Here is a 56,480-nt window from a genome sequence, read left to right on the forward strand (position 1 = left end):
GGCTGCTCGTCATCGTGGGCCTCGGCGCCTTCGCACCCAAGGTCGAAGCCGAGCTCTCCGGCGCCGGCTGGCAGGCCGACGGCTCGGAGTCCGTGGCGGCCCGCGAGCTCGCCCAGGAGCACTTCGGCGGCAACGCCAGCACCGCCATCCAGGTCGTCGTGCACAGCCCCGACGGGCCGGTGACCGAGGGCGCAGGCAAGGCGGTGCTCGCCTCCGCCACGACGATGCTCGAGCAGGACTCCCGGATCGCCGACGTGGTCCAGCCCCAACCCGGGGCCACCCTGAGCCAGGACGGCCGAACCGCCGTGCTCCTCGCCGGCGCCAACGTCGACCCCAACGAGATGGTCCGCGTCGCCGACGACCTCAAGGCTCCGCTGCAGGACCTGTCCACCGACGCCATCCAGGTGAACCCCACCGGGGCCTCCCTACTGTGGTCGGACTTCAACGAGGCCAACCTGGACGCGATGCTCAAGTCCGAGATGGTCTCCTGGCCGGTGACCCTAGCCATCCTGGTGCTGGCCTTCGGCGCCCTGGTCGCCGCCGGGCTTCCGCTGATCCTCACCCTGTCCGGCCTGGTCGCCTCCGCCGGGTCGCTGGTGCTCATCAACCAGTTCGTCCCGGTCTCGATCTGGGCGATGAACTTCGCGATGATGTTCGCCCTCGCGCTGGGCATCGACTACGCCCTGTTCCTCGTGGTCCGCTTCCGGGCCGCCCGGATGGGCCACCACGAGAACGCCCGACAGGCGATCGCCGAGACCATGGACACCGCCGGCAAGGCCGTGCTCCTGTCGGGCGCCACGGTGCTGATCTCGCTGTCCGCGGTGATGCTGGTGCCGTCCCCGTCGTTCCGGTCGATGGCCGGCGGGATCATGCTCTCGGTCATCTTCGTGCTCGCGGCCACACTCACTCTGCTGCCCCTCGTGCTGTTCAAGCTCGACCACCGGATCAACAAGCTCTCGCTGCCCTGGGTGCACACCGGGGAGCACCGCTCGGCGAAGTTCGCCGCCTGGGGCGAGCGGCTCTGGAAGCGCCCGGTGGTCTTCGGTCTCGCCTCGCTCGTCGTGCTCCTGGCGCTGGCCGCCCCGCTGCTGGGCCTGAAAACGGCGATGCCCTCGATCAAGGTGCTTCCCGAGGAGTCCAGCGCCCGGGTCGGCTACGACCTGGTCCAGGACGCTTTCGGTGAGGGAGCGCCCGGCACGTTGCAGATCGTCGTCGACCGGAGCCAGGCCAAGGCTGCGAGCCAGGTCCTGGCCGACGATCAGGGGATCTCCGGGGCCATGCCGGCCACACCCGCGGCCGACGGCAGCGACCTGGCGCTCATCCAGGCCGTCCCCACCGTCGACCCGTCCGACCCTGCGCTGTCCGACACCGTCGACCGGCTCCGCGCCGACCTGCCGGAAACGGCGGTGCTGGGGGGCGCGGCGGTGGAGAACCTCGACCTGAAGACCCAGCTCGACGACTCGACCCCGCTGGTGATCGGCGTGATCCTCGCGCTGGGCTTCCTGCTGCTCCTGGTCGCCCTGCAGGCGCCGCTGATCGCCCTGCTCGGCACCCTGGCCAGCCTGCTGTCCACGGCCGCTGCCTTCGGCGTGGCCCGGATGGTCTTCCAGGAGGGCTGGGGCGCGAACCTGCTGGGCTTCGAGTCCCAGGGATTCCTGGACGCGTGGGCGCCGGTGTTCTTCTTCGCGATGATCTTCGCGATCGCGATGGATTACACCGTCTTCCTGCTCGCCTCCGCCAAGGAGCACTACGAACACTCCGGCGACCCTAAGGAGGCCATGGTCGGCTCGCTGGCCCACTCCGGCCGGGTGATCTTTGCCGCCGGCGCGGTGATGGTGGCGGTGTTCTTCACCTTCGCCCTGTCCGGCCCGCTGCCGCCCAAGGAGATGGGCATCGTGCTCGGCGTCGCCGTCCTGCTGGACGCGTTCTTGGTGCGGCTCGTGCTGCTGCCAGTTCTGCTGCGGCTCACCGGCCGGGCGGCCTGGTGGACGCCGTCGTGGTTGACCCGCGTCTTGCCGAACATCCGTTTCTCCCACAGCTGATCAACCACCACCACCACCGAAAGGAGAACCACCATGTGCAGACAGGTCACCTGTCGAAAATGTGGCAAGCCCAGCTGGGCCGGCTGCGGCCAGCACGTCGACCAGGTCATGGCCGGCGTCCCGAAGGCGCAACGCTGCCCGGGGCACCCCAAGGAACCCGGCAGCGGCTTCCTCGCCAAGCTCTTCGGGCGCCGTTGACGCCAGCCAACCCGCACTTGCTCGGGAGGCCGCCGGGACAATCCCGGCGGCCTCCGCCGCACTGTTCACGCCGCATTCCCCGACGTCTCGAGGCGTCGACAACCCGATCGGAGATCCATGAACCTCGACCGCGCCGTGCTGTCCCTGGCCGGCACCATCATCTTGATCAGCGTCCTACTGGGCGCGTTCGTCTCCAGCTGGTGGCTGCTGCTCACCGCCTTCGTGGGCCTCAACCTGCTCCAGTCCAGCATCACCGGCTTCTGCCCCGCCGCACTCATCTTCCGACGCCTCGGTATCCCCGGCGGCTGCGCCTTCCGGTGAACCCTCGTTCTCCCGGCGTCGGCTCGATGTACTGGGAGGCGGCGGCTGTGCTGTTGGCGTTACAGCCGGATGTAGGCCAGCCCTGTCACTGACGATGCGCCAGGTGGACCAGGGCGGCGGGCACCACGAGCACGCCTGCCGGGAGTGGGGCTCGTCGAGCCCGAGGCTCACGAGGCTGTTGTGGCACAGCGCCACGTCCGCACGCACCTCCCTCATGGCTCGCAAGACCTCGGCGGACACGTCCTCATCCGTGACAACAAAGACCGGCCGCGCCCCCCTGGACGACTATCTCAAGAGGCGCATCGGCCAGCGCTGTCCGCACGTTGAAGCCGCGAGCAGCGCCGACTGCACCACATCCCGCGGCTCGCCCTGCGCGTGCAACAAAACGCCCCCGGACGACGCAGGGCCCTCGACCGAGCCGGATCGAGCGGCCCCGCCGGGGGTACCCGAGGCGCAGGTCACCGACGCGCCACTTCGTCCTCAGCCCGAGCCTCCGGCCCGAGTGTCAGCCCAGCCTGGTCCACCTTGCGCCGCGCGCGACGCCACGCGACTGTGGCAGCAATGATCGCGACAGTCAGCGGCAGGACCCAGGCCGGGACGGCGGCTCCCCAGGTCGAGACGGCCTCTTGGGCTGCGTACTCGAGGTCGGTGGTGTCGCCCAGACCGAAGCTTCCGGTGAGTCCGGCGGTGCCGTCGTAGCGCAGGAACAATGCTCCCATGGTGATGAACAGCAGCCCTGCTGCCACCGATGTGGTGTGGGTGGTGATGGGGCCGATCGTGAGGGTGCGTCCGCGGAGCCAGCGTCGCCGGCCGAGGTCGAAGCGATCCCAGAGTAGAGCCATGGCGAACATAGGCACGGTCATGCCCAGGGCGTACACGGCGAGCAGCGATCCGCCGGCCAGCGGTGAGTCTTGAGTGGCGGCGACCGTCAGGATCGCGCCCAGCACGGGGCCGGAGCAGAATCCGGCGAGGCCGTAGACGGCTCCCAGCATCAGAGTGGAGACCCACCGGTCGCCGTCTCGGCCCATCACCCACCCGTGCAGACGGCTCACTCCAGGGACGCCGAACCCGCGACCGAGCAGCTGCAGGAGACCCAGTCCGATGATCGACCAGCCCGCGATCGAGATCAGCAGCGACCGTTGCCCGTAGAACAGGGCAGAGGCGAAGTTCGCACCCGCTCCGAGGGGCACCAGTGTGAGGGTGAGCCCGAGGTAGAAGACCCCTGTTCGGGCCAGCAGCGCGCGCGGGCTGGCAAAGGCGTAGGCGAAGAACGAGGGCAGCAACAGCGCGCTGCACGGGGAGAGCAGCGCGAGCACCCCGGCCAACAGCGCGGTCAGGAAGCTGACCTCACTCACTGGGTGGCCTCCTCGGCGGCCTTCTCAATGGTGTCCTGGAAGACCGCGGTGGGCTGGGCGCCGATCACCGGGACACCGTTGATGATGAAGGCGGGTGTGCCGGTCACACCGATCGCCTGGCCTTCGGCGAAGTCGTCCTGCACGGCGTCTTGGGTGGCCTTCGAGTTCATGTCAGTGAGGAACTGGTCGACGTCGAGGCCGAGATCTTCGGCGATGCCGGCGAGGTAGTCCTCGTCCAGCTGCCCGCTGTTGGGCGGGAGCTGATCGGCGTACATGGCGTCGTGGAACTCCCAGAACTTGCCCTGGGCTGCCGCTGCTCGGCCCGCGTGCGCGGCCGTCGTGGACTCCTCGCCGAGGTAGGGGAAGTCGCGCCACTCGATGCGCAGCGTCCCGTCCTCGACATACTCCTCGATGAGTGCGGGTTCGGTGTCCCGGGCGAACTTCCCGCAGAACGGGCACTGGAACTCCGAGTAGTTGACCATCACCACGGGGGCATCGACCTCCCCCATCGCCATCGGGTCATCCGGCGCTCGGCGGGCCAGCTTCTCCCAGGTCTCGTCGGAGGCTCGTCCCTCGGCCGCTGAGTCGGAACTGCCCCTGGTCACGCTGTCGGATTCGTTGTCGTCGCTTCCGAAGCTGGGGAAGATCACGATGGCGAGCACGACGATCGCCGCGAGCGCGGCCACGATGGCCGGCAAAACGGCGTTCTTGCGTTCAGACATGGGAAATTCCTCGATCAGTCGATGCGGTTGGTGTGTGGGTCGAGTTCGGGGTAGACGGAGCCGGGCACGCCACTGCCCCTCTAAGCCGGGCGCGCAGTGCCCAGCCCAAGAGGACGACGGCAGCCAGCTGGAAGACGGGCTGGAGGGGTTCGAACCAGGTCAGCGCACCGGAGGTCCCCAGCAGGACCAGCACGATCTTGTTGCACACCGGGCAGCCCACAGCGAAGAAGGTGAGAGTGCCACCGATCCAGCCTCCGCGGCGCGTGCGACGATCTTCGGGCTGCACGGGGTTCACGTAGGTCGCCACCAGCAGCCCGGTCAAGACAGCCGTCACGACGAGTGCAGGCCAGGACCACCAGGTCGGCGGGATCTCGCGACTGAAAACCGGGGTGTCGATCAGGTCCGTGGGGATCGCGACCAGCAACCCGAAGCCCAGTGCGGAGACCGCAGCGGTCGCCCACTGCCTCGACCCCCAGGCCCGGAGGACCTGCAGGGCTTGCCAATTCATGCGGCACCGACCTCGACGGGATGGCCGTGCGTGCGCCACTCCAGCATGCCGTCCTCCAGGCGACGGGCGGGGATGCCCTCGACGGCCAGGAGTCGGACGGCGTCATGGGCCAGCACACAGAAGGTGCCCCGGCAGTACGCCACAACCCGGGGGCCCTGACGCAGGGTGGCGGACATCGCGCCCAGAGCCTCCAGCGGTGCGCTCGTGGCGCCGGGGATGTGGCCGGCCGCGAACTCCTCCGCCGGGCGGACGTCGAGCAGGACCAGGTCCCCGCCCTGCAGCAGTTCCTCCAGCTCTTGGCGAGAGATCACACCCACCTCGCCGCCGGGCAAGTTCAGGTAGGAGTCCAGCGCTCGGGCCACGTCGGCCGAACGCTCCCGCGCCACTGTCCGCATCGCGGCGTACAACGCGGCCACGTCGTCACCGGCCAGCCGGTAGTAGACCCGGGTACCTTCGCGCCGCGTGGACACCAAGTTGGACGCCTTCAGGACCTGCAGGTGCGCCGAGACCGTGGTTACCCCCATCCCAGCGGCCCGGGCGAGGTCGTCGACCGACCGCTCTCCCTGCGCCAGCAGCTCCACCAGCTCCAGACGTCTGGCGCTACCGAACGCCTTGCCGACCACGGCGAGCTCGTCGAACACTCGACTGCGGTGCTCATCCATATCCTCCACCCTTTCTCCATAGATCTTTGGAATACAGTAGCGACATGCGGCAAGTGGCCGTCGGTGAGGCCACGAGTTCCCAACGCGAAGAGCCCTGGGTGTGCGAAGCAGGATTGCTCGGACGAGGGGCTGACGTTGCTTGCCCGTCAGTCGAGTGGCCCCACACCTCCAGGCCGTCCGTGCCCATCTGCTGGACCCTCGGACGACAGGCCGGGGCAGCCCAGGAGCACAGGACCGCAGCTCAGCGCAGTCCCAGTACCTCAGAACGCCACTGCCTTCTCGCGCCGACCGAGTCTGACCCCGCCCTCGGACACGGCCCGTAAACAGGCTTTCCCACAAGCTGATCCCGTTGCGGACCGCCTGTGCCAGCCGGGTAGGCCGTCTTGGTGGTTGCCGCGTAGCGCTTGCGGGCCGCCTCGCCCGGACGTGCCGAGCATGCCGCCGATCGCGGATCAGGACACGCCTGCTCCGAACGCGGCAACCCTGGGTCTTACCGAGGCCAAGGCACGCGCTCAGGACGCTTCCTGACGAACATTCAGCACTCGATTCGCCCCGGATTCGCGCAGTGACGGTCGGAGATTCGCTCAGAGCGACTCTGAGCGAGGCGGACTCATCGCGGCGGGCCGGCCGGGTCAGGTCCAGCAGGCGGCGGCGCGCCTTGGTCGGGGCGAGTGGCGGCGGCGCTGGTGGCGAGCCGCTGCTCGTCGGCCCGGCGACGGGACTGAGGATCGCGCTTGCTTGTCTGCTTGCGGGCCTCGGCGTTGATCTCGTCGATGCGGACCTGGGCGTAGCCCGGGCGATTGCGGTCGCGCGCCATGCTCTCGGTGACGGTCTGGTGTTCGAGGATGCCGGACGCGAGGTGGAGTCGGTTGCGGAGCCGCGCAGTGGCTTCGAGCCAGACCTCCGAGCCGCGGACACCGAGGATCCGGGCGACCTGGTGGATGAGCTCTTGGCGCACGTCGGTGTCGGACCAGTGGCCGGCCGTGCGGAGCAGGTGGTCAATCATCGCGTCGCCGAGCGGGGCTCGGTTCTCGATGGCCGCTGTGATGGCGTCGGGACCCTGGGTCTCGAACAGGTTGGCCGGGTCCAGTCCGTCGGGCAGTTCAAGGTGGGTCGGGTCGAGGTCGGCAGCGGTCAGGTGCCAGAAGGCCTTCTGTGCCGCCTTCCAACCGGCGGGGTCGGAGTCGGTGGCGACGGCGATGCGCTCGCGACCGTTGACGATGTCGATGTTGGCGCGCAGCAGCTTGATCTGGTTGACGGTGAGCGCGGTTCCCATCGGGGCGATGCCGGCCGCGGTGCCGTTGCTGCCCAGGGTGATGGCCAGGGCGTCCATGGGGCCTTCGACGATGACCGGGAGTGCGCCGCCCGCGAGGAGTTCGCGGGCTTCGCCGTACCCGAAGAGCGCCTCGCCCTTGGTGAAGACCGGCGTGGTGCGGGTGTTGAGGTACTTCGGTCCGGCGTAGTCGTCGTCGGTCCTGGTGGGGTTGCGGCGGCCGAGGAAGCCGAGGATCGCCTGTCCGGCGGGGTCGTGGGGGTCGCGGATGGGCATGATGAGCCGGTCGCGGAAGAAGTCGCGGTAGTACGTCGTGCCGTCGTTGCGTTCCCGCAGGGAGACGAGTCCGGCCTGCTCGAGTTCGTCGATGGTGGCGCCCTGGTCGGTGAGGTGGCGGATCAGGCTGCGACCGCCGCCGGGCGCGTACCCGGCTGAGTAGTTGGGGTGGTCGACGAGGTCGGTTCCCAGGCGCTCGCGCAGGTACTCCGGCGCCCAGGATCGCGGGTAGCAGGACTCGAAGTAGGCCAGCGCCTGCTGGTTGAGCCAGTGGATCCGTTCGGCTGGGATCTGGTTGGGGTCGGGGAAGGCGTTCTCGGCTGTGACCTCGTCGATGTGCTGCCAGAGGAGTGGCGCGTACGGGTCCTCGACGTATAGATAGTCGGCGTCCGCGGTGTCGTCGTACGACGTCGGGTCGTGCTCGTCCAGGGGCGACTCCCGGCCGGCCGCCTCAGTGTTGAGGTCGGCGTGCTCGCCCGGGGTGGGGGAGTGGACGACGGACGCGTCGCCCTCGTCGGTCTGGTCGCGGTAGAACGCTGCCATGAACTCGTCGGCGTCCTCGGGCGGCAGCATTTCCCGTTCCGGGGAAGCGTCGGCGTCTCCGTACGGTGCCACGTCGTAGCCGGGCTGCGCGTACGTGGGCGGGTCGGTGAGCATGGCGATGCGCAGCACGAGCGCGTCAGCTACTTCGACGCCGGTGAGGCTTCCGTCTTGGGGGACGCCGGCGAAGGCGGTGGAGAGGATGTCGTTCGGGCTCCAGCCGTGGTGCTCGCAGGCTTCGTCGACGGCCGCCACGAGCGCGGGCCACGCGGGCCCCTTCTGGAGGTAGACGGTCTTCGCGGTGCCGACAAGCTCGGCCAGCTCGGTGAGCCATGCAGGTTGCAGCAGGTCCGCGGAGTGCTCGTCGGCCCCGAGAGCGACCGGCCCGAGGTGCGGAACGAGACGCCACCACAGCGCCGCGGCCTGCTGCTCATCGGGCAGCGGCCGCGCGGCGGTCTCGGTGTCAGGGTTGGTGCGGGCATGGCTGGGCGGTAAGGACGGGTCGGCGGCGAGGGCCTGCTTGATGTAGTCGGTCACAGGCAGCCCGGCGCGCTCGAGGCGGGCGAGCCGTTGGCACAACGGGGTGATCCACGGGTCGGCGCGAACGGTCTCGGGCAGCACCTGGAACCAGGTGCGCTGCGAGAACGGGTAGCTCGGACGAGCCTGACGCACGGCCCGATTGAGCTTGGCCTGGTAGGCGCCGGGGGCACCGATGGTGCGGTCGCCGGTGGGGCGTAGGTCGTTCTCGTCAGTACCGGCCATCGCCCTCCAAACGGCGAGATCGGCCCGCAGGTCGGTGTCCTCTTCCTCGAGGAAAGGCTGTGCCCACGCGGGGGCGGTGGCGCCGGTCCAGGCGCGGGCCGCTTCGCGGACGGCGTCGATTCGTTCCCGGACAAGCCGGTGGTAGGTCGCCGCGAACGGACCCCAGTCGTGAGCCTCGGCCAGCCGGACCGGGATGCCGGGCAGCCAAGGGAGCGGCCCGGCCGCGGCCGGGGGAGTGTCCGCGTCGTGCGGCCGGGCAGTCGTGAGGTCGGCGACCCCATCATCGAGGAGGTCGTCGACACGGGCGTCGAGCACCGCGGCGGGGTCGCGGGCGTCGGCCAGCGAACCGATCCTCACTGCGGCGCTCAGCACCTTCAGGGGGCTGTGTTCGTCGAGCGCGCTGAGTGCGAGGTGGGAGCGCAGTGTCGGCCAGGCGGGTGCTTCGGTGAGGCCGGTCACGAGTGCTTCGGCGTGGGCGTCGATCTTGTCCATACCGATAGGGCCGATGAGGTTCTCGGCTCCGGCGGTGACGGCGTCGTGGTAGCGGGCAGCCATGTCGCCGAGCAGCTTGTGCGGGTTGGTCTGCTCGCGCAGCGTGGTGGTCGCGGAGACTGGGGAACCATCGCGACGCAGCATGTCGGCGATCCGGTCGAGCGCGGTCGGCGGGATCAGGGCCTCGGGTCGGATCAGGTTGTGCGGGTCGCCGTCGGAGGCGACGTTGAGGTAGAGGTGGTTTGCGAACTTGCCGCGGGACAGCGCGACGTAGAGCAGGTTGCGGTCCTCGTCACCGGTGAGAACGACGTGACAGGTGCCGGTAGTGACGCCTTGGGCGCCGTGAACGGTGGTGGCGTATCCAAGCTGGACCGTCGTGGAGACGTAGTCGGCCGGCAGGGTGATGACCTTGCCGAGCTTGCCGTGGACCACAGTCAGGGACCCGTCGTCGTTGACGGATCTGACGTGCCAGCGGTCGCCGTTCTTGACCCAGTTGGTGCGGCTGATGGCCAGGCGGCGGTCGTTCTCGCGGGTGATGACCCGGTCACCTGCGGAGACCAACGTGTGATCGGCCAGCGTCAGCACTCGCCCGATCTGCTCCTCGGAGAGTCCGGCGACGCGGTCGTTGCGGGCACGGGTGTTGAGTTCGGCGACCAGGTCGCGGGTGGGCGCAATCAAGATCGAGTCGGAGACTCCATCGCTACTGGCCCGATCGGCTGCCACATCGGCTGCCCACGCGGCGTAGGCCTGGTCGGCGCAGGCACCGAGGTCGCCGACGTGGATGCGGCCTCGGTCGGCGTAGAACGCGATCGCCGACGGGTCGCCTTCGCGCAGCGCGAGGGTGGCGGCTGCTTCGGCGTGGTTGAGGCTGCCGTCAGGGTTGCGGAAGCGGTGCACCTCGCTGAGGGTGACGGCGCCGATCTGGTGGGCGATGTCGCGCAGAACGCCGCCGGCGGCGACTGAGGCGAGCTGTCGGTCGTCGCCGACGAGCCGGACCTGGCCGCCGCGGGAGGTGACGTAGTCGATCGCGGCCGCGAGATCGGTGGTGGCGGCCATACCTGCCTCATCGATCAGGACGAGGGTCTTGGCGTTGATCTTCTCCATCCACTCGGGTGGGTTGCCGTTCTGGGCGTGCCACACGAGCTTGGCCAGGCTGTCTGCACGGACCTTCTTTCGACCCGGGCGCCACCCCGATGAATGTGGTCCGCGGAGCAGGGCCTTGGCCCGCTCTCCGGCGCCGGCATCACCGTTCTCCGGGTTGATGGAGGCGCCGAGTTCTTGGGCCGCGACCGCGGACGGTGCGAGGCCGATGACGGTGCCGCCGGAGTCCTGCCAGGCGCGGGTGAGGACCTGCATGGCAGTGGTCTTGCCGGTTCCCGCGGGCGCGAGGGCGAGCTGGACGGCGCGGCCGCTGGTGGCCATCTCGCGGACCAGGGACTGCTGCGCGGCGTTGAGGTGGAGCTCGTTGGCGGCGGCCTCGGCGACCGCGATACCGACACGGACCTCACTGATAGTGCGGCCTCCCGTGCGGCGGGCGGACTCAACGACCCTGCGTTCCGCGTCGATCACGGCATGGGAGGTGTACTGGCGGGCCCCGGCCAGGCTGTAGACGCTGACGATCTCCTCACTCTTGGAACCGCACTCGACCCTGTGCTCGCTGCGCTGCAGCGGAGCGGGGATCGTCACCCCCTGCACGGCCGCCGTGGTCTGTCGGGTGAGCGGATCAGGGTCGTTGAAGGCGATGGAATGATCGCCGATCGCGGTGACCACGACCCGGTCGACGGCGGCATCGAGGTCAGCTCGCCGCACGCCGTGGGCGCGGGCCTGGCGCTGCACCTCGGCGCGCAGGTGCCAGACCTGCCACGTCGCACGGTCCTCGGCGACCCGCGTGACAACACGCTGCGCGGTCTCGGCGACCCACTCATCAGTGACATCCTGGGCGTCCGACGGGTGCCCGAGGCAGTCCTCGACCATGTCCCGGACGGCCTGCTCGCTGCCGATGATGGCGGTGGCCTCGGCCAGCCAGGCTGCCCGCTGGTCGACCTCAGCGCGGGGTGCGTGCTTGGCCTGGCGGGTCTGGTCCCAAGCCTTCTCGGCGAGGGTGACGGCCTCGCCCTCGGTCGGCGGGCGACCGTGCTCGGCCTGGAAGGCGGCCGCCAGTTCGCGACGTCGGACCTCGATCGCGCGGTGCCGCTTGGACCAGGTCTGGGCCAGACGCTCGTCGACGCCGACGATCTCGCGCACGGGCCGCTTGTCCCCAACCGGTCCATGGCCCTTGCCCAGACCGCTGCGGCGGTTCTCGAAACGCACCCCCAGCCGAGCGATGAGCTCGGTCTCGACGAGGGTGTTGTACATCTCCGCGAGGCTGACGTTGGCCTTGAAGAGAACCCGTCCGTCGACGGCGAGCCAGCGCCCGGTCTCGTCCTGGACCTTGTTGCTGACCGCGACGTGGGTGTGCAGATGCGGGTCAGAAGAACGTGCGTCGCGGTGAGTGAACATGCCCGCGATCAGGCCCATTGCCTTGACCTGCTGGAGGCCGCCGCGGCCACGTCGCGTGAACAGCACCTCCTGCTCCAGCCACGACAGCGTGGCTTCGACAGCCGAGTGGTGGGCGTCCTCGATCTGCTTGGCGACATCGCGATCGGCCAGTGCCCACAGCGTCGAGACGGACTTCACCGGAGCGAAGGTGAGGTCGTACCCGGCCACCGCGGTGGTCTGCTGGCGGGTGGCCTTGGCCATGAAGGAGCCACGCTCGCGGTCGTCGATCGGGGCGCGACCGTGCTCGCGGAGGAAGTGCTCGTTGCCCAGTTCGGTGCGGATCCGGGCGCGTTCCTCGGCCGGGACAGGCGTCTTCCAGTGGAGCCCGTGGGCCAGGTTGAAGGCGATGTAGCGCTTCGCGGTCTCCTGGATGAACTCCGGCTGGTTGCCCAGGTACCTGGCGAAGACCCGGCCGAGCTGGGAGGCCTTCTTGGCCTGCTCAACGCTCTTCCCGGCATCCAGAGCGGCGTTCTCCAGCCGCTCAGCGTCCGGGTGACGGCCCTCACCGAACAGGTTCCGCATGTGGGTCTCGGTGACCTGAGAGCCCACCTCGAGGTCGAGCGCGCCGAGCCCGACGCCGAACCAACGCCCCGGTGACTCGCCCTTCTCGGCGTAGTAGTCGGCCAGCCCCTGGTGGCCGCGATCGGTGGCATCGTGCACGGCCACTTGGCGCGTCAGGTACGTGTACCCGTCTCCCGCGGTCAGCTTGTGCACACCCATCACGTCACGGAGAAGCAACCGCGGCGACCCGGTTTCGGACACCTGCCCGACAGCGATTTCCGACAGTGGGCCTCTATGTTGCAAGCCCTTTCGGGCACGAGTTTCAGGCGTAGTCTGACGGTGGTGGGTGCGGCGATCGCTTGAGTGAAGAGCAGGTTCGAGGTTGCAATGCCTGTCACGCGCTGGCCTTCAGGCCGTGAGTCGTACCTCGTGTGCGTCGCTCGCACCCACCGCCAGCATCGTTGCCAGTCGCTCACCAGATGGCTCACCAACGCTTGCACCGACCGGCTGACCTGCGCTTTCGGTGTCGCGGAGCATGGTTCGGTACACGCGGTCTGAGATGCGTCGTTTGAGGCAGCGCAGTGCTTCGCGGCCGGTCTTTCCTTCAGCTCGTTTGCGGCGGTAGTAGGCGCGGCCTTCGGTGTCGGAGGCGATCTGTGTGAGCGCGATCGTGTACAGCGCGCGGTTGAGCTGACGGTTGCCGCCGGGGTTGTAGCGGTGCCTGACGGTGCGGCCCGAGGAGGCTGGGATGGGTGCGGTGCCGTTCGCGGCGGCGAAGGTGTTGGTGGTGGGGTAGCGGCGTGCGTCGACGATCTCGGCCAGGAACCGGGCCGCGACCAGCGGGCCGACGCCGTGGATGTCGGTGAGGGTGCTGCCGGCGTCGACGACCAGGGCAGCGATCTGACGCTTGAGCTTGGCTGCTTCAGCGTCGATGACCATGATCCGCTCGAGTCGGCGTCTGGTCAGGTCGGCACGGACGCTGTGATCGTCGGCGATCAGTTGCAGGACCTGACGGACCCGGGCGCGGGTGGTGAGGCTGCGGACCTGGTGTTGGTAGCCGGGGGAGAGGCCGGTCAGCTCGGCGTGGGCGCGGTTGGCGAGCGCGGTGCGTTCGAGCAACAGGTCGCCGCGGTAGTCCAGCAGCGCACGCAGGTCTGCGGCCGGTCCCACGACGAGGCGTACCGGCGCCAGCTTGGACTCCCCGGCCGCGTCGCGGGCGGTGATGCGGGCGATCGCCAGCGCGTCGACCGGGTCAGTCTTGCCCTGCCCGACCTGGGCGCGGCGTTCGCGTGAGGTCATCAGCGTGGGGACCTCGACTACGGACCATGATGCGTGGGGGAGCAGCGCGAGGTGGACTGCGACTGCTCGACCGAAGCTGCCGGAGCCTTCGATCCCTACGCGCACGACCCCCAGGCGCTGGAACAGCGCGGCCAGGTCGGCGAACCCGTCGTCGGTGTTGCCTACCTCGCGACTGGCGACTTGCCGTCCTTGTTCGTCCACGACGGCGACTGCCAGCGTGTCCTTGTGCGTGTCGATGCCTGCAAACAAGCCACTCACCTCACTGAGACCCGGTTCTGCAATTGACCGCTGGACCAGCGACGCGCATGCACTCACCGGGACCTTCAAACACCTGGGTGCGAGCTGTAGAGCTTGCGGTTGCTGGGTGTTTGTCCCATGCCTCTATCGAGCGACGACGCCGGCCGCTGACCGCCACCGGGAGGCAGCCATTGGATCAAAGCCACACCACAGACCGCGTGGTGAGCAGCATGGGGTTGAGCCATCCCGGAGGCGGAGCGGGCCCGTCACATTTCGTGCGGACGAAACCATGGTCCGTGAATGCATGGGGTGCGAGGGACTTGGTGAGGCTCAGAGTCTGGTGAGTTGGGCGACTTGGCGTGGTTCAAATTCGGTGGATCGGAGGTGTCCGAGCTCGGTCGGTCGAGGTTGCTTCTTGCTTGTGAAGGGTCGCGGTGGATTTCCGTGATGTGACGATCAAGAGGTGGTTTCCCAGTGGGGAAGGCGGCACAGGCACAGGCGGGTCGGGACCGGGCTCGGGATGCCCGGCTGAAGGCGGCGCGGGAGCGCCGGCTGAAGCTGGACCCGGACCAGCTGGCCCGGGAGCAGCGGATCGACGAGGCGGCGGTAGACGTCGAGGTCGCCTGGGAGGAACGCGCCCAGGCCGAGCAAGCGGTGGCGGACGCCGAGGTCGCGGCCTCGGCCGCGATCGAGCGGATTCTCGCCGAGCGGCTCGCGGTCAAGGACGTCGTGCATCTGACCGGGCTCGACCAGGCGACGGTGCGTCGGCTGCGTCAGCTCGAGACCGACGGCGACGACGACGACGACGACGAGACAGGAGACACCAGCCGGAGTCGGCACCACTGCTGAGGCCGAGGTGGCGTGATGGCGAGCCGGTCGACCGTCGTGACGAGTCGTCGATGTCAGCACGAACTGCTGAGGTCGTGGACGGTCTGGCCGCTGACCGCGGTCCTGATCGACCCGGCCGAGGTCGCCCAGGTCCGTGAGGCGGGTTGGTCGGGCACCCATCACCGCGACCCGGAGACGGGGGCGCGGATCGCGGGTACGGCCGACGGCCTCGGGTTCGGCGTCGACGACTCCTGGCACAACCCGGTTGAGGTAATCCCGTGGTCAGAGCTCGAGGCGATCGCGGGGCGGTCGCATACCTCGTCGTCCAGGACACCCTGTGGGCCAACCAGTCGGGCGGCGCATTCCTTATGTACTTCGGCCTGGCGTTGATGCTTCTCGTGCTCTTCATGCCGGAAGGGGTCGCCGGCACCCTCGAGCGGGGTGAGCGCACGGAGCTCGGCCGCCGGATCATCGCGGTGCGGCGGCGCTGGTTCGGTCTCCCTGATCACCGCGCGTACGACGAACCTGCAACCGATGACCGCCACGTGGAGGCCCCTCGATGAGCGCCGTGCCGGTAGCCGAGGCCTCGAGCGAGAGACTGCTCGACGCGACAGGCGTAATAGAGAGCTTCGGCGGCGTGCACGCCGTTCGCAACGTCGACCTCCACGTAGACCGTGGGGAGATCGTGGGCTTGATCGGACCGAACGGTTCCGGAAAGTCCACCATGCTCGGATGTCTGTCGCGCGACGTCGACGTCGATGAGGGATCGATCAGTTTCGAGGGTCGGGTGATCGATCGCCTGGGGCCCTCGCGCGTCGCACGGAGCGGCATCGGTCGTACGTTCCAGAACGTCCGCGTCTTCAGCGAGCTCACCGTGCGGCAGAACGCGCAGCTCTCCAGGAACTGGTCGGAGGTCGGGCCACTTAGGATGCTGGGCAGGACGGACCAACACTGCTTGTGAGCCAACCCCGGCTAGTCATGCTGGACGAGGCAGCCTCCGGCGTGAACCCGACCCTCGTGGAGAAGTTGAAGTCCTACGTGCTTCGCCTCCGAGAGGAAGAGAACGTGGCCTTCCTCGTCGTTGAGCACAACGTCGAGTTCATCTTCAGCCTTGCGGACAGGATCATCGTCATGGAGAGCGGCCAGATCCTGGCCCAGGGAGACCCGTCCGACATCCGCACGAATCGGGAGGTCATCGATGCCTACCTTGGAGCCTGAGAAGATGACGCTGGACGCCGATGCCCCCACAAGTCCGGCGACTGAGCCGCTGCTGTCGTTGCGGGGGGAGTGGGAGGCTACGGCGATTTCGACATCCTCCACGGCATCGACCTCGAGGTCCGCGAGGGCGAGATCGTCTGCATCGTCGGTCCGAACGGATCCGGAAAGAGCACGGTCTTCAAGGCGACGTACTGACTGATCCAGACGAGGAAGGGCTCGGTGCGCTTCCGGGGCGACGACATCACGGGCGCGCGTCCTGACACCTTGCTGCGCCGCGGCATCGCCATGGTTCCCCAGCGGTCGACGGTGTTTCCTGAGATGTCTGTCTACGACAACCTCGAGCTCGGCATGTTCGTCGAGCGGGACCGCAAGCGCATCGCAAGGCGGATCGACGAGATCTTCGACCTGTTTCCCCGGCTTGCCGAACGGCGCTCGCAACACGCAGGATCCCTGTCGAGGGGCGAGCGACGTGCTTTCGAGATCGGACGCTCGCTCATGCTCAATCCAACCCTCGTCCTCATGGACGAGCCGTCCGTCGGGCTGTCGCCCAAGATCGTGGCGGAGGTCTTCGAGCAGATCCAGGAGCTCCGAGCGAACGCCGGTATCACATTCTTGATGGTCGAGCAGAATGCCCGGTCTGCCCTGTCGATCGCGGACCGCGGCTATGTCATCGAGCGCGGACTCGCGACCTACAAGGGCTCGGGCCAGGAGTTGCTCGCGGACGAAGACGTTCGCCGAGCCTCTCTGGGTGGCTGACATAGGCGGGCTCATCGGTCGCGGGAGCATCCGGCCCGTAGAGTACGAGCAGCGCCAGAGGAGGGTCCATGAGTGAAGCCGCAGCCGCCGCGACATCCGAGCGGGAGGCTCTGTGCTTGCGTAAGGTGAGGCCTGCCTACGAGCAGGTCGCTGAGCAGCTCCGCGAGCAGATCATCGACGGCACCCTACGCGCGGGCGACCGACTTCCCTCCGAGGCCAACCTCCTGCGCAGCTTCGGCGTTTCGCGCAGTACTTTGCGAGAGGCACTGCGCGTGCTGGCCGCTCGGGACCTCGTCCAAACGGTACGCGGCGTCAACGGGGGAACCTTCGTCTCGGAGGTCCATGCCTCCAAGGTCAGCTCCTATCTCGAGACCAGCCTCGGCCTCATGTCCGGCAACGATCGGATATCTGTCCAAGAGATTCTCGAGGCACGCGAGACGGTGGAAGTACCAGCAGCAAGGCTCGCGGCCCAGCGTGCCGATGCCGATCAGGTCACCGCCCTCTTGGCAGCTGGGAAACGTCAGACCGCGCGTAACTTCGAGCGGCAGCGCTTCGAGAAGCACGCCACCTTTCACACCATCGTGGTGGAGGCTTCCGGCAATCGCCTCCTGGCGATGATGAACGAGCCGAACTTCCGAGTGCTGGGCTCGCGTTTTCGGCGCTCGGACATGCCGGAGAGCTGGTGGAGGGACGTCGACTCCGATCACTTGGTGATCGGTGAGCACATCGCGGCTCGCCGCGCCGATGAAGCCGCAGAGGCGATGAAGTCCCACCTCGATCGGCTCAGGGTCCTGTACTTGCCGATGGAGGGACGGGGCTAGACCCGTCTGGCTTGCTCACGCTCCTGCAAGGACGATCGAGGCGAGTGCACCTATCGGCGCCAGCGCCCGGCGCACCCGCGGTCACGCTGGCTGCCCGACATGGCGTTCGCAGCCTCGTACGTGTGGCCGCGGTCGGCATTGCCGCTCAGGTGATCGACCGCAGGCGGGACGCGCCCGCGAAACCCCCGACGTGAACACATGCCATCAATAATCTGATGTTTGCCGACCGGATTCACAGCGCGGGAAAAGGGCCTATATGAGACCATGAAATTCTTGACTCGTATACATCAGATATTTAGAGTGGCGGCGAAACGGGCGCAGGATTCGTCGATCGAGGCAGGGAGCAGTCAATGGGCGTGGAAGCAGGATGGCAGGGACGATTCTTCGAAGACTTCGACATCGGCGCCGTTTATCGCCACCCTCTCGGCCGCACGGTCACCGAGGCGGACAACACCTGGTTCACCTTGCTCACCATGAACACCAACCAGATGCACTTCAACCGGCAGTACGCCGAGCGCTCGGAGTTCTCCCAGCCCCTCGTGGTGTCCACCTTGACCGTCGCCATCGCCGTGGGCCAGAGCGTCACGGACCTCACTCAGAACGCTGTCGCGAATCTCGGGTGGGATGAAATCCGCATGACCCACCCGGTGTTCGCGGGAGACACTCTCTGGAGCGAGTCCGCAGTTCTTGAAAAGCGCGAGAGCAACAGCCGTCCGCACGCCGGCATCGTCACGGTGAAGACCCGGACGCTCAATCAGGACGCCAAGGAAGTCTGCTCGTTCCTGCGCACGTTCCTCGTGCACCGTCGCGGGTCCGAGCAGCTGCAGGGGCTGTTCCCCGAAGCGGACCACCCGATCGCTGACGCCTCCGGCGCCGACGCCCGAGACCGAGCCCGACGGAGATGACGATGAAGCCACTCGAGGACGTCCGCATCATTGCCATCGAGCAGTACGGCGCTGGCCCATGGGGCAGTGTGCACCTTGCCGACCTCGGAGCTGAGGTCATCAAGATCGAGGATCCGTCCTCTGGCGGCGATGTCGGTCGCTATGTGCCGCCCTACGGCGAGGACGAGGACTCTCTGTTCTTCGAGGCCTTCAACCGGAACAAGAGAAGTCTCTCGCTGGACTTGTCCAACCCGCGGGGGCGCGAGGTCTTTGAGAAACTGGTCAAGAAGGCAGACGTCGTGTACTCCAACCTCCGAGGCGACGTGCCCGCGAAGATCAAGATCACCTACGACGACTTGAAGCACCTCAACCCGGCGATCGTCTGCTGCTCGCTCACCGGCTTCGGCATGACGGGGCCTCGGCAGAGCCAGCCCGGGTACGACTATGTCCTGCAGGGATTAGGCGGGTGGATGGACATCACTGGCGAGCCGGGTGGGCCGCCGACCAAGAGCGGGCTGTCCCTGGTCGACTACTCCGGCGGGTTTGTCGCCGCGATCGCGCTGCTGGCGGGCCTTCATGCCGCGCGACGCGACGGCGTCGGCATGGACTGCGACGTATCGCTCTACGACACGGCGATCTCCCTGCTGAACTATCCAGCAGCGTGGCACCTCAACGCAGGATTCCAGCCCGCCCGGACCCGCCACTCGGCGCACCCCTCCTTAGTGCCGTTCCAAGCGTTCCCCGCGAGCGACGGCTGGATGGTGGTGGGCTGCGCCAAGGAAAAGTTCTGGGTGCGGCTGACGGAAGAGCTCGGCCACCCTGAGTGGGCCAAGGACCCCCGTTTCGACAGTTTCGCGACGCGGCAGCGTCACAAGGACGAGCTCATCCCGCTCCTGGAGAAGGAGTTCGTCACCCGGTCGGTGGCCGACTGGATCGAGGCACTCTCGGCGGCGTCGATCCCCTGCGCCCCGATCAACTCGGTGGGCGAGGCGCTCGCAGACGAGCACACCACGGCACGTGGGCTGGTGATCGAGACCGAGCACCCACGCTTCGGCAAGGTCCGACAGGTCGCCTCGCCGGTTCGCGTAGGGAAAGCGACACAGGAGTACCGCCGGGCACCCTTCCGCAACGAGGACTTCGGCTATGTGCTCAGCGAGCTGATCGGCATGGACGCTGCCCAGGTGACAGAGCTGGAGGCGGCCGGAGCGTTCGGCCTTCCTTCGTCCGCTATGGAGGCCACGCGCGAGGGCGCCTCCGCTTCGGGTCCGCTGGAGATTGAGAGCGCCGCCACCTGAGCCGCTCCGACTGCGCTCGTCGCGGAGACACCCAGCACGTTCGACCGGCTGTATCAGCCATCACACGAGGAGAGACATGGACTTCAACTTCACCGAGGAGCAGCAAGACTTCAGAGCGCTGTTGCGCAGCTTCGTCGACAAGGAAATCATCCCGGTCGCCCGCGAGTGGGAGCAGTCCGGCCGTCACCCGACGGAGATCATCGACGGGCTCGCGCAAATGGGTCTCTTCGGGATCACCGTGCCCGAGGAGTACGGCGGCCTCGAGTTGGATCCTGTGTCCTTCGCCATCGTCTTCGAAGAGCTGTCCCGAGGGTGGATGGGTATCGCCGGTGTGCTCGGCAGTCACTCGCTGTCGTGCCGGATGATTGCCATGCACGGAACCGAGGAACAGAAGAAGAAGTTCCTACCCGAGCTGGCCAGCGGCGTTCGCCGCACGGGTCTGGGACTGACGGAGCCGGGCGCGGGCACGGACATGCAGGGCATTAGGACCACTGCCCGTTTGGAGGGAAACGAGTACGTCATCAACGGAACAAAGATGTGGATCACCAGCGCCCGCCACGCCAACCCGTTGCCCGTGATCGTCAAGACGGACCCCAGCGCGACACCTGCGCACCGTGGCATGAGTGTGCTCCTCGTCGAGCAAGGAACACCGGGGTTCGAGGTGCTCAAGGACATCGAGAAGCTCGGATACAAGGGAGTCGAGTCATGCGAGGTGCTTCTCGACAACGTCCGAGTGCCGGTCGACAACCTCGTCGGTGGGGTCGAAGGTCGTGGCATGCAGCAGACGCTCTCCGCGCTCGAGTGGGGTCGGGTCAACATCGCAGCTCGATCGGTCGGTGTAGGACAGCGTGCGTACGACGAGGCACTGGCCTACGCCAAGATGCGAGAGGCGTTCGGTCACCCGATCGCCGACTTCCAGGCCATCCAGCTCCAGCTCGCGAGCATGGCCACCAACCTGCAGGCGGCTCGCCTCATGACGTACTGGGCTGCCACCCAGGTGAGGGACCATCGTGCCGATGGAGAGACCGGCATGGCGAAGATCTTCGCTTCGGACATGGCGCTCCAGGGCGTCATCGACTCAATGAAGGTTCACGGCGGGTACGGCTTCTCCAAGGAGTACGAGATCGAGCGCCTCTACCGTGATGCCCCGCTGATGAGCATCGGCGAAGGCACCAACGACGTCCTGCGTACGGTCGTGGCGAAGTCCTTGCTGTCGGGGCGGACGACCGTCGGATGAATCCGGGCGCTCGGCGGCCGCGGTCCTACCCCTACGTCCCGGCGACAGCCGAGGAGAAGCTGCCGAAGGCGTGGGTGGATGCTGCCGACGCCGTCGTCCTCGACCTCGAGGACGCTGTCCCCGTCGCGGACAAGGAGCGTGCCCGTCGCATCGCACGCGAGTGGTCAAAACCCTCGGGTCGCGGGCGGGTTCGAGCAAGGAGCTGTGGGTCCGGCTCAACCCCGGACGCGAAGGGGCCCTACCCCCGGATCTTGAATCGCCCTGCAGACAGCCCATCCGGTCCGCCAGGACAACCTTGGGCACCCCACCGAGTTCCTCGAAGCACTCGGCGAGCATCCCCAGTGTGGTGGCGGCCTTCTCGTCGCCGGCGAACCGGACGAACCGGAACCGCGACCACGCCAGCACCGCACAGAACACGTGGACGCCGTTCAAGACACCCCAGTCGATGATCAGCGTCTCGCCGGGCGCCCAGACCCCGGGCCGACGACCGCGGTGATTGCCCTGGCGCCACCGTGCCTTCGCGTCGGCAACCAGACGCCGGAAGTTCCGTGCCGATCCGACATAGCCAGCAGCGCGTGCCTCGGGCAGCAGCCGCTTGGCTGAGATCCGACCAGAAGTGGCCTTGACTCGCTTGGCGACCACGTCGACAACGTCGTCGTAGTTCCTGGCCCGCGGCGGCTTCTCGACCCGGGCACTGCCGGCTTCGTGCTGCTCGATGATTCTCTTCACGGTCTTGTGAGTGGTCCCGCAGATCGCGGCAGCACCCCGATAAGTGCCCACGTCTCGGTAGGCGGAAATGACGTCCATACGCTCTCTCGCGTTCTTCAATGGAGACCCCTGCGTGGTGATGTGGCTGGTTGGTACCGCCACCGTCACCACGCAGGGCCTCACGGCTCGCTACGACACGACGAACGAAGAGTGGGGACTTCTACCTGGCCAAAACCGGGGACTAAGACTTGGCCACCAGTGGGGACTTTCTCATGGCCACGGACACGCTGCGCTGGACATCGCCACCGGCCAGGTCACCGGTGCGCTCAAGGCCCGGCACCGCCACCAGGGATTCCTGGCCTTCCCCAAGCAGATCGAACGGACCTACCGACACCACCTCGACGCCGACGGCAACCCGGTCGAGCTGCACCTGGTGATGGACAACTACGCCGCCCACACACACAAACGCCCGGGCGTGGCTGGCGGAGAACCCGAGGGTTCGTCGTGCACTTCACCCCGACTCACGCGTCGTGGATGAACCTCGTGGAGGTCTTCTTCAGCGTTGTCGAACGCCAGGCCATCCGCCGCAGAGTTTTCAAGTCCGTTAAGGACCTGAACTCCAAGATCCGCGCCTTCCTCGACGGATGGAACGACCGCTCCTACCCCTTCGTTTGGACCAAGACCAGCGCCGACATCCTCAAGAAGGCCAACCGTCCAACAACTTCAAATCCGCGGCACTAGTAGCCTGTCGCACCTATTGGTTGGGGTATAGGTGGCGGAGTTTGATCCGCGCGTCGTCGGTGGTGAACTGCCAGTCGACCTGACGTTCCTCGGCGTTCGTCGCCGCCTGCCAGGCGGCGAGTTCAGTGTTGAGGACGTCGAGGTCGCTGATGCGTCGGTCCAGGCATTGGCGGGTCAACGCGGAGAGCTCGATCTCGGCGATGTTGAGCCACGACCCGTGTTTGGGGTGTGATGGATCTCCAGGCGCTGGGCCAACGCGAAGGCCTCCTCGGGCTCGAAGGCCTCATATAGCGAGGCGATCCCGTGCGTGTTGAGGTTGTCCATCACCAACACCACCTTCTCGACGTCGGGGTAGTCCGCGGTGAGCAACTGCTTGACCTGGCCCGGCCCAATCGATGCGGGTACGTCGTTCGAGGGCCTCGACTCGACGCCACCCGGCCAAGGGCTCGACCCAACGAAGATCGAGCACGCCCCGTGCCGCACGTACTCGCTGTCCTCACGCAGGTCACGCCCCGGCACGGCGGGGACCGGATCGCGGGCGTGGTCCAGGAGTTGGTAGGGCTTCTCATCCATACACACCACCGGCCGCATCGGGTCACAGATCCGGGCGTAGACCGACAACACGTCTTCCATCCGGGCCGCGAACTCCGCATTCGCCCGTGGTGGGATCGTCCAGCACTTCTTCAGATGAGGACGAAGTTTCGTTTTTTTAAGACCCGTCCGATGGTCGAGTGGTCCAGATCGGGGATGTCGTCGACGAGCACGACGTGCTTCTCCAGCAGTCGCAGCGACCACCGCGAGTAGCCCTCCGGTGGAGCCGAGCAGGCCAGCTTGATGAGGCGGGCCTCGACCTCGCCGGTGACCGGCGAGGGCACCGGAGGACGTGCTGGCTTCTTCCGCCCAATCGTCGCGCGCGCGTCGCCACCGCTATCGGCGAAACGCTTGGCGACCAGACGCAGCGTTTCACGCGAGACCTCCAGACGAGCCGCGATGACCTCCTCGGGATCGACTACTCCAACCGAGGCGTCCAACGCGAGCAGCACCCGCGCCCGCCTGACCATCGAGACCGGATGAACTCCGGTCGTGGTGAGGCGAACCAACTCTTCACGATCAGCAACGGTCAACGTGACCGGCCGCTTCTTCTGCGAGGGCATGGCAACGTCCTATCCGGCAGATAGGGGAAGGATCTGCCAGCACCAACCTCTCAACGAAACACGCCAGAACTCAGCAGCGACACGCTACTAGATGGCCTCATGACTGACGGCGAGCGTCCGAAGAACCGCGAGGTTCGGTGAGCTGGGTAGCCGATGCCGTCATCATCCCTGCAAGTCCTCCGCGAACTTCGCGCTGTCTTCGCGCGTCGCCAGCTGCATCACCGACTCGTGGATTCGCTCCGCATGACTCCGGCTCGCCGTGAGCGCCATGTTGTCGTAGAACTTGGCCTCGATATCGGCAGCCGCCAGCGGGCGCTCCTCCGAGCCCCGGTTAGCGTCCTCCCGGTGCCGCAGCTCGCTACCGTCCCTCGTCCGGATCACCACCTCACCGTGAAAATACTTCGGGAAGGTACTGTTCGGGTCCACCTGGTAGGTGACCTTCCGGGCGAGCTGGAGGGTGTCAACGTCGTGGAGAGCTGGCGGTTCCAGTTCGGCAAGCGTGAATCGACCTCGCGTCAACACTGTCGCGACGATGTAGGGCAGGCTGAACTTGGCGTCGTAGTCTGAGCGCGGCGCCAGCTTGGCCTCGGCTGGCTCACAGACGACTGGCACGATGGTGGACGGCACGAGGCACGTCACAGACTCGATGTCGCCGGGCTGGAGCTGGTGTTGGGCGAGGAGCTCCAAGGCAGCGTCGGCGAAGGCATGGGTGAAGTGACATACCGGGTAGGGCTTGATCCCCACCTTGAGCATCTCCCACGTGTCCCCGAGGCCAGCGACCGCCTTGTCGAGATCGATCGGGTGTCCGGTCGGAGTGTGCAAGGCATACAACCCGTACCGGCCCTCGTAGATCTCGGGCGGTGTCTCGAAGCCATGGCGGGCGAACTCCGCCGCCGTGATGCCGCAGGTGGCGGCCCACCCCGGATGCATCCGCTTCGTCGACGCCCCGGTGGCCAGGAACTCCATCACTCCGCTCGCGGTGCTGCCGACCAGCCCTTGGGCCCTCGCGATGCCGTCCGCATTGAGTCCGCCCAGCCGGGAGGCGGCGACGGCGGAGCCGAAGGCACCCACCAGGCCGGTGGGGTGAAAGCCCTGCTCGTGGAACCCGCTGTTCGCGGCAGCGCCCACCCGCGCAGCGACCTCGACGCCCAGCAGGTAACCGAGGAGCAGGTCGCTTCCGGGAAGATGGCGATGGCTGGCCACGGCCAGCGCTGTAGGGAACGCGCTCGCCGACGCGTGCACGACGCCGGGGAGGTGAGTGTCGTCGAAGTCGAGTCCGTGCACCAGAATGCCGTTGATCAGTGCAGCGTCCCGTCGGCGGAGGCGCTGGCTGTGCGCCAGGACGACGGAGTCGCCCGGGCCGAACTCAGAGACGGTCGCCAGGGCCCGCTTCGCGAATTCGAAGTTGCGCGATGCGTAGGCAAGGCCGACGCAGTCGAGCACGTGCAGCAGTGCACGGTCGACGACCCGGGTGGGGACGTCTTCCAGGTTGATCTCCGCAGCCCAGCGCCCTAGTTGCATGGCGATGGTGTCAGTGGACGCGGGCGACACTTCGACCGCCGCCCCCTCCTGCGTCGTCGAGATCCCGGTGGCGGACGTCGTCGAGGTCATGGTGACTCCTTCAGTTGGCGATGTCGAGCAGGGGCGGGTGTCGGCTGGAATTCGCTGGGTGCGGTGTCACGGTCGGGCGCGCTGCTGGGTGCGTCTTGGATGCGTCGGCCAAGCGGGGGGTCTCGGCGATGGGTCGGCCGCTGAATCTCGACCGGCTGTGGGGCCGCCGTGTCGCGAGTCCATGCCGGCGGGGATGCGGAGACGAGTGATCCAGAAGGACTGATGGATGTCGTGATCCTGCAGCAGGCGCGTTGCGGGTTGATCTGCAGCGCCCACGCGGTAGAACTTCGGGTCGCCACCTTACGAGCAAACTACGCGGATGCCGTCGCAAGGACGCGGGATCCAGGCACCACAGTCTGCGATCCATCGCCCGCCCGAACTCGAGCAGATCGGGCCTGCCGCTGGTCAGCATACACGCCAGCGATGCCCGCGGGGATGGATTCGTAGCGCACCCCGGCGGCCCACCATCGACCTTGTGGAGTGGGTAGATACCCGCCGGGGTATCAATCTTCTCATCGTTTCCTGGTGCCAGCGCCGGCCGCAGAAGCGGCCACCGAACAGGCATGGCACCTGTCGCAGTGCCGGGCCGGCCCGGCACTGCGATTGGGCGCGCAGCCCTTGACAGCGCCCAAAGGGACGTACATAGTTCCGCCAAAGAGACGAACATTTGGAGCCAAGCACGTGAACCCAAGCAAGAGCCGTCCGATCCTCACCGACGAACATGAAGCCTTCCGGTCCTCCTTCAAGACCTTCCTGGATCGTACGATCGCTCCGCGCTACCAGGAGTTCGAGCGCGAGGGAGTCGTTTCCCGCGACGTCTGGGCCGAGGCTGGACGCATGGGCTTTCTGGCACCGGAAGTGCCGGCCGAGTATGGGGGACCAGGCGCCGACGACTTCAGGTTCAACGCCGTGTTGGGTGAGGAGATCAACGCCCGCATCATGCGAGGCTTCGGCCTTTCGGTCCACAGTGACATTGCAGTGCCGTACTTCCTCCGGTTGGGGACGGAGGAGCAAAAGCAACGTTGGCTGCCTGGAATGGTCACAGGCGAGCTCATCGCTGCCATCGCAATGACCGAGCCCGGCGCGGGCAGCGACCTTTCCGGCATCAGTACCCACGCACGGATCGAGGGTTCCGGGCGGGAGAAGACGTACGTCGTGAATGGGCAGAAGACTTTCATCACCAATGGTCAGAACGCGGACATCGTGATCACCGCGGTACGCACTGGTCCCCACCCCTACCGGGGGCTCTCCCTCTTGGTGATCGAGCGGGGTATGAGTGGGTTCACCCTGGGCCGCAACCTAGAGAAGCTGGGTATCCACGCCCAGGACACCAGCGAGTTGTTCTTCGACAACGTTCGGGTGCCAGTTTCGAACTTGCTAGGGGAACAAGACCATGGGTTTGGTCACCTTGTCGACAACCTTCCTCGAGAGAGGCTGTCGATTGCCGTGGGAGCCGTGGCGGCAGCCGAATGTGCCCTCGACCTGACCATCCGTTACGTCAAGGGCCGCCCAGCTTTCGGGAAGTCCATCGCCGATCTTCAGAACACCCAGTTTGTGCTTGCGGACATGGCCACGGATATCCGCATGGCCCGCGTTTTCATCGATGACTGCCTGATGCGGCACGTAGAGGATGAACTGGACGCAACCGAGGCGGCTATGGCAAAGCTTGCTGCCACCGAACTGCAGGTGCGTGTTGTCGATCGATGCCTACAACTGCACGGCGGCTCCGGCTACATGCTTGAAACGGACATCGCTCGGATGTGGCGTGACAGCCGACCCCAGACGATCTACGGAGGCACGAGCGAGGTCATGAAACACATCATCGGCAAGATGCTCATTAAGTGACCGGCGCCTGCGATCTCCACGGAGTTACCATGTTTCCTGACCTTCAACCATTAGTCGCCCCGCGTTCCGTTGCTGTTGTGGGTGCCTCCACGGACGCATCCAAGGGCCCGGGGCGGATCATTCCGCTCCTTGAGGCTTCCGGCTTCGACGGACGCATCTACCCGGTAAATCCCAAGTATGGCGAGGTCAACGGCCGGACGTGTTATCCCACCGTCTTGGACGTGCCCGAGCAAGTGGATCTGGTGGTGATCATGGTTCCCGCCGCCGCGGCTCTTGAGGCAACTCGCCAGAGCGGTCAGACAGGTGCGAAGTTCGCCGTCATTATGTCGTCCGGTTTCGGCGAGGTGGGCGGCCACGGGCTCGTGATGCAAGAGCAGCTGTCTCAGATAAGCCTCCAAACGGGGATGCGGATCTACGGCCCCAACTGTCCTGGTCTCCTGGTGATCAAGGAGAAGCGCGCCATCTCCTTTTCCCCGCGCCTGGCACTAGAAGATTGGCATCCGGGGCGCGTGGGACTGATCACGCAAGGCGGTGCGATGGGTCGTGCGGTGATCGACGCTATGGAGGCGCACGGCTCACCCGGCTTGAACTACTGGTTCTCACCAGGAAACGAGGCGGACCTCGGAGCGGCCGACTTCCTCGGTTGGCTGGCCCAGGACGAGGGCACAGACATGATCCTGCTCATCCTCGAAAGTTTCCGAGATGGTGATCGCTTCCTGGAGGCAGCACGCATTGCGCGGCGCGCTGGAAAACCGGTGGTCGTCCTCAAGATAGGTCGTTCTGAGGCGGGGGTGCGAGCCACCGCGACGCACACAGCTGCTCTCGCCGGCGCGGACCGCGTAGTTGATGCCGCCCTGGATCAGTGCGGCGCCATCAGGGTCAACGATGTGGACGAGTTGGTGGACTTGGCCCGTATCGTGGAGCGATACGGGGTTCGCGGCGTCGCCAATATCGGTGTGTGCAGTTTGTCGGGCGGCTCGGCGGCCCTATTAGCCGACATGTGCGGCGTCCACGGACTCTCCGTGGCGCCTCCGACGGAGGACACCGTCGAGCAGTTGCGCGCCCTTCTTCCGCCGCTTGCCGCCGTGGGAAACCCGATCGATCTGACCACCGAGATCTTCCGCCAGCCCGAACTCGTCGGTGAGGCCCTCCGCTCATTCCTCGGCGACGCCCAGATAGACGCGGCCCTGATGCCCTTTCCGTACCACCTCGGGGCGATCAACGACGTGATGGCGCAAGAACTCCTGAGTGTCGCCGCGGAGTTTCCTGCGAAGCCTGTAGTTGCCGTCGGGATGTCTGAGCGCGTCCTGCAGAGCGATGCGGCAGCAGTGTTGCGTCAGGCCCGCGTGCCGTTCATACCGTCTCCAAGCAAGGCCGTGCTCGCCCTCGACCGCTACACAGCACTCTCCCGCATCGTGGGCGCCTCCCAATCGACCGTACCGCCTCCAGTGCCTGACGGGGCTCGTGAGCGGTCGACGGTATTAATGACCGAGCTGAGTGGCACTCTGACAGAGCAGCAAAGCGAACAGATCCTTCGTTGCTACGGGATGAGTTTCGCACGAAGTGAAATCGCCCAGACCTTTGAAGCGGCTCTAGAAGCGGCTCGTACGATCGGTTATCCGGTCGTCCTGAAGGCAGCTGGCGCGGGGATCGCTCATAAGAGCGACGCCGGCCTCGTTCGGGTCAACATCACCGATTCGGATGCCTTGATGACGGCTTTTGACGAAGTTTCCAGCCAGTACCGTCGCATCACCGGAAGCGAAGACACGTCCGTGAAGATCGCCGAGTACGTCGTGGACGGTCTGGAAACGCTCTGTGGCGTCACAATCGACCCCTCGTTTGGTCCTGTGGTCACCTTTGGATTGGGAGGTGTCTATGCCGAGATCCTCGACGACGTGGCGATGCGTGTGTGTCCAGTGTCGCAAGAGGAGGCCCGGAAGCTGATATCAGAGTCCAAGGCATCTCCCATACTTCAGGGCGCAAGAGGTGGCCCGGAGTTGGACGTCGAGGGTCTGTCCTCAACCCTGAGCCGACTCAGCCAATTCGCGCACGACTGGGCAGATCGGCTTGTGGGGGTCGACGTGAACCCGCTGAAAGTTCAAGCTGCCCAGGTCGTCGGACTAGATGCCCTGATCGTGTTGCACGACAATGAAAGGAATGACCGACATGGGTAAGTACTACGAGGATCTGTCAGTTGGCGATCGCTTTATCACTCCCGCGCGAACCATCGGCGAATACGATGTGGCGGCGTTTGCGGGATTGTCGGGCGATTTCAATCCTGTCCATACTGATCGGGAGTTTGCCGCCTCCACCACATTCGGAGAGCCCATCGCCCACGGAGCCTTGGGCCTGTCCGTCGCTACGGGCCTCATTTCGCGGACGGGACTTTTCGACGGCACTGCAGTGGCGTTCCTGGGAATCGACGAGTGGCGGTTCTCCGGACCCATCCTGTTTGGCGACACCATCCACGTATCGTTCGAAATCAGCGCGATGCGTGAAACATCCAACCCCGGAACCGGCATCATCACTCGTGCCGTCCAAATCATCAATCAACGTGGGGAGGTCGTCCAGTCCGGTGCTATGACGGTGATGCTGCGGCGACGTCCCGAATCGACTGAGGTCTAGGAGAGACATGGTGCAGCTTACCGACAAGACATGCCTGATCACGGGCGCCGGCAACGGGCTCGGTTTCGAATATGCGAAGTCGATGTCGCGGTTGGGCGCAACGGTCATCGTGAATGATCTGGGCGGCAGCCCAGACGGGACCGGGGCAGACGAGTCCACCGCACAGAGGGCCGTCAGGGAGATCGCCGCGACCGGCGGTTCGGCCCTGGCCAACATGGCCGATGTGACCGACGTCGACCAGGCAGAAGCGATGATCGACGAAGCGTTCGCGCAGACAGGCCACTTGGATGTGCTTGTCTGCAACGCAGGTGTCCTGCGCGACAAGATGCTATTCAACATGTCCGTCGAGGACTGGGACGTGGTGCAGCGAGTGCACCTACGGGGGCACTTTCTCCCGCTGCATTTCGCTGCAAAGCGGTGGCGCGAGAACGCGAAGAAGACCGGCCAGGCCAAGCCCGCGAGCGTCATTCTGACGACGTCCCGCTCCGGTTTGTACTCCAGCGCGGGACAACTGAACTACGCAGCGGCCAAGGCTGGAATCGCTTCGATGGCAATCGTTGCGGCACGTGAACTGGAGCGCTACGGGGTCCGTACGAATGCAATCGCACCAATGGCGGCGACCCGTATGACCGAAGGTTCGTTCGGAGAAATCACGTCGACGCGCTGGAGCCCTGCCAATGTGGCACCGATGGTCTCGTTCCTGGCCAGTGATGACTCCGCCGGCGTCAACGGGCAGGTCTTCATCGTGGGCGGTGGTCGAGTCGAATGGATGCGCACTTGGGCACCTCAGGGGAACCTCGACAGCCAGCACGAGCCACTGACAGTGGACGCCATAGTTGCGGCACGCGACGAACTCTTCGGAGGCCGGTCGACCCAACCGGCCGACTTCCCGACTGCAACCTGGACCTGACCCTATCAAGCCCCCGAAAGGTTTCTCATGGCAAGACCTCGTAAACCCATCGATTCTGCAATGGGGTGGAGCACCAGCGATGCGATCACCGTCCGGGGGAAGGACCTACCGTCCGAACTACTTGGGCACGTGAATTTCGGAGACATGGCGTTCCTCGAAGTGATGGGGCGCCTACCGGACGATCATGAGTCGGCGGTCTTCAACTCTCTCTTGGTGACATTGGTCGAGCATGGCATGACGCCAAGTGCAATCGCGGCCCGGCTCACCTACCTCGGGGCGCCAGAGTCGATCCAAGGGGCAGTCGCGGCCGGCATCCTGGGCGTGGGCAGCGTCTTCGTAGGCACGACCGAAGGTGCTGCCCGCACACTGACGGCACACATCACGAGGGAATCCGATCCAACAGAGGTCCCCGAGATCGCGGCGAAGGTGGTCAGCGAAGCTCGACGGTCAGGCAAGCCAATTGCAGGGATCGGTCATCCAGTGCACAAACCGGTCGACCCGCGCGTACCACGGCTGTTCGCCATTGCCGAGGAGCACGGCTTGCGGGGGAACTACGTCGCTCTCATGGAGGCCATCGGCGTGGAGGCAAGCAACCAGTATGAGCGAGTACTTCCGGTGAATGCGACCGGCGCGATCGGCGCTCTGCTGTGTGAGCTGGGATTCGATATCCGGGTAGCGAGAGGCCTGGGTGCTATGGCCCGGGCGGTAGGACTCGTCGGTCATATCGCGGAGGAGATGGACAAACCAATGGCTCTCGAACTGTGGTATCGAGTCGAGGACGAGGTCGTCGAACGCCACGTGGGGACAGAATCATGACTGTTCCAGGTGAACTCGACCCGCTGCCCGATGATGCCTCCATACTCCAACTCACGGGCGTCAGCAAGCGTTTTGGTGGGCTCAAGGCGCTGGACGACGTGAGTTTCAGCATCAAAAGGGGGGAGATCGCCGCTCTCATCGGTCCCAACGGTGCGGGCAAGACGACCATGTTCAACGTCATCACCGGTTTCACCCGCCCCGAAGCCGGAACCATTGTCTTCGATGGGGACGATGTGACGAGGCTCGCCCCTCATACCTTGGCCGCGCGTGGACTCGCCCGGAGTTTCCAGACCGCGAAGATGTTCCCGAGCATGACGGTTCACGAGATTCTCATGACCGCAGCGATGCTTCGCGAGGGTCGGAAAGAGGCGAGCGCACGAGCAGACGACGTGCTTGATGAACTGGCTATCACGACAAAGGCGCACCGGCGTCCAGACGAACTGTCGCTCCCCGACCGGCAGATGGTGGAGCTCGGAAAATGCCTTGCACTGCAGCCGAAGTTGATTCTCTTGGACGAGATCATGGGCGGGCTGAACCGCATGGAGAGTGATGTTCCGGTAGCAGCCATCCGGAAGCTCGCCGACCGCGGCATCACGTTTCTCATGGTCGAGCATGTGATGCCGATTGTCATGTCGCTGGCCCAGCACATCGTCGTCCTTGACTTCGGTCGGCAGATAGCGGCGGGCACCCCTGCTGAAGTCGCGGCCAACCCAGCCGTCCAGCGGTCCTACCTGGGGGGTGCGGCATGACGATCCTTCAGGTCAACGATGTGGCATGTGGGTACGGCGACCAAGACGTCGTCACGGGCGTGACTCTCAACGTGGATGGGACGGACTTCTCCTGCATTCTTGGATCAAACAACGCCGGAAAGAGCACCCTGATCAACTGCATCAGTGGTTTGGTTCCCGCTCGTGGGGGAGCAATCGTGTTCCAGGATGAAGACATCACCGGCCTTGCGCCGTTCCAACGCGTGCGCCGAGGGCTTGTGCAGGTGCCAGAGGGACGCCAGTTGTTCCCGGAGATGACTGTTCTGGAGAACGTCATCATGGGCGGCAATGGGGACAGCCGCTCCCGCGCCTACGACAGAGCCCTGCTGGACGACGTTTATGATCTGTTTCCTCGCATCAAAGAGCGGTCCCAACAACGTGCGGGTTCGCTTTCCGGCGGCGAGCAGCAGATGGTGGCCATTGCCCGTGCACTGATGAGCCGGCCGACCCTGTTGATGCTTGACGAGCCCTCGCTCGGACTTGCGCCCCTGATGGTTGAGGCGATCTTCAACGCGCTCTCCTCGCTCAATGGCGCCGGCGTTCCCATCCTTCTTGTCGAACAGAATCTGCATATGTCTTTGAAACATGCGAGATATGCGTACGTGCTTGAACGCGGTTCAATCGTCATTCAAGGCACATCGGATGAACTGTCCGACAACGACGACGCTCGTCGCGCCTACCTAGGGCTTTAGAAAGGAAGCACCGTGCAACTCTTCGTCGACGCATGCGTTCAAGGGATCATGATTGGCGCAGTTTTCGCGCTCATCGCTCTCGGTCTGGCCGTGATACAAGCTGTCAGCGGAGTGCTCAACTTCGCGCATGGGCACCTCGTGGTGCTCGCGATGTACCTGGCTGTCATCGCAAAGGATGTCGCAGGGCTTGACCCTTACGTCTCGTTCTTCTTGATCGTCCCGGTGATGTTCGTGGTCGGAATGGCACTCTATCTTCTTATTTTTCGTCGCCTCACCGGCAGCCATGTGTTGACCGCAATCCAAGCAACGTTGGGCTTGGTCTTCCTCATCGAGGGCCTGCTGCTTATCACCCAGGGCGGGCAGTTCAAGCGAATTGAGACTGCTATCGACGCCAAAGCAATGTCCCTCGGACCCGTGCACGTGGAGGCGAAGGAATTCATTGCTTTTGCTGTTGCTCTGGCGGCTAGTGCCGTGCTTTTTTACACGCTCAGCCGCACGGGATATGGTCGTAGCATCAGGGCGGTGCTGCAAAACCCTCGAGGAGCGCAGTTGGTTGCGGTCAACATCAATCGTGTCCGGTTAGTCACCTTCGGTCTTGGCGTCGCCCTCGCTGGTGCCGCAGGGGTGTTGCTTGTTCCGGGCTCGTCGGTTCATCCGTCGCAAGGACTCGGGTATACGGTGTTTGCCATCTTGGCATACTTTATCGGGGGCCCGGGCAATCTTTTGGGCACCTTTTTCGCAGCTCTGCTGTTGGGTCTCTCAGAAAGCCTGGGAGCGATATATCTCCCGGACGCGTATGGTTTTATTCTGCCCTACATCATCGTTGTCGTGGTCATCCTGCTACGACCCCAAGGTCTGTTCGGTCAGAAGGGCATGGCTCGATGAACACAAAATTTCGTGCGATCGGTTTCATCCTCGTCGTGGTCGCGGTGCTTGGCAGCACGCCGGCGTGGCTCGGCCCCTACTATTTGAGCATCGTCACGGCCACGCTGTTCTTTGTCGCGCTCACCTCGGCATGGAACATCGTCGGAGGAATGACCGGGCAATTTTCCCTCGGTCACAGTCTCTTCGTTGCTCTTGGCGGCACCGGCGTTGCCAGTCTCGTTGCCTTGCACGGCTGGAATCCGTGGGCTTCTTTGCTCACGGCGGCGGTAGGTTCTGCCATCGTCGCGATTGGCATCTCGCTTCTGATGTTCCGCACCGTTCTGCCTCACCTTTCTTTCGCGATGGTTACCTTGGCCCTGGCGGAGGTCGGTCTGTTGCTCGTCATCTCAACCGATGCCTTAGGTGCCGCGTCTGGAGTTGTGTGGGCGCGAGATGACGGGTTCGGCCTGGACAGCCCTGAGGCAAGCCTCTGGGCCGCGCTGGGCGCGTCCGTTGTGGTAGTTGCCATCTCGTGGCTTTTGCTCCGGTCGCGTCTTGGTTACTACTTCCGGGCTACGCGTGACGACGAGGATGCGGCCGCGGCCATCGGTGTGAACCTTTTCCGCATCAAGACGATCGCGCTGGTCATCAGCGCAGTCCTCACCTCCCTTGTTGCCTCCCTATACGCCAACTACTTGGTGTTCGTCGACCCTTATCAGTTCGCTTCACCGGTTCTGAGCATCAGCATCATCCTCTATGCCGTCGTGGGAGGGTTGGGAACCGTGCGCGGACCGGTACTTGGTGCAGGTCTGCTGTTCCCCTTGGCGGAAATCCTCCGAGGCGAGTTCGGGGAGCTTGCTGGACTCCACCTCGTCGTTTTCGGGGTGGTCATCGTCGTAGTTGTCTTGTATGCACCTACGGGGCTCTCGGGACTTATTGAACGATTTCAACCAGGAAGGCCCCCATCCCAACCAGTAAACGCGCGCCCTCAGAACGAGTCGTCTCAGCCCACTCACACCCTGGAGAAAGAATGAACAACACTTCGGTAAGCAAAAGGATCGCTCTCCTCGCGTCCCTCAGTGCCATGACTCTCGCTGCTGCGTGCGGTGGGGGAGAGGGCGAAGGAGGAGGCACGGACTCGATCAAGATCGGAGCCATCCAACCTCTCACTGGGGCGTTGGCGGCGTATGGCGAGGAGTCTCAGGCGGGCTTCGAATACATCGTGGACCAGATCAATGAGTCTGGTGGCATTGAGTGCATGGATGGCGCGACGATCGACGTCGAAGTAGCTGATGAAGCCAGTGACCCGGGCAAGGCGGCAACGGAAGCCCGCAGGCTCGCTGGCCAAGAGGGTGTCTCGCTCATTGTGGGTTCGCTACTCAGTTCTCAGATGGCCTCGGTGTCTCCAGTTGCTGACCAGTTCCAGATTCCTGTGCTGTCGCTGTTCGGGGGAGGTACCAACAGCGAGTACCTCTACACGATGGGCCTGCCCTACAAGGAAGGGTACGGCGAAACCATGACGAAGTTCATCGATGAGATCAATCAGAAGTACGACGCGGGCATCCAGACCGCCGCATTGACCAGTTCGAACTATGAAGCCGGGCAACAGGTCGACAACGGTCTCGAGGAGCTCCTGCCCGAGATCGGTGTCGAGGTGGTCGGCAGGGTGCCCGTGGAGACAGGGGGCAAGGACTACAAGCCGGCCGTTACCAAGCTCAACGCATTGAACCCGGACGTCGTCTTGGGACTGGTGACGACTGAGGACGGTGTGACGCTTCATCAGGCGAGGGGTGCCACGGACTCCCAACTGCTCTTCGTCGGCGGTACGGGCGGCTACGCAGACCCGTATGTCTGGGAGAGCCTCGGGGACGCCACCGCCAAGAAGGTCCTTGCGAACAACACGTTTGCGATGGCCAGCTTCAGCGCCGGCGCGAAGTCTGAGCAGCTCCAGAGTTTCCTGACAGAAGTGGGGGAGGCGGATCTCGACGTCACGATCGGACAGAACTTCGTTCAGGGCGCGCAAGCTGCTTGGGTGGTGAAGAATCTTCTGGAGTCGGCATGTGAGGATGACCCCCAGGCGATCTACGAGGCCTTCCAAGACGTTGAGATCGCTGCTGACTCGGACGAGCTGTACCTCCCGAAGAGCGAGGGCTTGCAGTTCGACGAGGAGACTCGCTTTATGAGGGACACGACGGCACTGATCGTCGAGTGGAACGAGGATGGAACTCAGGACGTCGTCTTCCCCCCCGAATTCGCGACTCGGGAGCCGGGAGTCGACAAGTGAGTAAGCCCCGATGATCGACGCGGGTGGCGACGACACGCAGACCTCCGAGACCTACACCTGTATCAGGGTCGAGGATCATGGCGCCGTTCGCGCCGTGATCCTCGACAGGCCCCACGTTCGGAACAGTCTCGACCTGGTCATCCGAAAAGAGCTTGCCGGTGCGCTTGCAGCGGCGGCCCGGGATCCGGCGGTGAGGGCTATCGTGCTCGCAGGGTCCGGAAAGGTGTTCTGTGCGGGCGGCGATATACCGAGCCTGACGACGGAGCGAGATGACTCCCGCACGCGGTTGCAGCTCATGGGTGACGTGACACGATCGATCCTGGAGTCCGAAACCCCTGTCGTCGCTGCGGTCCAAGGCGGCGCGTGGGGTGCCGGACTGGCGCTGGCATGTGCCTGCGATCTCGTGGTGGCCGGTCAATCGGCACGCTTCGTCGCATCGTTCGGCCGTTATGGGCTCATCGGTGACACGGGGATCTTTTTCACTCTCCAGCGTCGAGTCACGACTGCCCGGGCGCGGGAGATCTTGCTTCTCAACGCAGATCTGTCCGCCGAGCAGGCAGCGCAGGAGGGAATTGCGACCGTCGTGGTTCCAGACAGCGAGGTGTGGGATGAGGCGATCCGGCTGGCACGGCGGCTGGCTGAAGCGGCTCCACACGCGAACGCCTGGACGAAGCGACTTATCGGCCGACGGGACGGCGACTTCGAGTCGGTGCTGGCCGCGGAGATCGATGGCCAGTTGGAGTTGCTCGGTTCGCCTGCCTTCGCGGAAGGTCAGCGGGCGTTCCTGGAGAAGCGGGCGCCGCACTGGTGGGACGACGACCAAGTTGCAGGAGGACGACTATGAGTGGGCCGCTGACGGGGCTTCGGGTGTTGGAGCTGGGCGGTAAAGGGCCGGTTCCATTTTGCGGGATGGTTCTTGGAGACCTTGGCGCCGAGGTCATTCGGATCGACCGGGCCGGTGAGCACGTGAACCCGGTGTTGAACCGAGGTCGGCGCTCGATACAAATTGACTTGAAGTCATCGTCCGGAGTTGACGCCACCTTGCGACTGGCCAGCACGTGCGATGTGGTGCTGGAGGGCTTTCGTCCCGGCGTCATCGAGAGGCTGGGCATCGGGCCCGGAGTCATGCTCGAGCGGCGGCCGCAGCTCGTGGTGGGTCGCATGACCGGCTGGGGCCAGGACGGCCCGTGGGCGGGATCGCCTGGGCACGACATCAACTACATAGCTCAAACGGGCGTGCTCCACTCCATCGGTGAGGCCGGTGGGCCCCCGGTGATACCTCTCAACCTCGTCGCGGACATGGGAGGAGGCGGGATGCTGCTGGTTGCGGGCGTGCTGGCTGGCGTGATCGAGTCTCGGATTAGCGGCAAGGGACAAGTGGTGGACGCGGCCATGGTAGATGGCTCGGCGATCTTGATGGCGATGATGTACGGCTTCCTCGCTGACGGGTCCTGGCAGGACCAGCGCGGCGTCAACCGTCTGGACGGGGGTCGACCCTGGTATGCCGTCTACGCATGCGCCGATGGGTACATCGCCGTAGGTTGTATCGAGACGCAGTTCTGGGTCGACTTCGTTGAGCAGATGGCGCTGTCCGAGGATCCCGATTTCGCCGATCAGCACGACAGTCGGGCCTGGCCTGCCATGCAGCGAAAGCTCAGTGCCCTCTTCGCTGAACACAACCGAGCTGAATGGGAGCGACGTTTCCCGTCCGGGCGTGCCTGTGTCACACCCGTACTCTCGATGGTGGAGGCCACACAAAGTCCGCATAATCTGGCGCGATCGGTTTTTGCTCAGGCGCCCGGGGGAGGAGTCTGGCCGCAGCCAGCACCGCGGTTCTCACGTACCCCTCCAGCATCCCCTACTCAAGCCCGTAAGGCGGGCCAAGACACAATAGAGGTTCTTCTTGAATCAGGTTTCGGTCGCGACGAGATCGACCAACTCATGGGCCATGTCTCCTGAAGCATGGGTGGCCGTCACTGCGAAGCCGTTCGTCTGCGTGGATGACACACATGGACGGACTCTATCGCGATGAGTGAGGTGCAGGGCCGGTTCGGGAGGCCGGGCGAAAGTCGTTACCGGGTGCTTACGCAAATCCTTCGCGAAAGTATCTATTCCGGCGAGTTCGAGGACCAGCCGTTGCCGACGGAGGTGAGTCTTGCCGAGAAGTACGGTCTCAGTCGACAGACGGTCCGCCGAGCCTTTCAAGAGTTGGTAGGGGAGGGTCTGGTCTATCGGGTCCGCGGCAGAGGTACTTTCGTACGACCTCGTACAACGCGCTATAACCGACCGTTTGGGTCGGTCGACGAACTCCTCCTACTGCAAATTGATACCCAATTCGAACTAACCGATCCGCTGAGTCGTATCTATAATACCGAAATCGCCTCCCGGCTGCAGCAAGAGTTTCCCGATGTGTGGACGCTCAGCTTTCGACGTATCCACCAAGGTAAAACCTTCTGTCGGACAACCGTTTATCTCCCCATGCGTATTGGCAGTGCACTCGCGGACGCTCCTGAGCTGACCGATCCGGACTGCAATACCCAGACGACGGTGATCAGCCTGATCCAAACTCACGGTGTCGACATCGCGGAGGCGGACCAACTGATAACAGCGATGGCAGCGAACGAGGCGCTTGGCGCAACTCTAGGATGTCCGCTGGGAGCGCCCCTACTGCACATCGAACGGACCTACTTCGACCTTCGCGGGGGAGCCGTCGAACTCGCCATCAGCGACTTTCTGCCAGCCTACTACCAGCACCGCACTCGGCTTGGAGGTCGGGCAAATCCTGTCCTTGCCGTGGATCCCGATCGCCCGGGCGAATTGATCCGGGACGGAGATACTTCCATTCGTCGAGCGGATGACGCGCGAGACCAAGTTCGGTCAGACCGATAGGAGCACGAACCAGGTCCTGGCGGGGCCGCGGGCCTGGAACTGCTTCACGATCGGGACGATGGGGAGACTCTCTGCCTTGTTTCCCTCATAGCAGCCCATCTCGAGGGGAAGCCGCGCCGGTCGACCAGCAGCCCGACCACGATCTGAGCGTCGACGCGACGCTCGTTGGAGTAGCCGACCTTGCGCAGGTCATCTTCCTTCGCGGCCTCGAAGTAGAGCGTGGTCACGTCGTAGAGGACCAGTCTGACATCTCTGCACTTCCCCCGGTTTGCTTCAGGCCATGGGGACTCACGCCAGTCCACTGCGTTCCTCGGGACTAATCGCCGTTAGGGACAGCGGTCACGCTCGCGCTCCGTCGGACGCCATGCCCCGATGAGGCGCGCCGGACGATTCGAGCCGCGTCCTCAGAGTTGGCCGAGCGAACGACCGCCGTCCATGGTCAGGGATGCACCTGTCACGTAGGACGCGTAGTCACTGAGGAGGAACGTGGCCGCGTGCGCCACCTCCTCGGTGGTGCCCAGGCGCCGCAGCGGGATGGCCGCCGCCGGGTCCCGTCCTTCGCCGGTGGAGGAGGCGTGCAGCGCCTGCATCCCGGCGGTCCCGTCGGTGGTGCCCGGGACGAGCACGTTGATCCGGATGCCGTGGGGACCCCAGGCGGCCGCGAGCGAGCGCGTCATCGTGGCCACGCCCGCCTTGGCGCTCGCCGAGTGGACCGTGTCCGGCCCGCCCCGGCTGGCCATCGTCGACCCCAGGTTCAGGATCGACCCCGGGGAGTCACGCGCGATCAGGTGCTGACCCACGAGCTGGGTGCAGTGCCAAGTCCCGTGCAGGACGATCTGCACGACCGCGTCCCACGCGTTGGGGGACATGTCCTCCGGGGCCACCCGGAAGTTGCCGGCGGCGCTGTTGACGAGGTGGTCAACCCGCCCGTGCTCGGCCACCACCAGCCCCACGGCTCGCGCGACGGCGTCCCGGTCCCGTACGTCAACGGCACAGGCATGCGCCCGCCCACCGCCGGCCCGGATCGCCGCGACCGTCTCGTCGAGCTTGGCCGCCGTGCGGCCGAGCACCACCACCGTCGCCCCGAGCCGGGCCAGCTCCGCTGCGATCGCCCGGCCGATGCCGGAACCACCCCCGGTCACCATCGCCACGCGCCCCTCGAACGTCCCCGCGGGCAGCACGTCAGGCCCCCGGGAAGGCCGGCGACCGCCGCTCGAGGAAGGCCGCACGCCCCTCGGCGAAGTCGGCTCCTGCGAGCAGCTGGACCTGGACTCGCTCTTCCGAGTCGAGCACGGCGTCGAGGGACTGGTCTGTCTGCGCGAGAATCTGCTTCACGCCAGCCGTGGTTGCTGGCGAGCCCGCCGCGAGGTCTGCCGCAAGCGCCAGTGCACGATCCACGGCGTCGCCGTCATCGACGACGACATCGAGGAGCCCTATGCGCTCGCCCTCCTCGGCTGTCACGGCGCGGGCCGTGAGCATGAGCTCACGAGCGCGGCCTGCCCCCACCCGCCTGGGGAGCAGATAGAACAGTCCGCTGTCTGGGACGAGGCCGATCTTCACGAATGAGGCCGCGAACCGCGCCGACCGTCCCGCCACGACCAGGTCGCCGGCGCAAGCGAGGGAGAGACCGCCGCCGAAGGCGCCACCCTCGACAGCCACCACGATTGGCGTACCGCCGGTGACCATAGCGCGCGCAATGTCATTCATCAGCCCCAACCGCCGGTGGGCAACCTCGGGATCAGGTGACATGGAGCGAATGTCGCCCCCCGCGGAGAATATCTCACCGGCGCCGGTCAGAACGACGGCGCGGACGGCAGGGTCGGCCTCTGCGGACGTGAGCTCCTCGAGCAGCAGTTCCCGGTCGGGCAGGTCGAGGGCGTTGCGGCGGTCGGGCCGGTTGAGCCGCAGCAGCCGCACGGTTCCGTGCTCCTCGCGCAGCACAGCTCGTTGGTGCGGGCTCGGCTCGGTCACTTTCCGGCCCCTCGCACCAGCAGCTTGGCGATAATCACCCTTTGCACCTCGCTGGTGCCCTCGTAGAGTCGAAAGAGCCGCGCGTCACGGTAGAAGCGCTCCACCGGGACCGACCGCATGTAGCCGAGACCGCCGTGGACCTGCACCGCTCGGTCGGCGACGCGGTCGACCATCTCGGAACAGAACAACTTGCAGCTTGAGGGCGCCAGACGCTGGTCGGTCCCGTCGTCGTAGGCGCGGGCGGCCTCGAGGACCATCGCGCGGCCGGCGTACATCTCGGTGTGGGAGTCGGCGAGCATCGCCTGCACGAGCTGGAACTCCGCGATGGGGTGGCCCCCCTGCTTGCTTGCGGACGCGTGCGTCACACTCTCGTGCAATAGCCGCTGGGCGAGCCCGACACAGAGCGCCGCGATGTGCAGCCGCCCCTTGGCCAGCGAGCGCATCGCTGCCCCGAAGCCCTCTCCCTCGACGCCGCCGACCAGGTCCTCGGGAGAGACCTTGACGTCGTCGAAGAAGACTTCGGCGGTGACGGCGCCCCTCTGGCCCATCTTGGCGTCCTTGGGCCCGATGGTCACGCCCTCCGACGTGGCGTCCACGGCGAAGACCGAGATGCCCTTCGTGCCCTCGGTGGACTCGTCGGTGCGTGCGAAGACCATGAACAGGTCGGCGTCGGGGGCGTTGGTGATGAACCGCTTCTGCCCGTTGAGCACGTAGTGGTCGCCGGTGCGGATCGCCTTCGTGCGCAGGCCGCTGGGGTCGGACCCGGCCTCTGACTCGGTGAGGGCGAACGAGGCCACCAGCTCACCGGAGGCGAGCCGGGGAAGGAAGCGGTGCTTCTGCTCCTCGGTACCGAAGTTCACCAGCACCTGACCGGCGATTCCGTTGTTGGTGCCGAACATCGAGCGGAACGACGGCGTCGTCCAGCCGAGCTCAATGGCGAGACGCACCTCCTCGGTCATGGTGAAGCCCAGGCCGCCGTACTCCTCAGGGATGGCGTAGCCGAACAGGCCCATCTCGGCGGCCTGCTTCTTGAGCCGCTCCGGGATTCGGTCGGTCTCCTCGATCTCGTCCTCGGCGGGCACCACCTCACGGCGGATGAAGGCGCGGACAGGTTCGAGGATGGCCTCGAAATCTTCGTTCTCCATGCGTCGGTCTCCTGATCTGGGGCTTGGACTGGGCTGGTGGCTATGGAGCGGGGTCGACGGGCTCGGATGGCCGGCCCGATGCTGCCTGGGCAGGCCGTCCTGCGACGCCGTCGAGGCAAAGCCGATCGATGTCGCCGGGCGAGTAACCAAGCTCACCTAAGACACCGTCGGTGTGCTCGCCGAGGTCGGGGACCGCACCCATGGCGAGCTCGACGTCCTGGAAGGTCATCGGCGGCAGGATCGCGCGGACGGGGCCGGCCGGCGTGTCGACCTCGCGCCAGCGGTCACGCGCGCTGAGCTGCGGATGGTCGATGAGCCCCCGCATGTCGTTGAGCTGGGCGGCAGGCACTCCAGCAGCGGCGAGACGGTCGTCGAGCTCAGCGGTGGTCCAGGCGCGGGTCTCGTCGGCCACCAATTGGTCGCAGGCAGCGCGGTTGGCGACCCGGAGCACGTTGGTGCGGAACGACGGATCGTGGACGAGGTCGGGGCGCTTGAGAACCTCACCAATCAAACGCTGCCAGCCGCGGTCGTTCTGGACGCCGATAAGAATTTGCCCGTCCCGGGTCGGGAAAGCGTTGTACGGCGCGATGGAAGCGTGGCTCAGGCCCATGCGCGGAATCTGCCGCCCTGCGTACATCTGCACATACATCGGATGGCCGAGCCATTCTGCGGTGGCGTCGAACATGGAGACGTCGACCGTCGCACCTTCTCCGGTGCGTTCACGGCGGAAAAGCGCGGCGAGCACGGAGTTGGTGGCGTAGAGACCTGCGGCGATGTCGGCGCTGGGCACGCCAGTCTTGGTGGCGGTGTCCGGGGTGCCGGTGACCGAGATGAGGCCAGACTCGGCCTGAATGAGCATGTCGTAGGCCTTGCGATCGCGCCGGGGACCCTCTGTGCCGTAGCCGGAGATGTTGACCATCACCAGGCGCGGGTCGGCCGCTCGAAGGGTCTCAGCATCGAGGCCGAGCCGAGTGGCCGCGCCGGGTGCGGAGTTCTGCACAAAGACGTCCGCCTTGGCGATCAGGGCCCGTGCCGCGGCCCGCCCCTCCTCGCTCTTGAGGTCGAGGGCGATCGACTCCTTGCCGCGGTTGAGCCACACGAAGTGGGAGGCAAGTCCGTGCACCGCGTCGTCGTAGTTGCGCGCAAAGTCGCCCTCGCCGAGCCGCTCGATCTTGATGACGCGAGCACCGAGGTCGGCGAGATGGCGGGTGGCCAGCGGCGCGGCCACCGCCTGCTCGAGCGCGACCACGATGACGTCGGCAAGAGGCAGCGCAGAAGGTGTGCCAGCGGTCATGGCCTCCAAGATGTCCGAAGGATTGTGCGAAGTCCAATACTCAATTGCTAGGCCATTTTTGCAGCTTAGGTACATAATGTGCCATGGATCTCCACCAGCTCGACGCGTTCCTCGCGGTCGCCGAGGAGCTGCACTTCGGTCGCGCTGCCGAGCGTCTCCACATGGCGCAACCGCCGCTGAGTCGCACCATCAAGCAGCTCGAACGGGACCTCGGGTCCCAACTGTTCGAGCGGACTACGCGCAGCGTTCGGTTGACCTCCGCGGGGGAGGCGCTAGTCGGACCGGCTCGCGAGGTGTTCGAGGGATGCCGCACCGCGCGCTCGGCGGTCCGTGCCGCTGGGGTCGGGGAGACCGGACGCGTGCGGCTGGGGTTCGCCGGCCCGTCGTCCTACCTATGGATCGGAAAGCTCGTCCGCTTGATCCGGGAGCGGCAGCCCGGCATTGAACTCAACCTGCAGAGCGTGACATACGCATACGAGGCGCTGCGCTTGGTGTTCGAAGGTTCGATGGACCTCGCGATCGTGCGCTGGGAAGTGGAGCCACCTGGGATCGCCTCCCGGGTGGTTGCTGCCGAGCACTACGTCCTCGTCGTCCAGGAGGGCCACCGGCTCAGCGACCGCGACGAGGTCAGCATGGCCGACTGCCGCGACGAGCAGTTCGTGGCGCTGCCCGCCGATCCTGGCTCGAGTGTGCGCGACGCGTTCATCCGGGCCTGCTACCAAGCGGACTTTGCCCCCAACATCGTGCAGGTGGCTCCCGACTCCTGGACGGTGATGGCGCTCGTGGCGGCCGGCGTCGGCATCACGTTCAGCATCGACACGGCCGTCGCCAACGTGCCAGCGGAGGGCATCGCTGTGGTCCGCCTCGTCGAGGGTCGCGATCCGTCGTACACCCGGCTGGCGTGGCGGGTGCACGACAACAGCCCCGCGTTGCGCGAGGTGCTCCGAGCCTCCGAGTTGGCGCTCCCCCGTCCGGTCATCTAGGCCAACCGTATGAGGCCGAGCTGGCTGGCGGAGACCACGTGACGGCCCTCGCGGTCGAAGATCTCCCCGGTGCCGAGCGTGCGGCCGTGTGAGACCGCCCGGATCCGACAGTCGAACTGGTGCCAGTCCGTGAGGTCTGGGTGGTGGTGCCACGTCAGGGTGTGAGTGAGACTGAGGATCTGGCTGCCCTCGGCGTGCCGACGTGACCCGAGGGCGCGGAACACGCCCTCGAGAAGACTCATGTCAGAGATGTAGGCGACGACAGCGGCGCGAACGACCTCGTCGTCGGGAACGGGGGCGGTGGCGCGCACCCAGACGGTCTGGTGGTCCTGGCGGGGTTCAACAACCTCAAGGTACGGCGGTGCCGTAGTGTGCCGAAACGCGACTGGTCGCTCCATGCGCCACCACGGCGGCACTCTCTCGTCGTCGGCGAAGCGATCGGCGAGTTCAGGGAGCTCTTCGGGCGCGGGTGCCGGGAGTGGCCGGACCGGAAGATGCACGGGCATGTCCTCCCGCACCGTCCCCCATCGCGACACGGCGGTGAACAGCTCGGTCCCGTTGTCGGACACGAGGCTGGTGCGTCGCGTGGACAGGGACCGGGCGTCAGACAGTCGCTCGACCCGCCACCGGAGCGGTGCGCCCGTGGGGACACCGGCCAGGAAGTCGGCCTGAAGACTGAGTGCACGGTGGCTCCTCGGGACCGTCCGCCCGGCCGCGACCACGGCCTGAGCGAGTTGCAAGCCGCCGAATACCCGGTCCTTGGGCTGTGACTGGGACCGACCCACGAAGACGTCCCCAGCGCCGTCGGTCGGCCCCGCCTCAAGCGCGAGTAGATGGAGGAGTTCATGCAGAGTCAAGGCGGCGCGCTTCTCTTGGCGTTGTGACGTCGATCCGCACATGACAGCTCCTTGATGTTGCTTCGCTGGCATCGTAGTCGCGATTCTTCCGTTTGCCCGGGCTCGTGGACCGTATTGATGCGTCTCTGATAACAATCGGGTGAACATAAAGTATTGGATGCGTGCGCCGGTTCTCGACACAATGACGTGCAACGTGAGCCTGGTGCCCGGTCACGAAAGCCACAGGGAGACGCGATGACGAAGGTTGACTCTGTTGGCAGCCGTGGTCACCGCTTCCGATGCGCTCGCTTCGACGAGGGCGCCCGAGTCCGGCCAATCAGTTCAGACACGACCGTCGGCGCACTGGAGCTGTGGCGCGAGGCTCCGGCACAGCACGCGCGAACGAGCCACGGGTCCGTCTTCGCCCCAGAAGACGCTCTCGCCTGCGAGGAGCGGCGCACAGGCCGGTGCGCGCCCGCGCAGCCGTCGGGGCCTCGCTGGTCCGTGGACCAGGCGGCTTCACGGTGAACACGCGGCGTGATGTGTTCCGCCGTTCCAGCAGCGTCCATGAGCTCCAGCTGGCACGGGTCCACCGCGGGGTGGGCATCGAGGACGGTGATGGAGCACACCGGATGGCCCCCAGCAGCCGTCAAACTTTGACCCAGCACCCGCGTCCAGCCCATAAGCACGTACGCCTGCTGCCCGAGAAGATTGACATCGTCCGGCTGCACCGGTGGTGACAGTCTCGAGTCTGGTCGGACCGTGAGGCAACCTGGACAGATCGCCTATGTCGTGCTGCTCGCCAGCACGACGCTGGGCACACTGTCGAGTACGCTCATCATCTCGCCTATCAACATGATCGCCGAAGACCTCGGCGTTTCCGCGCGTCAGATCGTCTTCGCGGTGAGCGCGTTCACCCTCGCGATGGTGATGTTCGCTCCGCTTGCCGGCTGGCTCTCCGAGCGCCTCGGTGCCCGGACCTTTCTGATCTCGTCGCTCGCGCTCATGGTGCTCGCCGGCCTGGGCGCCGCGCTGAGCCCCAACCTGTGGGTGCTCGTCGCTATGCGGGCACTCCAGGGTGTTGCGTGCTCGGCCATCCCACCGGCGGTACAGCAGACGCTGGGCGCGTTCTGGACCGGTCAACGCGCGCGGGTGATGGCCGCTTGGGCATCTGCCATCGGTGTGGGGCAGGCGCTCGGCCCGCCGCTCGGGGGGTTCGTCGCCGACCTGACCGGCTGGCGCGGCGTCTTCGTGACGCATGCCATGCTCAGTGCGCTGCTCGCCACGCTGTTGTACCTCAAGGTGCCGGCCGCTCCGCGTGGACGGCCTCCCATGCACGTCTCGGGCATGCTCACGCTGGTCATCGGCGTGGGCGGCATGGTCGCCGCGCTGACCTGGGCCGGCCAGGGTGGCGCCGCCGCCGTGGCGGGTGCGCTCGGTGGCGCGGGCGCCGGTGCGCTCTTCCTGCACGCGCGGCTGGCCCGACGCAGCCCTCGAGCCCTGGTCGAGCCGCGGCTGCTCATCGAGGCGCGCTACCTGCGGAGCACTGCGGCAGCCACGACCGTGATGGCCTGCCTCGGGGTGATGATGGTGGCAACCCCGCTCCGCCTCGGTCAGGAGTACGCCATGTCCCCGAGTCAGATCGGCCTCGTGACTCTGGCTCTGGCCGCCTCGATGGCGCTGTCGGCGCCGCTGTCCCCCCGGGCTGGTGAGCGGATCACTGCGCGGCGGGTGCTGCACCTTGGCCTCGCCGGACTTTTGATTGGTCCGATCACGATGGCTCTTGTCCTTTCGGCAGCGCCGGGCCAGTCGGAGGCCGTGGCCGGTACGGTCCTGCTGCTGATTTTCATCGGCGCTGCGATCGGGGCGGTGCAGGCTATCGCCGGACTCGGCGTCATGCGTTCGGAAGCCTCCGGGCACGGCAGTGCTCTTGGCATCCACAACATGATGCGGTTCTCAGGCCTCGCGATGGGCTACGCCTGGGTGGCGCTGACCTACCCGAGCGGTCACCTCGTGCTGGTGTACGGCGGCCCCGCCGTGCTCGCGGGCAGCACGCTCGCCCTTGTCATGGCGGGTCCGCCGCCCCCGCCGATGCCTGGGGACGAGGTGAGGCTGGCATGAGCGCCACGATCCTGCCAGGAACGCCCTCAACTGCTCTTGCCGCGTGGGTCTGGCAGGTCGGCGTGGTCGATGAGCAACTCGCCGATGTAGTTGATGTGTTCCTCCATTGCGGTGCGCACAACTTGCGGAGCCCGGTTCCGAAGCCCATCGAGGATCGCGAGGTGGTCGCGCGCGGACGCATCGGGCCAGCCACCGACACAGTGGTATTCGTGGGGCTGGACCAGCTCGGCGCCGAGGTGATCCGCGTGGAGCGACTTGGCGGTGAGGCTGGCCGTGGCCGTTGGCCACTCGCGGCCAACGGCGCGAGCCTCTACTGGACCGGCCTCAACCGGGGCAAGCGCGCCGTCGAGGTCGACGTAGCCCGTCCGGAGGGACGGGCTCTCGTTGCCGACCTCGTGGTGGAGGGAGGTCCCGGAGGCGGCATTCTGGTCAGCAACACCGAGTGCTGGCCAGACCTCGGGTTCGAAGCACTCCGCGCGCGACGAAAGGATCTCGTCCACGTGCAGCTGACTGGCTTGCGCACCGGCGGCACCGCCGTGGACTACACCGTGCAGGCGCGCACCGGCTTCCCGCTCGTCACCGGCCCCGAAGGCTCTGAGGCTCCGGTCAACACCGTGCTCCCAGCTTGGGATGTTGCGGCAGGGCTCTACCTGGCGACCGGTCTGCTCGCCGCCGAGCGGCATCGCACGGCCACCGGGGAGGGTCAACAGGTCCGGGTCGCGCTGGAGGGCGTCGCTCTGGCGCTCGCCGGCAACTTGGGCTACCTCATGGCGTCGGCATCGCTGAGCCCGTTCTCGGCCATGCGGCACGGCGGTGGGGTCGGCCTTCGGACTGGACCCGCGGGTGATGCTCGAGGTCATCAACGGCTCCACCGGGCGCAACCACGCGACCGAGGTCAAGATGGAGAAGTTCGTGCTGTCCCGCGCCTTCGACTCGGGATTCAGCCTCCCGCTCGTGGTCAAGGACCTGCGGACAGCACTGGACCTCGCCCACGCGACCGGCACGCCGATGTCGCGGCGTACGTCGAGAGCCGGTCGCGGACCGAGCAGCTGAGCAGCCCCACCACGAGCACACGGAACCACCCTCATCCCCAACCCCAAACCCAAACCCACAGGAGACCCACATGGCGACGGAAGACGAGAAGCAGGCGTACATCGACGAGATGGCGAGGTTGCGCGGGTACGTCTTCGACTACCACAAGATCATGGCGCGTCACGACTTCGATGTGCTGCAGACGACCAATGGTCTGGTAGGTGCCGCCTACCTCGAGCCGAGGACGCTGGACCGCAGGACGAAGGAGCTGACTTCATCGTGAGCCTGACGGTGATGTGGGCGTCGAAGGGGCACATCCAGAGCCACATCCGGGTGGCGCTCGACCTGGGCGTGAGTGCGAAGGACATCCTGGAGGCGATCGAGATCTCGCTCCCGGAGGCGGGCATCGTCGCGTTCCAGACCGGCTTCGACGCGTGGTGCGAGGTCGTCGGCGCCGAGGGCATCGAGCCGTCGGTGGCCGTGCACGAGGGCGGGTCCGGTGGCGCCTGAGCTGGGTGACCCCGATGACGACGCGCAGCTGCGCGCCGTCGCGGAGGCCCAGCCCCCCTTTGCCCAGTTCGTGGGCATGCGCCTGGTCAGCTTCCGACGCGACGAGGTGGTGGGAGAGCTCCACCTCGCCCCGGAGCTCGGCAACCGCAACGGAGTCCTGCACGGTGGGGTGATCATGGCCTTCGCCGACAACCTCGGCGGGACGGCGGCGAGCCTCAACCTGCCCGCGGGCACCCGCACGACGACCCTGGAGAGCAAGACCAACTTCCTCCGGGCGATCCCGCTGGGTCAGACCCTGCGGGGGGTGTGCGCCCCGTTGCACCGGGGCCGGCGTACGTCGGTGTGGCAGACGACGGTGAGCGACGAGACCGGCCGGACGACCGCCGTCGTCACGCAGACCCAGCTCGTGGTCCAGCCGGACCCGTGAGAAACCCGACCTTGACACTACGTGCGTACTATTTCTAATATGGCCGTACATTTTTGGAGGTACTAACATGCTGACGCTCGAGGGACTCACCGTGGTTTCGCTGGAGCAGGCCGTCGCGGCGCCCTTCGCCACCCGACAGCTCGCCGACCTCGGTGCCCGCGTGATCAAGGTGGAGCGTCCAGGTCCCGGTGACTTCGCGCGCGGCTACGACGAGACCGTGAAGGGCATGTCGAGCCACTTCGTGTGGCTGAACCGCTCGAAGGAGTCGATAGCCCTCGACCTCAAGAGCGAAGCCGGTCGGGCGGCGATGCGCGCCCTGGTGGCCAAGGCCGACGTGTTCGTGCAGAACCTCGCGCCCGGCGCAGCGGAGCGGCTCGACCTCGGCGCCGAAACCCTGCGCGCGCAGCACCCCAGGCTGGTCCACGTGTCGATCTCCGGCTACGGCGACGGCGGGCCCTACACCACCAAAAAGGCTTACGACCTGCTAGTGCAGTGCGAGGCGGGCCTGGTCTCGATCACCGGCACCGCGGAGGAGCCCAGCAAGGTCGGCATCTCCGTGGCCGACATCGCCGCCGGGATGTACGCCTACACCGGCGTGCTCACCGCCCTGCTGCGGCGGTACCGCACCGGCGAGGGCGCAACGATCGAGATCTCGATGCTGGAGGCGCTCGCCGAGTGGATGGGCTTCCCTCTCAACTACTCGATGCACGGCGGCAGCTCGCCGACGCGCTCGGGTGCGTCGCACGCCGCCATCGCTCCCTATGGCCCGTTCCGGTGCGATGGGGGCGAGCAGGCGTTCCTCGGCATCCAGAACGAGCGGGAATGGACCACCTTCTGCGCCACCGTGCTCGAGCAGCCGGAGCTCGCCACCGACGAGCGGTTCCGGACCAACACGCTGCGGGTCACCCACCGCAGCGACCTGACCGACTACATCGAGACGGTCTTCGCCGGGGTGTCGGCCGAGGAGGTCGTGGGGCGTCTGGACCGGGCGGGCATAGCGAACGCCCGGCTCCGTGACCTGGCGGGGCTCGCCGCGCACCCCCAACTCGAGGCCCGGGACCGCTGGCGCGAGGTCGGCTCACCCGTGGGCTCCCTACGCACCCTCCTGCCACCCGCCATGCTCGACGGTGAGGAGCCCGCCCTCGGGCCCATCCCCGCTCCCGGCGAGCACACGACCGCCATCCTCAGCGAGCTCGGCCTGGACCAGCCGTCCGGTCGGGCCGACACACCCCGCCACGACCCGGAGCTGCTGCCATGACCGAGCTCGATACCGCCCCTGCCGTCCCGACTGCGCCCGAGCCCCGCCCGGCGGCCCAGGCCCTGGCCGAGTGGGCCCTCGCGCTGCGTCCCACAGCCGAGGACCAGGCCCTGGCGGACCGGGCACTGCTCGACACCGTCGCGGTCGGCATCGTGGCACGTGAGCACCACATCCTGCGGGTGGGTGCCAGCCTGACGGAGGCCGCCCGGTGGGCAGCGGCCTGCCACGTCATCGACTTCGACGACCTGCACATGCCCTCCACAGGACACCTCAGCACCGTGTGCGTGCCGGTCGCCCTGGCCACCGGCGGCGGAGCCGCGGCGTACCTTGCCGGTGCCGGTGTGATGGCGCGGGTGGGCTCCGCACTGGGCTGGCGGCACTACTCCTCGGGTTGGCACGCGACCACGACCTCGGGAGCGCTGGGCGCGGCGGTGACCGCGGCGGTCGCGCTCGGGCTCGACGCCGACCGGACCGCACGTGCCATCGCCCTCGCGGTCCCTGCTGCCGGAGGAGTGCAGCGGGCGTTCGGCACCGACGCGAAGGCGCTGCAGATCGGCTTCGCCGCCGAGGCCGGCATCCGGGCCGCCACGCTGGCTGCCGCCGGCGCGACCGCCGACCTGAGCGCGGTCGACACCTGGCTGAGGCTGGTCGGGGGCGACCCCGAGGCTCTTGACTTGGACGGCCCGGCGGTCCCGGGCGGCCTCGCGATCAAGATGTACCCCGCCTGTTACGCGCTCCAGCGCCCGATCAGCGCGGTCACGGCCGCGCTGGGCGACGCCCCCGACCACGGGTGGAACCCGGCCACCGTGCATCGAGTCGTGGTGCGGACCCCGCCGGCCACCGTGCAGCCGCTGATCCACCACCGCCCCGAAGACGGGCTGCAGGGCAAGTTCAGCCTGGAGTACGCCGTGGCCACCGCGCTCCTCGACGAGCAGCAGGGTTTCGAGGCGTTCTCCGACGAGGCCGTACGACGGCCCGAGGCCCAGCGGCTACTCCGTCTCGTGGAGGTCACGCTCGAGGGCCCCGGCGACTCTCTGCTGTCCGGGCAGGTCGACATCGAGGTGCACACCGACAACGGCGTCCTGACGGCCACGCTCCAGCACCCGCCGGGATCCCCGCATCGCCCTCCGACCGAGGAGGAGCTGGCGCACAAGGTGTCCACCTGCCTGGCCGGCACCGACGTCGATGCCTCCGCCATCACCTGGGAGGACGGCGCCACGCTGCTCCGCCGCACCCTCACCGGCCCCTGAGCCGGGCCAGCCCCCACACTGCCCCGCACCACCCCACCTGAAGGGAAACCCGTCATGGAAGGCCTGTCCGAGGAAGAGTTGGCGATCGTCGACATCGTCCGAGAGTTCGTTGACCGCGAGGTCAAACCGGTCGTGCAGGAGCTCGAGCACGCCAACACCTACCCCGAGGCGCTCATCGAGTCGATGAAGAAGATGGGCATCTATGGCCTGGCTATCGACGAACCTTGGGGCGAGGCGAAGGTGAGCACGTCCTGCTACGTGCTGGTCACCGAGGAACTCTCCCGGGGCTGGATGAGCCTGGCCGGGGCGATGGGCGGCCACACCGTCGTCGCCAAGCTGATCCAGGACCACGGCACGCAGGCGCAGAAGGACACCTACCTCCCGCGCCTGGCGACCGGAGAGCTGCGCGCCACCATGGCGCTGACCGAGCCCGGCGGCGGCTCCGATCTCCAGGCGATGCGCACCAGCGCGCGGCGCGACGGCGACGAGTACGTCGTCAACGGGTCCAAGACCTGGATCTCCAACGCGCGGCGCGCCGACCTCGTGGCCCTCATGTGCAAGACCGACCCCGCCGCCGATCCCAAGCACAAGGGCGTCTCGATCCTGCTGGTGGACAAGGAGGGCGGCCTCGACGGGCTGACGATCTCCCGCGACCTCCCGAAGCTCGGGTACAAGGGTGTCGAGAGCTGCGAGCTGGTCTTCGAGAACCTCCGGGTCCCGGCCGCCTCTCTGCTCGGCGAGGCCGAGGGTCACGGGTTCCGCCAGATGATGCGTGGCCTCGAGGTGGGTCGTCTCCAGGTCGCCGGCCGGGCCCTAGGCGTCGGGCGGGCAGCCGTGGAGGACTCGCTGCGCTACGCCCAGGAGCGGGAGAGCTTCGGCGTGCCGATCTGGACGCACCAGTCCATCGGCAACTACCTAGCCGAGATGGCCACCAAGCTCACCGCCGCACGACAGCTCACCCTCTACGCCGCCCGCCGCTACGACGCCGGTGAACGGGCGGACATGGAGGCCGGGATGGCCAAGCTGTTCGCCTCCGAGGCCGCGATGCAGATCGCTCTCGACGCCGTCCGGATCCACGGCGGCTACGGCTACTCGACCGAGTTCGACGTGGAGCGGTACTTCCGCGACGCCCCGCTCATGATAGTCGGGGAGGGCACCAACGAGATCCAGCGCAACGTCATCGCCAAGCAGCTCGTGAAGCGGGGCACGGCGTGGTCGCGATGAACCCCCGACCGGCGGGCCCCGCCGCCGTCGCCCGGACCCTGCTGTTCGTGCCGGGCACCCATCCGGCTCGCTTCGACAAGGCGGTCGCCAGCGGGGCCGATCTGGTGGTGATCGACCTGGAGGACGCAGTCCCTGAGGCCGACAAGATCTCCGCCCGCGAGGCGGCCGCTGACTGGCTGCGCGGGGGCGGACGGGCCGCGGTCCGCGTCAACGCAATCGCGAGCGCCCACCACGACGACGACGTCGCGGCGTTGACGGGGCTCCCCGGCCTTCTCGCCGTGGTGGTGCCGATGGCCGACTCACCCGAAGCCCTGGCCGCCCTGCACGAGCGGCTGGGCCCCGACGTCGAGGTCGTGGCGCTGGTCGAGACCGCCGCCGGCCTGCTCCGCGCGGTCGACCTGGCCGGCGCCGCGGGAGTTGCCCGGCTTGCGTTCGGACACCTCGACTTCGCGGTCGACATCGATGCCGACACCGGCGAGGAGACGATGCTGATGGCGAGGTCGACCCTGGTGGTGGCCTCCCGGGCCGCGGGCCTGCCCGGCCCCGTCGACGGCGTGACCACCGTCCTCGACGACCCGGAGGCCGCCCGCGAGGACGCCGTACGCGCACGGAGGCTGGGGCTCACAGGGAAGCTCTGCATCCATCCCCGTCAGGTGGCGCCCGTCAACGCGGCGATGAGCCCGAGTGACGAGGAGGTCGCCTGGGCGCGGCGGGTCGTCGACAGCGGCGAGGAGGGAGCGGCTCGCCTGGACGGTCACATGGTCGATGCTCCGGTCGTGGCGAGAGCCCGCACGATCCTGTCCCGAGCGGGGAGCAACGATGAGTGAGGCGGTGGAGCAGGTCGTGCGGACCGAGGTGATCGCTCACGAGCAGGCCGAGGCGTTGGCGAACCTGCTGAGCACCGAGGTCCCCGAGGGCACCCTGCCCCCGCTGTGGCACTGGACCCACCTGCTCGAGCGGCGCCCGCACGCCGATCTCGGCCCCGACGGCCACCCCACGTTCGGCATCCCGGCGCCGCCCGGCCCGGGCCGCAAGCGCATGTTCGCCGGCGGCAGGGTCTCGACGTACGGCGAGCTGGTCTTCGGCCGCCCTGCCACCCGCACGACCCGGGTCTCCGACACCCGGGAGAAGCAGGGGCGGACGGGCCCGCTGACCTTCGTGACGGTGCGTCACGACTACACGCAGGACGGCCGAACGCTGATCGTGGACGAGAACGACATCGTCTACCGCAGCGCCGACTCCCGGGTCTCGTCGGCGAGCGGGCCGGGGGACGAGGCTCCGGCGCCGGCGCGCGAGCCCAGCCTGACCCTCGCTGTCGACGAGGCGCTGCTCTTCCGTTTCTCGGCCCTGACCTACAACGCGCACCGGATCCACTACGACCACCACTGGGCCCGGCAGGAGGGATACGAAGATCTCGTTGTGCACGGCCCGCTCCAGGCGCTGATGATGGGGGAGCTGGTCCGGCGGTCGGGAGCCGGCCTGGTCGGCCGGACCTTTTCTTACCGCCTGGTCAGCCCGATGGTCGGACCGCAGACGTTCACTGTTGCCGCGACGGAGGCTGGCGTGGCGGCTGGGGTTGAGGTCCACGACGCTCGCGGCACCGTGACCGCAGTGGGCGCCCTCGAGCCGCTCGAGCCCGTAGCGGCTCCAGCACCCCCGATCGGACGTGTGAGCCGGACCGCGGGCATGTGGTCGCAGGAAGCGCTCTGCCTTGAGAGTGGACTCCCGTGAGGCTACGCGCGCGGGCACACTGAGGAGGATGTCGATGTCGTTCCCAGATGAGCGTGAGGACCGGTCCGGGTCGACGGCTCGGCGTGGCGAACTCCCCGTGGGGCGTCGACTACGAGCGGTTCTGGGGGAGCCACCTGCTGGTCGAGGCCGGCGGGCTCGATCTCCTCGATTACCTTCCGTGAGTTCGTCAACGACGCCCTGATGACCCTGTTCTTCTTCATGGTCTCGCTGGAGATCAAGCGGGAGATGGTCTTCGGCGAGCTCAGGGACCCGCGCGCGGCGGCGCTGCCCATCATCGCCGCCGTCGGCGGGATGGTCGCCCCGGCTTTGACCTACGCCGCGTTCAACGCCGGGGGCCCCTACGCCAGCGGATGGGGGATCCCGATGGCCACGGACATCGCGTTCGCCGTGGCCGTCCTCACCTCCTGGGCAGCCGGGTGCCGCTCGGCGCCAGGCTCTTCCTGCTGACCCTCGCGATCGTCGACGATCTGGGGGCCATCCTGGTCATCGCGCTGTTCTACAGTGGCGGCATCGCGCTCGGCTGGCTGCTTGTCGCCGCCGGCACGTTGGCTGCCGCCGTGCTGGTGCAGCACGCGCGGGTGCGTGCACGATCGGTTGGTTCGCCCTGCACGAGTCTGGGGTCCACCCGACGATCATCGGCGTCGCCTTCGGGCTGGTCACGCCGACCTACGCGCTCTTGTCGCCGACGCTCTACCCGGAGGTGGCAATGGCGTTGGTGAACGACGTGATCAGTCGGACCGATGACGGTGTCGTGACCGCCGACGAGCACGAGGCCAATGACCACACCTTTGCGCGAGATCCGGCGGCTCAGCCTGGAGACACAATCGCCGCTGCATCGGGTCGAGTCCCGTCTGGCACCGTATGTCGCGTTCGGCATAGTGCCGCTGTTCGCTTTCGCGAACGCCGGCCTCCCGCTGCCTTCCGTCCCGGTGAGCGAGTGGGCCACCGATCCCGTCGTCCTCGGGGTGTCGCTCGGTCTGGTCCTCGGCAAGACCCTGGGCATCTTCTCGACCACCTGGCTCACGGTCCGCCTGGGACTGGCGAGATACCCGAGCGGGATGACCCGCACTCGCCTCCTGGGAGTCTCCATGACCGCCGGGGTCGGATTCACCGTGGCGATCTTCGTGGCCACGCTGGCCTTCGACGACGGTGCGGTCATCGAGCTGGCCAAGCTCGGATCATGGTCGGAAGCCTCGTCGCCGCGATCGTGGGCTACTTCGTGCACCGTGCCAGCGGCGACCGGAAGGATGAGACCACGGCCTGACCCGGTCGCCGCGACCTCGACAGATCAAGGCACCTGGCGCGGGGCCTGACAGAGTGTATACCGACCGAGGATCCGGACGCCGGATCCGGTTTGGGGACGGGTGGCGGCTGTGGCGCGCATGCGGGCGGAACCCGACCCGGGCCTCATGCCGGGGAGTGGCTGGAACGCGTCAACGCCCTTCGCTCAGACATCACCCCAGCGTGCTCGAGACAGGCCCGTCGGGAACTGACCGACCAGGACCTGGAGCGGATCACCCGCGCTGGTGAGGCCGCCCGTGCGCCCGACACTCACAAGATCTACCAATACGCGCGGGCACCGTGGGCCACGGGGTGCGCCGAGCGCGGATTCGAACCGCCCCCGGCCGACCCTGCCGCGATGTGTGCCTTCACGACCCAGCGCGTCGCGGACGGTCTCGCCGCGATCAGCCTCGGCCACTTCATCAGCGTGATCACCTACGTCCACAGCACCCACGGCCTGACCGACCCCAACGAGAACCGTGCCGTCCGGCAGGTCCGCGACGGGCTCCGGCGCACCTCGATTTGTAGGAGGTGCTCTGCGGTGGGTTGTGACCCATCGGAGCCGATTGTCCGAGGGCGCGGTTTGGGCGCGCTTTGAATCGCGGAGGATCGCAGAGGGGGACCGACCCAACGAGCCTCGAAGACGGCGCCGCGCTGCTGACCTGCGGCGGACCGATTTGGGGTGAAGCTGGCGACCTAGACGGTATGAAGTGACCACTCAGGGC

General features: G+C 66.6%; 53 protein-coding genes and 6 pseudogenes. 42 read left to right on the plus strand and 17 right to left on the minus strand.

Going from position 1 to position 56,480, the window contains the following annotated elements; genetic code table 11:
- On the plus strand, positions 1-2,042 hold a 2,042-nt coding region (locus tag CF8_RS19140; protein ID WP_036491509.1), incomplete at its 5' end, for an MMPL family transporter.
- 315 nt (positions 2,043-2,357) lie between these two features.
- Positions 2,358-2,561, plus strand: coding sequence for a YgaP family membrane protein (locus CF8_RS19145; protein ID WP_036491511.1), 204 nt, complete (start codon positions 2,358-2,360; stop codon positions 2,559-2,561).
- 458 nt (positions 2,562-3,019) lie between these two features.
- On the opposite strand, the gene CF8_RS19150 is transcribed toward CF8_RS19145, so the two are convergent.
- The 6 genes from CF8_RS19150 to CF8_RS19175 all read right to left on the minus strand — a co-directional run bounded on the left by CF8_RS19150 (position 3,020) and on the right by CF8_RS19175 (position 13,804).
- Positions 3,020-3,916, minus strand: a complete 897-nt coding sequence (locus CF8_RS19150) for a cytochrome c biogenesis CcdA family protein (protein ID WP_010834747.1) — start codon at positions 3,914-3,916, stop codon at positions 3,020-3,022.
- On the minus strand, positions 3,913-4,638 hold the full coding sequence (locus CF8_RS19155) for a DsbA family protein (RefSeq protein WP_036491514.1): 726 nt from the start codon (positions 4,636-4,638) through the stop codon (positions 3,913-3,915). Before CF8_RS19155 ends, CF8_RS19150 begins: the two co-directional genes overlap by 4 nt.
- Entirely contained in the window at positions 4,631-5,146 is a 516-nt protein-coding gene (locus tag CF8_RS19160) for a hypothetical protein (RefSeq protein WP_051204273.1), read from the minus strand. Before CF8_RS19160 ends, CF8_RS19155 begins: the two co-directional genes overlap by 8 nt.
- Positions 5,143-5,787, minus strand: coding sequence for an ArsR/SmtB family transcription factor (locus CF8_RS19165; protein ID WP_010834750.1), 645 nt, complete (start codon positions 5,785-5,787; stop codon positions 5,143-5,145). Before CF8_RS19165 ends, CF8_RS19160 begins: the two co-directional genes overlap by 4 nt.
- Positions 5,788-6,418: 631 nt before the next feature.
- On the minus strand, positions 6,419-12,409 hold the full coding sequence (mobF, locus tag CF8_RS19170; protein WP_036491516.1) for a MobF family relaxase: 5,991 nt from the start codon (positions 12,407-12,409) through the stop codon (positions 6,419-6,421).
- Between the two features lie 189 nt (positions 12,410-12,598).
- Entirely contained in the window at positions 12,599-13,804 is a 1,206-nt protein-coding gene (locus tag CF8_RS19175; RefSeq protein WP_332248895.1) for an IS110 family transposase, read from the minus strand.
- Positions 13,805-14,200: 396 nt separating this feature from the next.
- Here CF8_RS19175 and CF8_RS19180 point away from each other — a divergent pair, with 396 nt between their 5' ends.
- The 10 genes and pseudogenes from CF8_RS19180 to CF8_RS23715 all read left to right on the plus strand — a co-directional run.
- Positions 14,201-14,575 carry a hypothetical protein gene (locus CF8_RS19180; RefSeq protein WP_010834753.1) on the plus strand — a complete coding sequence of 125 codons (375 nt, stop codon included), beginning with the start codon at positions 14,201-14,203 and terminating at the stop codon, positions 14,573-14,575.
- Between the two features lie 347 nt (positions 14,576-14,922).
- Complete coding sequence (locus CF8_RS19185) at positions 14,923-15,117, plus strand: hypothetical protein (RefSeq protein WP_084622950.1); 195 nt, start codon at positions 14,923-14,925, stop codon at positions 15,115-15,117.
- A complete protein-coding gene (locus CF8_RS19190; RefSeq protein ID WP_010834755.1) occupies positions 15,114-15,515 on the plus strand; it encodes an ATP-binding cassette domain-containing protein in 402 nt (133 codons plus the stop codon). The genes CF8_RS19185 and CF8_RS19190 overlap by 4 nt, the downstream gene beginning before the upstream one ends.
- 17 nt (positions 15,516-15,532) lie before the next feature.
- Positions 15,533-15,772, plus strand: a complete 240-nt coding sequence (locus tag CF8_RS19195; protein WP_010834756.1) for an ABC transporter-like protein — start codon at positions 15,533-15,535, stop codon at positions 15,770-15,772.
- Between the two features lie 69 nt (positions 15,773-15,841).
- Positions 15,842-16,528, plus strand: a pseudogene (locus CF8_RS19200) (ABC transporter ATP-binding protein).
- Between the two features lie 68 nt (positions 16,529-16,596).
- Positions 16,597-17,349: a FadR/GntR family transcriptional regulator gene (locus tag CF8_RS19205; protein WP_036491524.1), complete on the plus strand. Its 753-nt coding sequence runs from the start codon at positions 16,597-16,599 to the stop codon at positions 17,347-17,349.
- A 350-nt stretch (positions 17,350-17,699) separates the two neighbouring features.
- Entirely contained in the window at positions 17,700-18,254 is a 555-nt protein-coding gene (locus CF8_RS19210; protein WP_010834759.1) for a MaoC family dehydratase, read from the plus strand.
- Positions 18,255-18,256: 2 nt separating this feature from the next.
- The gene (locus CF8_RS19215) at positions 18,257-19,528 is read left to right on the plus strand and encodes a CaiB/BaiF CoA transferase family protein (protein ID WP_051204275.1); all 1,272 of its coding nucleotides are present in this window, start codon (positions 18,257-18,259) and stop codon (positions 19,526-19,528) included.
- A gap of 76 nt (positions 19,529-19,604) precedes the next feature.
- Positions 19,605-20,765, plus strand: a complete 1,161-nt coding sequence (locus tag CF8_RS19220) for an acyl-CoA dehydrogenase family protein (protein WP_010834761.1) — start codon at positions 19,605-19,607, stop codon at positions 20,763-20,765.
- Positions 20,762-20,914, plus strand: a pseudogene (locus CF8_RS23715) (aldolase/citrate lyase family protein); the annotation flags it as partial. The gene CF8_RS19220 and the pseudogene CF8_RS23715, both read left to right, overlap by 4 nt.
- A gap of 109 nt (positions 20,915-21,023) precedes the next feature.
- Here CF8_RS23715 and CF8_RS23360 read toward each other — a convergent pair.
- A pseudogene (locus CF8_RS23360) lies at positions 21,024-21,593 on the minus strand (IS21 family transposase); the annotation flags it as partial.
- A 13-nt stretch (positions 21,594-21,606) separates the two neighbouring features.
- Between CF8_RS23360 and CF8_RS23720 the strand changes: the two are divergent.
- Positions 21,607-22,011 carry a hypothetical protein gene (locus CF8_RS23720; RefSeq protein ID WP_010834762.1) on the plus strand — a complete coding sequence of 135 codons (405 nt, stop codon included), beginning with the start codon at positions 21,607-21,609 and terminating at the stop codon, positions 22,009-22,011.
- A gap of 5 nt (positions 22,012-22,016) precedes the next feature.
- The gene (locus CF8_RS23725; protein ID WP_442937087.1) at positions 22,017-22,214 is read left to right on the plus strand and encodes a hypothetical protein; all 198 of its coding nucleotides are present in this window, start codon (positions 22,017-22,019) and stop codon (positions 22,212-22,214) included.
- Between the two features lie 13 nt (positions 22,215-22,227).
- On the opposite strand, the gene CF8_RS22140 is transcribed toward CF8_RS23725, so the two are convergent.
- The 4 genes from CF8_RS22140 to CF8_RS19245 form a co-directional block, all read right to left on the minus strand.
- Positions 22,228-22,392 (minus strand): hypothetical protein, encoded by a 165-nt coding sequence (locus CF8_RS22140; protein ID WP_156887277.1) that lies wholly within the window; start codon positions 22,390-22,392, stop codon positions 22,228-22,230.
- On the minus strand, positions 22,389-22,847 hold the full coding sequence (locus CF8_RS22145) for a transposase (RefSeq protein ID WP_010834763.1): 459 nt from the start codon (positions 22,845-22,847) through the stop codon (positions 22,389-22,391). The genes CF8_RS22140 and CF8_RS22145 overlap by 4 nt, the downstream gene beginning before the upstream one ends.
- Positions 22,848-22,897: 50 nt before the next feature.
- The gene (locus CF8_RS22150; protein WP_010834764.1) at positions 22,898-23,368 is read right to left on the minus strand and encodes a helix-turn-helix domain-containing protein; all 471 of its coding nucleotides are present in this window, start codon (positions 23,366-23,368) and stop codon (positions 22,898-22,900) included.
- 162 nt (positions 23,369-23,530) lie between these two features.
- Complete coding sequence (locus CF8_RS19245) at positions 23,531-24,979, minus strand: MmgE/PrpD family protein (RefSeq protein ID WP_010834765.1); 1,449 nt, start codon at positions 24,977-24,979, stop codon at positions 23,531-23,533.
- A gap of 681 nt (positions 24,980-25,660) precedes the next feature.
- Here CF8_RS19245 and CF8_RS19250 point away from each other — a divergent pair.
- The 13 genes from CF8_RS19250 (at position 25,661) to CF8_RS21690 (ending at position 38,671) form a co-directional block, all read left to right on the plus strand.
- Complete coding sequence (locus CF8_RS19250) at positions 25,661-26,824, plus strand: acyl-CoA dehydrogenase family protein (protein ID WP_010834766.1); 1,164 nt, start codon at positions 25,661-25,663, stop codon at positions 26,822-26,824.
- A gap of 29 nt (positions 26,825-26,853) precedes the next feature.
- Complete coding sequence (locus CF8_RS19255) at positions 26,854-28,998, plus strand: acetate--CoA ligase family protein (protein WP_156887278.1); 2,145 nt, start codon at positions 26,854-26,856, stop codon at positions 28,996-28,998.
- On the plus strand, positions 28,982-29,449 hold the full coding sequence (locus tag CF8_RS19260; RefSeq protein ID WP_232211536.1) for a MaoC/PaaZ C-terminal domain-containing protein: 468 nt from the start codon (positions 28,982-28,984) through the stop codon (positions 29,447-29,449). Before CF8_RS19255 ends, CF8_RS19260 begins: the two co-directional genes overlap by 17 nt.
- A 7-nt stretch (positions 29,450-29,456) precedes the next feature.
- On the plus strand, positions 29,457-30,359 hold the full coding sequence (locus CF8_RS19265; protein ID WP_084622951.1) for an SDR family NAD(P)-dependent oxidoreductase: 903 nt from the start codon (positions 29,457-29,459) through the stop codon (positions 30,357-30,359).
- A 27-nt stretch (positions 30,360-30,386) separates the two neighbouring features.
- Complete coding sequence (locus tag CF8_RS19270; protein ID WP_036491531.1) at positions 30,387-31,175, plus strand: citryl-CoA lyase; 789 nt, start codon at positions 30,387-30,389, stop codon at positions 31,173-31,175.
- The gene (locus CF8_RS19275) at positions 31,172-31,924 is read left to right on the plus strand and encodes an ABC transporter ATP-binding protein (RefSeq protein ID WP_010834770.1); all 753 of its coding nucleotides are present in this window, start codon (positions 31,172-31,174) and stop codon (positions 31,922-31,924) included. The genes CF8_RS19270 and CF8_RS19275 overlap by 4 nt, the downstream gene beginning before the upstream one ends.
- Positions 31,921-32,634 carry an ABC transporter ATP-binding protein gene (locus CF8_RS19280; RefSeq protein ID WP_010834771.1) on the plus strand — a complete coding sequence of 238 codons (714 nt, stop codon included), beginning with the start codon at positions 31,921-31,923 and terminating at the stop codon, positions 32,632-32,634. Before CF8_RS19275 ends, CF8_RS19280 begins: the two co-directional genes overlap by 4 nt.
- 12 nt (positions 32,635-32,646) lie before the next feature.
- Positions 32,647-33,519, plus strand: coding sequence for a branched-chain amino acid ABC transporter permease (locus CF8_RS19285; protein WP_036491533.1), 873 nt, complete (start codon positions 32,647-32,649; stop codon positions 33,517-33,519).
- Entirely contained in the window at positions 33,516-34,532 is a 1,017-nt protein-coding gene (locus CF8_RS19290) for a branched-chain amino acid ABC transporter permease (protein WP_051204276.1), read from the plus strand. The genes CF8_RS19285 and CF8_RS19290 overlap by 4 nt, the downstream gene beginning before the upstream one ends.
- Positions 34,529-35,782, plus strand: coding sequence for an ABC transporter substrate-binding protein (locus CF8_RS19295; RefSeq protein ID WP_084622952.1), 1,254 nt, complete (start codon positions 34,529-34,531; stop codon positions 35,780-35,782). The genes CF8_RS19290 and CF8_RS19295 overlap by 4 nt, the downstream gene beginning before the upstream one ends.
- Positions 35,783-35,792: 10 nt before the next feature.
- Entirely contained in the window at positions 35,793-36,626 is an 834-nt protein-coding gene (locus CF8_RS19300; RefSeq protein WP_051204277.1) for an enoyl-CoA hydratase/isomerase family protein, read from the plus strand.
- Entirely contained in the window at positions 36,623-37,741 is a 1,119-nt protein-coding gene (locus CF8_RS19305; protein WP_036491535.1) for a CaiB/BaiF CoA transferase family protein, read from the plus strand. The genes CF8_RS19300 and CF8_RS19305 overlap by 4 nt, the downstream gene beginning before the upstream one ends.
- A 69-nt stretch (positions 37,742-37,810) precedes the next feature.
- Positions 37,811-38,671: a GntR family transcriptional regulator gene (locus CF8_RS21690; protein ID WP_084622953.1), complete on the plus strand. Its 861-nt coding sequence runs from the start codon at positions 37,811-37,813 to the stop codon at positions 38,669-38,671.
- A 27-nt stretch (positions 38,672-38,698) separates the two neighbouring features.
- Here the strand turns inward: CF8_RS21690 and CF8_RS21695 are convergent.
- The 5 genes and pseudogenes from CF8_RS21695 to CF8_RS19325 all read right to left on the minus strand — a co-directional run.
- Positions 38,699-38,913 (minus strand): annotated as a pseudogene (locus tag CF8_RS21695) (IS1634 family transposase); the annotation flags it as partial.
- Between the two features lie 162 nt (positions 38,914-39,075).
- Positions 39,076-39,852: an SDR family oxidoreductase gene (locus tag CF8_RS19310; protein ID WP_036491536.1), complete on the minus strand. Its 777-nt coding sequence runs from the start codon at positions 39,850-39,852 to the stop codon at positions 39,076-39,078.
- A gap of 1 nt (position 39,853) precedes the next feature.
- Positions 39,854-40,612: an enoyl-CoA hydratase/isomerase family protein gene (locus tag CF8_RS19315; protein ID WP_036491539.1), complete on the minus strand. Its 759-nt coding sequence runs from the start codon at positions 40,610-40,612 to the stop codon at positions 39,854-39,856.
- Between the two features lie 26 nt (positions 40,613-40,638).
- Positions 40,639-41,787, minus strand: a complete 1,149-nt coding sequence (locus CF8_RS19320) for an acyl-CoA dehydrogenase family protein (protein WP_010834776.1) — start codon at positions 41,785-41,787, stop codon at positions 40,639-40,641.
- A 40-nt stretch (positions 41,788-41,827) separates the two neighbouring features.
- On the minus strand, positions 41,828-43,081 hold the full coding sequence (locus tag CF8_RS19325; RefSeq protein WP_010834777.1) for a CaiB/BaiF CoA transferase family protein: 1,254 nt from the start codon (positions 43,079-43,081) through the stop codon (positions 41,828-41,830).
- Positions 43,082-43,164: 83 nt separating this feature from the next.
- On the opposite strand from CF8_RS19325, the gene CF8_RS19330 reads away from it, so the two are divergent.
- Entirely contained in the window at positions 43,165-44,064 is a 900-nt protein-coding gene (locus tag CF8_RS19330) for a LysR substrate-binding domain-containing protein (protein WP_010834778.1), read from the plus strand.
- Here the strand turns inward: CF8_RS19330 and CF8_RS19335 are convergent.
- Positions 44,061-44,963, minus strand: coding sequence for an acyl-CoA thioesterase (locus CF8_RS19335; RefSeq protein WP_051204278.1), 903 nt, complete (start codon positions 44,961-44,963; stop codon positions 44,061-44,063). The genes CF8_RS19330 and CF8_RS19335 overlap by 4 nt on opposite strands.
- A 699-nt stretch (positions 44,964-45,662) precedes the next feature.
- Here CF8_RS19335 and CF8_RS19340 point away from each other — a divergent pair.
- The 14 genes and pseudogenes from CF8_RS19340 (at position 45,663) to CF8_RS21260 (ending at position 55,787) form a co-directional block, all read left to right on the plus strand.
- On the plus strand, positions 45,663-47,021 hold the full coding sequence (locus tag CF8_RS19340; protein WP_156887279.1) for an MFS transporter: 1,359 nt from the start codon (positions 45,663-45,665) through the stop codon (positions 47,019-47,021).
- A pseudogene (locus CF8_RS21700) lies at positions 47,018-47,716 on the plus strand (CoA transferase); the annotation flags it as partial. The gene CF8_RS19340 and the pseudogene CF8_RS21700, both read left to right, overlap by 4 nt.
- 151 nt (positions 47,717-47,867) lie before the next feature.
- Positions 47,868-48,074 (plus strand): NAD-binding protein, encoded by a 207-nt coding sequence (locus tag CF8_RS19350; RefSeq protein WP_084623174.1) that lies wholly within the window; start codon positions 47,868-47,870, stop codon positions 48,072-48,074.
- A 70-nt stretch (positions 48,075-48,144) separates the two neighbouring features.
- Positions 48,145-48,336, plus strand: coding sequence for a hypothetical protein (locus CF8_RS22710; RefSeq protein WP_198016893.1), 192 nt, complete (start codon positions 48,145-48,147; stop codon positions 48,334-48,336).
- The gene (locus tag CF8_RS22715; RefSeq protein ID WP_010834783.1) at positions 48,333-48,563 is read left to right on the plus strand and encodes a 4-carboxymuconolactone decarboxylase domain protein; all 231 of its coding nucleotides are present in this window, start codon (positions 48,333-48,335) and stop codon (positions 48,561-48,563) included. Before CF8_RS22710 ends, CF8_RS22715 begins: the two co-directional genes overlap by 4 nt.
- A complete protein-coding gene (locus CF8_RS19360) occupies positions 48,553-48,990 on the plus strand; it encodes a PaaI family thioesterase (protein WP_010834784.1) in 438 nt (145 codons plus the stop codon). The genes CF8_RS22715 and CF8_RS19360 overlap by 11 nt, the downstream gene beginning before the upstream one ends.
- Before the next feature lie 67 nt (positions 48,991-49,057).
- Positions 49,058-50,248 (plus strand): CaiB/BaiF CoA transferase family protein, encoded by a 1,191-nt coding sequence (locus tag CF8_RS19365; RefSeq protein ID WP_010834785.1) that lies wholly within the window; start codon positions 49,058-49,060, stop codon positions 50,246-50,248.
- Complete coding sequence (locus CF8_RS19370; protein ID WP_010834786.1) at positions 50,245-51,498, plus strand: MmgE/PrpD family protein; 1,254 nt, start codon at positions 50,245-50,247, stop codon at positions 51,496-51,498. Before CF8_RS19365 ends, CF8_RS19370 begins: the two co-directional genes overlap by 4 nt.
- A gap of 54 nt (positions 51,499-51,552) precedes the next feature.
- A complete protein-coding gene (locus tag CF8_RS19375) occupies positions 51,553-52,722 on the plus strand; it encodes an acyl-CoA dehydrogenase family protein (RefSeq protein WP_010834787.1) in 1,170 nt (389 codons plus the stop codon).
- Positions 52,719-53,549: an HpcH/HpaI aldolase/citrate lyase family protein gene (locus tag CF8_RS19380; RefSeq protein WP_036493733.1), complete on the plus strand. Its 831-nt coding sequence runs from the start codon at positions 52,719-52,721 to the stop codon at positions 53,547-53,549. The genes CF8_RS19375 and CF8_RS19380 overlap by 4 nt, the downstream gene beginning before the upstream one ends.
- Positions 53,542-54,453, plus strand: coding sequence for an FAS1-like dehydratase domain-containing protein (locus CF8_RS19385; RefSeq protein ID WP_010834789.1), 912 nt, complete (start codon positions 53,542-53,544; stop codon positions 54,451-54,453). Before CF8_RS19380 ends, CF8_RS19385 begins: the two co-directional genes overlap by 8 nt.
- Before the next feature lie 47 nt (positions 54,454-54,500).
- Positions 54,501-54,635: a hypothetical protein gene (locus CF8_RS23545; RefSeq protein WP_269634798.1), complete on the plus strand. Its 135-nt coding sequence runs from the start codon at positions 54,501-54,503 to the stop codon at positions 54,633-54,635.
- Positions 54,636-54,672: 37 nt separating this feature from the next.
- Positions 54,673-55,193: pseudogene (locus CF8_RS23730) on the plus strand (Na+/H+ antiporter NhaA).
- Between the two features lie 57 nt (positions 55,194-55,250).
- A complete protein-coding gene (locus CF8_RS21260) occupies positions 55,251-55,787 on the plus strand; it encodes a Na+/H+ antiporter NhaA (protein ID WP_010834792.1) in 537 nt (178 codons plus the stop codon).
- Positions 55,788-56,480 lie beyond the last annotated feature (693 nt).

Source organism: Nocardioides sp. CF8 (assembly GCF_000389985.1).
In the GTDB taxonomy this organism is placed as follows: Bacteria; Actinomycetota; Actinomycetes; order Propionibacteriales; family Nocardioidaceae; genus Nocardioides; species Nocardioides allogilvus.

Excerpts from the sequence above, each read along its gene's own strand:
- CF8_RS19155 (WP_036491514.1), bottom strand. The coding sequence starts at position 4,638 with ATGTCTGAACGCAAGAACGCCGTTTTGCCGGCCATCGTGGCCGCGCTC.
- CF8_RS19370 (WP_010834786.1), top strand. The coding sequence starts at position 50,245 with ATGACCGAGCTCGATACCGCCCCTGCCGTCCCGACTGCGCCCGAGCCC.
- CF8_RS19275 (WP_010834770.1), top strand. The coding sequence starts at position 31,172 with ATGACTGTTCCAGGTGAACTCGACCCGCTGCCCGATGATGCCTCCATA.
- CF8_RS19290 (WP_051204276.1), top strand. The coding sequence starts at position 33,516 with ATGAACACAAAATTTCGTGCGATCGGTTTCATCCTCGTCGTGGTCGCG.
- CF8_RS19160 (WP_051204273.1), bottom strand. The coding sequence starts at position 5,146 with ATGAATTGGCAAGCCCTGCAGGTCCTCCGGGCCTGGGGGTCGAGGCAG.
- CF8_RS19255 (WP_156887278.1), top strand. The coding sequence starts at position 26,854 with ATGTTTCCTGACCTTCAACCATTAGTCGCCCCGCGTTCCGTTGCTGTT.
- CF8_RS19215 (WP_051204275.1), top strand. The coding sequence starts at position 18,257 with ATGAAGCCACTCGAGGACGTCCGCATCATTGCCATCGAGCAGTACGGC.
- CF8_RS19320 (WP_010834776.1), bottom strand. The coding sequence starts at position 41,787 with ATGGAGAACGAAGATTTCGAGGCCATCCTCGAACCTGTCCGCGCCTTC.
- CF8_RS19280 (WP_010834771.1), top strand. The coding sequence starts at position 31,921 with ATGACGATCCTTCAGGTCAACGATGTGGCATGTGGGTACGGCGACCAA.
- CF8_RS22150 (WP_010834764.1), bottom strand. The coding sequence starts at position 23,368 with ATGCCCTCGCAGAAGAAGCGGCCGGTCACGTTGACCGTTGCTGATCGT.
- CF8_RS19365 (WP_010834785.1), top strand. The coding sequence starts at position 49,058 with ATGCTGACGCTCGAGGGACTCACCGTGGTTTCGCTGGAGCAGGCCGTC.
- CF8_RS19380 (WP_036493733.1), top strand. The coding sequence starts at position 52,719 with ATGAACCCCCGACCGGCGGGCCCCGCCGCCGTCGCCCGGACCCTGCTG.
- CF8_RS19325 (WP_010834777.1), bottom strand. The coding sequence starts at position 43,081 with ATGACCGCTGGCACACCTTCTGCGCTGCCTCTTGCCGACGTCATCGTG.
- CF8_RS19265 (WP_084622951.1), top strand. The coding sequence starts at position 29,457 with ATGGTGCAGCTTACCGACAAGACATGCCTGATCACGGGCGCCGGCAAC.
- CF8_RS19220 (WP_010834761.1), top strand. The coding sequence starts at position 19,605 with ATGGACTTCAACTTCACCGAGGAGCAGCAAGACTTCAGAGCGCTGTTG.
- CF8_RS19270 (WP_036491531.1), top strand. The coding sequence starts at position 30,387 with ATGGCAAGACCTCGTAAACCCATCGATTCTGCAATGGGGTGGAGCACC.
- CF8_RS21260 (WP_010834792.1), top strand. The coding sequence starts at position 55,251 with ATGACCACACCTTTGCGCGAGATCCGGCGGCTCAGCCTGGAGACACAA.
- CF8_RS19190 (WP_010834755.1), top strand. The coding sequence starts at position 15,114 with ATGAGCGCCGTGCCGGTAGCCGAGGCCTCGAGCGAGAGACTGCTCGAC.
- CF8_RS19385 (WP_010834789.1), top strand. The coding sequence starts at position 53,542 with ATGAGTGAGGCGGTGGAGCAGGTCGTGCGGACCGAGGTGATCGCTCAC.
- CF8_RS19335 (WP_051204278.1), bottom strand. The coding sequence starts at position 44,963 with ATGTGCGGATCGACGTCACAACGCCAAGAGAAGCGCGCCGCCTTGACT.
- CF8_RS19350 (WP_084623174.1), top strand. The coding sequence starts at position 47,868 with ATGCTCGAGGTCATCAACGGCTCCACCGGGCGCAACCACGCGACCGAG.
- CF8_RS23545 (WP_269634798.1), top strand. The coding sequence starts at position 54,501 with ATGAGCGTGAGGACCGGTCCGGGTCGACGGCTCGGCGTGGCGAACTCC.
- CF8_RS19295 (WP_084622952.1), top strand. The coding sequence starts at position 34,529 with ATGAACAACACTTCGGTAAGCAAAAGGATCGCTCTCCTCGCGTCCCTC.
- CF8_RS21690 (WP_084622953.1), top strand. The coding sequence starts at position 37,811 with ATGAGTGAGGTGCAGGGCCGGTTCGGGAGGCCGGGCGAAAGTCGTTAC.
- CF8_RS19195 (WP_010834756.1), top strand. The coding sequence starts at position 15,533 with ATGCTGGACGAGGCAGCCTCCGGCGTGAACCCGACCCTCGTGGAGAAG.
- CF8_RS19375 (WP_010834787.1), top strand. The coding sequence starts at position 51,553 with ATGGAAGGCCTGTCCGAGGAAGAGTTGGCGATCGTCGACATCGTCCGA.
- CF8_RS22145 (WP_010834763.1), bottom strand. The coding sequence starts at position 22,847 with ATGGAAGACGTGTTGTCGGTCTACGCCCGGATCTGTGACCCGATGCGG.
- CF8_RS19305 (WP_036491535.1), top strand. The coding sequence starts at position 36,623 with ATGAGTGGGCCGCTGACGGGGCTTCGGGTGTTGGAGCTGGGCGGTAAA.
- CF8_RS19210 (WP_010834759.1), top strand. The coding sequence starts at position 17,700 with ATGGGCGTGGAAGCAGGATGGCAGGGACGATTCTTCGAAGACTTCGAC.
- CF8_RS19205 (WP_036491524.1), top strand. The coding sequence starts at position 16,597 with ATGAGTGAAGCCGCAGCCGCCGCGACATCCGAGCGGGAGGCTCTGTGC.
- CF8_RS22710 (WP_198016893.1), top strand. The coding sequence starts at position 48,145 with ATGGCGACGGAAGACGAGAAGCAGGCGTACATCGACGAGATGGCGAGG.
- CF8_RS19145 (WP_036491511.1), top strand. The coding sequence starts at position 2,358 with ATGAACCTCGACCGCGCCGTGCTGTCCCTGGCCGGCACCATCATCTTG.
- CF8_RS19300 (WP_051204277.1), top strand. The coding sequence starts at position 35,793 with ATGATCGACGCGGGTGGCGACGACACGCAGACCTCCGAGACCTACACC.
- mobF (WP_036491516.1), bottom strand. The coding sequence starts at position 12,409 with ATGGGTGTGCACAAGCTGACCGCGGGAGACGGGTACACGTACCTGACG.
- CF8_RS19260 (WP_232211536.1), top strand. The coding sequence starts at position 28,982 with ATGACCGACATGGGTAAGTACTACGAGGATCTGTCAGTTGGCGATCGC.
- CF8_RS19245 (WP_010834765.1), bottom strand. The coding sequence starts at position 24,979 with ATGACCTCGACGACGTCCGCCACCGGGATCTCGACGACGCAGGAGGGG.
- CF8_RS19330 (WP_010834778.1), top strand. The coding sequence starts at position 43,165 with ATGGATCTCCACCAGCTCGACGCGTTCCTCGCGGTCGCCGAGGAGCTG.
- CF8_RS19185 (WP_084622950.1), top strand. The coding sequence starts at position 14,923 with ATGTACTTCGGCCTGGCGTTGATGCTTCTCGTGCTCTTCATGCCGGAA.